Origin of the sequence: Microbacterium arborescens, assembly GCF_049707515.1 — a bacterium.
Lineage (GTDB): Bacteria > Actinomycetota > Actinomycetes > Actinomycetales > Microbacteriaceae > Microbacterium > Microbacterium arborescens_B.
This window is the reverse complement of record NZ_JBNAFI010000006.1, coordinates 1-55780: the sequence shown is the minus strand read 5'-3', so window position 1 is coordinate 55780 and position 55780 is coordinate 1. Positions and strand designations below refer to the sequence as shown.

Below are 55780 nucleotides of genomic sequence, written 5' to 3'. Positions count from 1 at the left end.
GATCGAGCGACTCGATCGTCGTCAGCGCGTTCCCGTTCGGGGTCGAGCAGTTCCAGGAGGCGATCGTCGACCCGTTCACCGAGAAGACCGGCATCGAGGTCGAGATCGAGACCGGCTCGAACGCCGACCGTCTCTCGCAGCTGCAGCTCGCGGGCGGGGATGCCGGCATCGACGTCATGCTGATCTCCGACACCTTCGCCGCCTCGGGGCAGGAGGAGGGGCTGTTCCAGGACTTCGACGAGTCCGACGTCCCCAACCTGGCCGAGGTCGCGGACTTCGCCGTCGAAGAGGGCTACGACGGACCGGCGTACAGCTACCAGCTCAACGGCACCCTCTACAACACCGACGAGCTCGACGCCGCGCAGGCAGCGGACTGGTCGCTCTACGCCGACTCCGCCTACAGCGGTCGCCTCGCCTTCCCCGACATCGCCGTGACCGCCGGCCAGCTGGCCGTCTCGGGCGTCGCGTCGACCTTCGGCGACGGGCCCTACGACATCGACACCGCCTACACGACGATCGGCGAGTGGGCCCCGAACATCCTGCAGTTCTACTCGTCGTCGACCGAGGTCACCAACCTCCTCACGCAGGGTGAAATCGTCGCGGCCGATGCCCTGAGCGGGTTCGCCACGACGCTCGTCGCCTCGGGTGAGCCCGTCGCGTGGACCGCACCGGCCGAGGGGCGCTACATGGCGACCAACCGCGCCATGATCCCCAGCGGCGCGAAGAACCTCGAGGGCGCCTACGCCTTCATCGACTACCTGCTCTCGGTCGAGGCGCAGACCGCATCGGCCGAGATCGTCGGCGACCTGCCCGTCGCCCCCGACGCCACGATCCCCGCGGAGATCACCGACGTCGTCGGCGACATCGCCGCCGACCCGATCGCCGCCGGTTACGCCACGCTCGACCCGGCCGAGGTCGTCCCGAACCGTGCCCAGTGGGTCGAGCGGTTCGCGCGTGAGGTCGCCTCGCGCTGATCCAGACCGCCCGGTCGCCGAGCGCCCCCCAGTCTCGGCGGCCGGGCCCCTTCCGCGCGGTCCGCCGCGCACCCGCTCCACGACGCACGAACGGCACCATGACCTCCGCAGCATCCCTCCCCGCCGCCTACCTCCAGCGTCTGCCGAAAGCCGACCTGCACTGCCACCTCATCGGCACCGTGCGGGCGACCACGTTCGCCGACCTGGCCCGCCGGGAGTCGCTCGAGCTGCCGGCCGACCCCGAGCGCATCTTCGCCGACATCAACTCGCTGCCGCCCGACCCGGCGCTGTACCGCAACACGCGCATCCCCGTGCCGCAGCAGCGCGGCGCAGACGAGCCCGACGTGTCGTACTCCCTCTTCCAGGTGTCGAACTGGGTCGTCGAGGTGCTTCGGGATGCCGACGACCTGACGCGCATCGTCTACGAGGCCTTCGAAGACGCGCACCGGCAGAGCGGCACGCGTCACCTCGAGCTGTTCTTCGACGCGCTGCCCCCGCATCTCGAGTCGCTCGGCTACCTCGGCGCGGTCGAGGCGTACGCCGAAGGCATCCGCATGGCCGAGCGCGACTTCGGCATGACGGGTCTGATGATCCAGGGCATCGACCGCAGCCGCAGCGGCGAGGAGGCCCTCGCGGTCGTCCGTCGCGTCGTCGACAACCCGCATCCCTACGTCGCCGGCATCGGCCTCGACAACCTCGAGACCGCCGGTCCGCCGGAGCGGTTCGCCGACGCGTACCGTCTCGCCGGCGAGGCGGGCCTCGGACGCACGGCGCATTCGTCGGAGCACGCGCCGACCGCCGTCAACACCATCACCTGCCTCGACCTGCTCGGCTGCGACCGCATCGACCACGGCTACTACGTGCTCGAAGACGACGCCGTCGTCGAGCGGATGCGCGAGGAGCAGGTCGCGTTCACCGTCGCCTCGACGACGTCGCGCCGATCGTGGCGTCCCTGGCGCCGCGCGTCGATCGCCGCGATGCTCGAGGCCGGGCTCAACGTCATCCCGTGCTCGGACGACCCGGGCATGTTCCCCACGACCCTCGCCGCCGAGTACGGCATCGTCTCGGAGCAGATCGGGGCGACCCACGAGCAGGTCCGCCGCATGGCGATCGCGTCGTTCGAGGCATCCTGGCTTCCCGCCGACGACCGTGCCCGTCGCCTCGCCGACGTCACCCGCGAGATCGACGCCCTCGACGCCGAGTTCTCGCTCTCGGTCTGACGCTCGCGCGCCGCGCCGCGCCGCCGCCGCGCGGCGCGCGTCGAGAACGCACCGCCGCCGCGAGAACGTTCGCCGGAGGGTGCGTCTTCGCGGCGGCGGTGCGTTCTCGCCGGTATGGCCCGCGCCGGGCGGTGCGCCCCGTCGCGTCGCGAGGTCCCCGCGAGGTCCCCGCGAGGTCCCCGCGAGATCGACGCGCTCGCGCTCTATGCGCGCCGAGCACGCATCGTCGCCGCGAGAACGCACGATTGAGGGTGCGTCTTCGCGGCGAGCGTGCGCTCTCGGTGGTAGGCCCCAGCGAGCAGTGCCGGGTGCCATGACGAAAGCCGCCGCGGCCTGCGTCATCCCGTGACGGGAGACGGCAGGCTGCGGCGGCTTTCGTTCGCGGATGCCGGGGTGACGGAGGCCGGCGTCAGGCGGATGCTGCGGTCAGCGACCGCTGCGGCGTCCGGCGCTGTTCTGGCGGACGACCGAGCCGACCATGAGCTTGCCGCCGCCGACGGCACCGGTCGACGACGCGCGGCGACCGGTGCGGCGCGGGTTGCCGGCGGGAGCCGCGTCGCGCGCCTCGCGGGGTGCGCGGTCGGTGGCCTGGCCGCCGCGGGAGGACTGCTGTCCGCCGCGGCTCTGCTGGCCACCCCGGTCGTCCCGACCGCCCGAGCGCGCAGCCTGGCCGCCCTGACCGCCGGTTGCGCCCGAGCCCTGGCCCTGACCGCGTGCACCGCGGCCGCGTCCGCCGCTCGAGCGTCCACCGGCATTCGATGCTCCGCCTTCGCGGGAGTCGCGCGCGGCGCGCTTGCGCTGGGCGTTCGCGCCCTGGCTCGTGCCGCGGGGAGCGGCCTCGACCGGAGCCGGTGCGACGTAGGGGGCGACCTTGCCGACGAGGGCGGCGACCTGGGGAGAGTCGGCCGTGACCTGCTGCGGGGTGACCGCGATGGCGGCCTTGCGGAGCAGGTCCTTGACGTCGCGCTCCTGGCCCGGCATCACGAGCGTGACGACCGCGCCCTCGGCGCCGGCACGGGCGGTGCGGCCCGAGCGGTGCAGGTACGCCTTGTGCTCCATGGGCGGGTCGACGTGCACGACGAGCTCGACATCGTCGACGTGAACGCCGCGAGCGGCGACGTCGGTAGCGACGAGCACCTTCGCGGTGCCCGACGAGAACGCCGCGAGGTTGCGGTCACGCTGCGGCTGCGACAGGTTGCCGTGCAGGTCGACGGAGGGGATGCCCTGCGAGGTCAGCTGCTTGGCGAGCTTCTTCGCGGCGTGCTTGGTGCGGGTGAAGAGGATGCGCCGGCCCATTCCCGAGGCGAGCGCCTTGACGACATCCCGCTTCTCGTCGGCACCGGCCAGGTGGAACAGGTGGTGCGTCATGGCTGCGACGGGGGAGTGCGCCTCGTCGACCGAGTGGAGCACCTCGTTCTGCAGGAAGCGCTTGACGAGCTTGTCCACGCCGTTGTCGAGGGTGGCGCTGAACAGCATCCGCTGTCCGTCGCGGGGCGTCTTGTCGAGGATGCGGGTGACCGCCGGCAGGAAGCCGAGGTCGGCCATGTGGTCGGCCTCGTCGATGACGGTGATCTCGACCGAGTCGAGCGTCAGGTGGCGCTGCTGCAGCAGGTCTTCGAGGCGGCCCGGGCAGGCCACGACGATGTCGACGCCGGCGTTCAGCGCCTGCACCTGACGGTTCTGGTTGACGCCGCCGAAGATGGTGGTCGTCTTCATGCCGTAGGCGGCAGCGAGGGGCTCGAGCGTCGCGTTGATCTGCGTTGCGAGCTCACGGGTCGGGGCGAGGACGAGGCCCAGGATGCGGGCGGCGCGGCGGCTGCCGCCGGCCAGCTCGCCGCCGAGGCGCGCGGCCATCGGGATCGAGAAGGCGAGGGTCTTACCCGAGCCGGTCTTGCCGCGGCCGAGCACGTCGCGCCCGGCGAGGGTGTCGGGCAGGGTGTCGACCTGGATCGGGAAGGCGGTGGTCTTGCCGTCCTTCGCGAGGGCCTCGACGAGAGGAGCGGGCACGCCGAGCGTGCGGAAAGTGGTGTCAGTCATGGGAGCGTTTCTCCGGGCGCACGTCGGCGCCCTGATCGGTGGCCCGGATGCGGGTGCGCATGCGGGGTCGCCGTACGAAAGTGTCCGCGGGATGCCGGTCGTGACCCGGTGGGGCGGAAGGCGTTCTACGACGCGTGCGGCACGAGTGCGCCGCAGGAACCCTCAGTCTATCAGGGTCGGTCATCCCGCCCGTCCGAGGGCCTCGCGCCCCGGACCGCCCGGTGCCGCGATGCAAGGGATCTGCCCCGACACCCCGGCCGAACGGCATCCGTCACGGGGTGTCGCCTCGGATCCCTTGCATCCGCGCACGGGCGCACAGGCACACCGCGCGGATCGCCCGGAGAACGTCAGATGAGCGCGAGCTCGCGGAGCTTCGAGGCCACGTCGTCGTTGCTGGGCTCGACGTGGTGGGTCGCGTCGGGGTAGACCACGACGGGGATCTGGGTGCGGCCCGAGATCTCGCGTGCGACGTCGGCGGCGGCCGGCTCGGCGTCGAGGTCGATGTAGGTGTACGCGACGCCGAGCCCGTCGAGCTGCGCCTTGGTGCGGCGGCAGTCGCGGCACCAGTCGGCGCCGAACATCGTGATGGTGTCGGTGGAAGCGGTCATGCCTCCAGCGTACGTCCGCTCAGTACTCGACGGCGCGGGCGCGTTCGGGGGCCGCCTCGAGCACCGGCGCGACGCGCTGCTTCTTGGGGGCGTAGACGACGAGGGCGTGGAAGACGAATCGCACGACGAACGCCGCGATCAGTGTCAGCCCGGCAGCGATGACGCTCGGGATGTGCGCGTTCTCGACGAGCACCCACAGCACCGGGATCCGGATGATCGCCTCGGCGTTGTTGAACGAGAACGACTTGAGGAACCGCTGCGTCATGCTGCCCGATTCCGAGCGCATGTCGGAGAAGACGAGGTACTCCAGCAGCACGAAGTTGCCGATGATCGTGATCTCGCTCGCGATGATGGATGCCGGCAGGTAGTCCATGCCGAGGCGGATGAGCCCCCACATGATCACGAGGTTGGCGATGGCGCCCACGCCGCCCACGAGCGCGAAGGCCGACATCCGACCGAAGCGCAGCATCAGCAGCTGCGTGAGGAACCGGATGCCCTGCGTGAAGGTCGCCTTCGACGCGCCGGCATACCGGGGGGCGAAGGCGAACGGCACCTCGGCGACCCGCATGTGGCGGCGGGCGAGGATCTCGAGCAGGATCTTGAATCCCCGCGGACGCAGGGCGTCGACGTCGATCATGTCGCGGTCGACGAGGAAGAACCCGGTCATCGGGTCGCTGCATTCGCCGAGCTTGCGCGGGAACATCGCCTTGGTCAGCAGGGTCGACGCGCGCGAGACGGTCGTGCGCGTGGCGTCGGCGAGGCCCTTGGAGTCGCCGCCGTCGGTGTAGCGCGAGGCCACGACGACATCGACGTCGCCGCGGTCGGCGCGCGCCAGCAGTCGGGGGATGTCCTCGGGGGGATGCTGCAGATCGCCGTCCATCACGAGGCACCACGACGAGGTCGCCGCCCGGAGGCCTTCGACGACGGCCCCGCCGAGTCCCGCCACCGGGTCGTCGCGGTGGATCAGCCGCACCGGGAAGTCGGCGGTGGCCGCAGCCCGCTCGATGATGGCGGGGGTGTCGTCGGTGGAGTCGTCGACGAAGACGACCTCGATCATCCGGTCGTCGACCGCGTCGCCGATGCGCCGCAGCAGCTCGGCGACGTTCGGACCTTCGTTGAAGGTCGGGACGACGATCGTCAGATCCATGTGTCACTCGCAGGTGGAAGTCGACGGGGGAATTCACACAGTACTGAGGATTGTTGAGGGGACAAGCGGTTGACTCTAGGAATATCGCCTGAGGTTCACCCGATGGCCTTCTTGATGTCATCCACGGTCATGCCGTAGTCGACGCGCACCACCGGAAGCGCCAATTTGTCGGTGCCGATGGAGACGTAGCCGGGCTCGATGGTGCGAGCCATCACGAAGCCCGCGTCGGCGACCGCCGTCTTCGCGGCCTCGTCGTAGTGGCCGAAGGGGTAGGCGATCACTTCCTTAGCCCCGCCGAGCACGCTCGCAGAGGTCTCGAGGTCGGTGACGATCTCGTCGTGCGTCCAGTTGACGATGCGGCCCTCGCCGTTCGCGCCGGCCGAGTGCATGTCGTGCGTGTGCGAGCGCTTCACGACGTGCGGCGTCAGCTCGGGGCCCGGGCCGTTGACCGTGATGACGAAGGATGTGGTCATCACCCGGTACTTCTCGACCAGTGGCACCGCGAGCTCGAGCCACGAGGGATCGGCGTCGTCGTCGGTGATGACGACGGAGTGATCCGGCAGGTACAGCGCCCCGTCGATGAAGGCGCTCAGCTCGGGCCAGGTCGGCAGATAGAACTGCTGCTCCGAGATGTAGCCCAGGTGCGCCTCCCAGTCGCCGACGAAGGCGTAGTTTCCGCGCAGCCAGCCCGATTCGCCCTCGGGCTTGGTCGTGAACTGGTGGTACATGAGGATCGGGATGCGGGTCTCGGCGGCGGCGTTGTCGGCGGGCGACATCCATGCCGCGTGCACCGTGCGCTGCTGGGCGTCGCAGGCGACGGCATCCGCGCCGTTCAGGCGACCTGGGATCGACCGGGCGGCGGCATCCTCGGCGGTGTCGTACCAGCCGGCGAACACCTGGCCGTCGCGAGTCGGGATCGGAAGCGCGGCGTAGGGCTCCCCCTGCCTCTCGAGCACGGGGGCGATGTCGATGCCGTCGCCGGTGAACGACACCGCGCAGGCGCGGGGATCGTTCGCGTCGGCGATCAGCTGCTCGGCCGGTGACAGCGGCGTCGACGTCGACGTCGGCGTCGGCGTCTCGTCCGGCGCCGGGGTCGTCGGGGCGGACATCTGCTCGATTCCGGCGCCGTCACCCCGGAGCGCGGCGACGGCGAACCAGCCGGCGACGGCGGCGACGAGAGTGACGCCGGCGAGCGAGGCGCCGATGCCGATGCCGACCACCCGTCGCGTTCGCTGTCGGCGCGCGTTCGAGCGTCGCGTTGCGGCCATCGTTTCTCCCCTGCTGGTGCCCGGTGCGTCGCTCGAATCCTAGGGGGCGGGCTTATGCGGGTCCGCCGCGCCAGCGGGCAACCCCCTTCCGCTCGCGGTGCCGAGCGGCGCACACTGCCGACCTATGAGCGCTGATTCTGCAGCATCAGAGCCGGGCCGCGTACGCGTCGGCATCTCGGGGTGGCGGTACGCCGGATGGCGCGGAGACTTCTATCCCACGGGACTCGCGCAGCGACGCGAGCTCGCCTACGTGGGGGAGCGGATGTCGACCGCCGAGCTGAACGGCTCGTTCTACTCATTGCAGCGTCCATCGAGCTATCAGCGGTGGCGGAGCGAGGTGCCCGAGTCGTTCGTCTTCGCGGTGAAGGGCTCGCGATACGTCACGCACATGCTGCGGCTGCGCGGTGTCGAGACCGCGCTGGCGAACTTCTTCGCGTCGGGCGTGCTCGCCCTCGGGGGGCAGCTCGGGCCGGTGCTCTGGCAGCTGCCCGAGCGCGAGGGGTTCGACGCCGCGGTGCTCGAGGAGTTCCTCGCGCTCCTGCCGCGGACGACGGGGGAGGCTCTCGCGCTCGCCGAACGGCACGACGAGCGCCTCGACGGCCGGGCTTGGCTCGAGATCGAGGAGGACCGGCCGATCCGGCACGCCCTCGAGCCGAGGTCGGCCGGGTTCGGGGCGGATGCCGCGGTCGCGATGCTCCGTGAGCACGACACGGCTCTCGTGGTGGCCGACACGGCGGGGCGGTTCCCGCGGTTCGAGGAGGTCGCGACCGCGGGTCATGTCTATGTGCGGCTGCACGGCGCGACCGATCTGTACGCCAGCGGGTACACCGACGCGGAGCTCGACGGCTGGGCCGACCGCATCCGCGGGTGGGCCGACGGCTCGGCGGCATCCGACGGTCGTCCCCGCGACGTCTGGGTGTACTTCGACAACGATGCTCGCGGCCGGGCCCCGCACGATGCGGTCGCGCTGGCCCAGCGGTGCGATGCGGCGTTTATGCTCGGCGGGTGACCGATCGGGTCAACGTGTGAATTCGCGACTGCCAGAGAATTTCGCGAAGATATCGCGGACCCGGTTCTAGGGGTCGAAACCTGTCATTGGTGGCACCAATACGGCCGAATTCGATGTCCCATACTTGCAGACGGTTCTGGGCCCAGTTACCGTTGCCATATGAAAAGACACCATGGGCGGAGTGGGTTGGTTGTCGGGCTCGTCGTCGCGACGGCGTTCGGCAGCTTCTCGCCGGCGGCTGCTTATGCTTCTTCGACGCTTGAGACGGTTTCGGTTGGCGCCAGTGCCCGTGAGGCATCGCCGAACGAGGTCGTTTCGGTTGCGGCTGTCGTGAAGGTCGCGGCTCCCGAGGGCGCTGCCGAAGACAGGGAAGTAGTGCCGCGGGCGCTACCCTTCCTCGTTGTCAAGTGCCTGACTGGATTGGGGCTGAAAGGTCCTGAGATCATCCGTATCGTTTCATCGGTAAGCCCGGGTGCCGTCAGCGCGGGGCTGGCGCGCGCGATCGTTGCCTGTCTTGCCATGAAGTGAGGTGACCGAATGTTCAGAAAGACCCGATCCGAGCGAGAACGAGAACTTGATCGTGTGCTCCGCGATATAGCGGATAGCCCGCTTTCATCTGAGGTCTTTCGACAAGCCAATTCTCTGATCGAGGAGCTTGGAGGCGAAGATCCGCCGGTGATCAACGAGGCGTTGATGACCCGCGGTCTACCTCGATTGGACGAGTTGGGGAAGATGCAGGCGAAGCATGGATTGAGGTTCGCTCGTCTACACCGGAGGCGTCACAAGTTGGCAAGAAAGCTCGGCCGAGCCTGAGCTTGGTCGCGTAGCGAGTCAGCGGAGCCGCCACGTGCCGCTCTAGGATCGGCGTGTGAGCGAACGGGCCAGTGAGTGACTGCGCAGCCGGCTCCGTGGGTCTGCCCAACGTGCGGTGATCCGCTGCGATTCGAGATCCTCGACGACGAGGCGTTCCTCGTGGCGTGGTCGTGCCTCAACTGCGGACTCGTCCGGGTCACCGAGCCGACGTGATGGGTCGAGCGCTCGGGGTCGCCCGGGATGAACTCGAACCAGCGGGTGAGGCGCTCCGCGCTCGACGGGAAGCGCTTCCTCCAGGCGTGCATCCCCTGTACTTACGATCTACCCGAAAATCGTCCGGCCCGGAGTTGGCGCTGGCAGCGACTCGGAATCTAGCCCTCACCAGGGCAAAGCAAAACCCCCGCCATGTAGAAGCTAGGCGAGGGTTTCTGGGACCGTTGTAACGACGGTCCGTGTGGCTCCGACGGGCGTCGATCCCGTGACCTCACGATTTTCAGTCGTGCGCTCTACCAACTGAGCTACAGAGCCGCATGGCGTCAAAGATGCCACGTCTTAGACGAAGGGCCCTCTGGAAACCAAAGGGCCCGTCGCTTGAGAGCGACCCTGACGGGACTTGAACCCGCGACCTCCGCCGTGACAGGGCGGCACGCTAACCAACTGCGCTACAGGGCCATGCTTATTAAGTTGTGGGAGTGACCCCAACGGGATTCGAACCCGTGCTACCGCCGTGAAAGGGCGGCGTCCTAGGCCGCTAAACGATGGGGCCGAGCGAACCCAGACCCGGGAGTCAAACGTTCACGCTTACCGAGGGACAAGCATATGCGATTCCCCTCGGATGTGCGAATCGGGGGCGTGGCGTCCGTCCGCCGGGCGTGTCTCCGGGTCACAATGGCCGGGTTCGCGCGCGCCGGGCGCCGGTTCCGGCGCTTCCGGCGATGTGACGTGTGTTGCTACTGTGAACGAAGTTGCTCACGCGATATGGAGGATCACCCGCGTGCGATACGAGAGCCTCGACTCCCCGGAAGACTGCGGTTGCGCCCCGACGCCCGCAGAGAGCAAGAAGCTCTCCCAGCTGATCTCGCGCCGCGGCGCACTCGGTCTCGGCGCCGTCAGCTTCGTGGCCGCGACGGCGTTCCTCGCACCCGGCATCCCCTCGGCCTTCGGTATCGAGGGGTACCCGTCGTGGGACGACGTGCAGCGCGCGAAGGGCAACGAAGCCGCGAAGGCCGGCGAGATCGCCCGCATCGAGAAGCTGATCGCCGACCTCACGGCCGACGTGGCGTACAAGCAGGCCGAGGCCGAGCGCCTGGGCGCCGAGTACGCGAAGGCGCAGGCCGACTTCGAGGATGCGGCCTACCGCGCCATCTCGCTCCAGGAGCAGGCCGACGCGCAGTCGGCGGCCGCGCTGGAAGCCGCTCGCCGCGCCGGCAAGCTCGCCGCCCAGCTCTACCGCAACGGTGGCGACGACACGAGCCTCAAGCTGTTCTTCTCCGACTCGGCCGCGAACGCCGACGATCTGCTGGCACGCCTGGGCACGATGGACAAGCTCCTGCAGGCGAACCGCGACGTCTACACGGATGCCGTGGCCGCACGTGAGACCGCGCAGAGCCTGAGCGACCAGGCGGGCGTGGCGCGCGATGAGCGCGACCGCCTCCAGAAGGAGGCCGAGCAGAAGCTCGCCGCCGCGCAGGAGGCCGCCGCCGTAGCGCAGGCCGCGCTCGAGGAGCAGACCGCCAACATGGCGACGCTCCAGGCTCAGCTCGCCGCCCTCAAGGACGAGACGGCGGCCACGGTCGCCGGCTACCAGGCAGGCGTCGAGGAGGAGCGCCGCCGCGAGGAGGCCCGCAAGCAGCGCGAGCGCGAGGAAGCAGCCCGCCGGGCGGCCGAAGAAGAGCGCCGCCGTCAGGAGGCCGCCGCGGCAGCGGCCGCTGCAGCTGCAGCCAACAACGGCGGCGGTGGCGGCGGTGGTGGCGGTGGCGGCGGCGGCGGAACCCCCGCGGGCAACCCCGGCGGCGGCGCCGGACAGGTTCAGCCCTCCGGCTGGGTGCGCCCCGGCCCCGGCTACGTCAGCTCCTGGTTCGGCAACCGCGGCACGATCTGTTCGAACGGCTCCTGCACCTCCGGTCACCGCGGCATCGACTTCGCGGGCGGCTGCAGCGCTCCCATCTACGCCGCGGCATCGGGAACCGTCGTCCACGCTGCCTACACCGGCGACTGGGGCAACTACATCAAGATCGACCACGGCGGCGGCATCATCTCGGGCTACGCGCACATTCAGCGCGGCGGATACAACGTCGGCTACGGCCAGCGCGTGTCGGCCGGACAGGTCATCGCCTACGCCGGCAACACCGGCATCTCGCAGGGCTGCCACCTGCACTTCGAGATCTACCAGGGCGGTGTGCGCATCGACCCGGCGCCGTTCCTGCGCAACCGGGGCATCTCGGTCTGAGACCGGCCGTGCGCGCCGCGCTCACCGCGCGGAGTCCGGAACGACGGAAGAGGGGCGGATGCCGCAGCATCCGCCCCTCTTCGCGTTCTCGTGAGACTCAGAGCGAGTTGGGCGCTTCGCCCTCACCCTGGGTCTTGGTCTGACCCTCGTGCTCCTCGAAGCGCTCGAACGCCTCGGAGACGAGACGCTCGGCCTCCGCTGCTCCGGCCCACTCGTCGACCTTGACCCACTTGTTGGGCTCGAGGTCCTTGTAGTGCTCGAAGAAGTGGCCGATCTCGTTCTTGGTCCAGTCGTCGATGTCGCCGACGTCCTGGATGTGCGCCCAGCGCGGGTCCTTCGCCAGGACCGCGACGACCTTGTCGTCGCCGCCGGCCTCGTCGCTCATCTTCAGCACCGCGACGGGGCGGACCTTCGCGAGGACGCCCGGGTAGAGGTCGCGGTCGAGCAGCACCAGCACGTCGAGCGGGTCGCCGTCTTCGCCGAGGGTGTTCTCGAAGAAGCCGTAGTTGCTGGGGTATCCCATCGGCGTGAACAGCACGCGGTCGAGGAAGACCCGGCCGGTGCCGTGGTCGACTTCATACTTCACGCGGCTGCCGCGGGGGATCTCGATGACGGCGTCGTACGCGCCCATACGTGTGCTCCTTCGATATGACGGCGGGATGCCGCCGACCAGCCTACTGGCGGCGCCCGCCGTGCCCTATACGACGAACGCACGGGCACGGATACCGTAGGGGCGTGCCGTCGCTCAACCCCGCCATCGCCGAGGTCCGTCGCGCCGTGCGTGCGTCGCTGTCGGCGCTTCCCGCCGGGAGCACCGTCGTCGTCGCCCTGTCGGGCGGCGCCGACTCGCTCGCCCTCGCCGCGGCGACGGCGTTCGAGGCGCCGAAGCTCGGCTTCCGCGCGGCAGCGGTCACGGTCGATCACGGCCTGCAACCGGGCTCCGACGAGGTCGCCCTGGCCGCCGCGCGCGCCGCCGCCGGCCTCGGCCTCGATCCGCTCGTCGTCCGGGTGGAGGTCGGCACCGAGGGCGGCCCGGAAGCCGCCGCCCGCGATGCGCGATACGGCGTGCTCCGGGATGCCGCGCGCGACGCGAACGCCGCCGCGGTCCTCCTCGGCCACACGCTCGACGACCAGGCCGAGACCGTCCTCCTGGGACTCGCGCGCGGCGCGGGTGCGACGAGCCTCGCCGGCATGGCCGCCGATCGCACCGACGAGGACTCGGGCACGCGCTGGCTGCGGCCGCTGCTGGGCGTGCGGCGCGTCACGACCGCCGCCGCCTGCGCCGCCGCAGGTCTCGCGCCCTGGCGCGATCCGCACAACCGCGACGACCGCTACCGCCGGGTCCGCGTGCGCGAGCGGGTGCTGCCGCTTCTCGAAGCCGAACTCGGGCCCGGTGTCGCCGAGGCGCTCGCGCGCACCGCCGAACAGCTCCGCGAAGACGCCGAGGCGTTCGATGACATGATCGCCGAGACGATCGAGGACATCGTCGAGCCGGCCGAAGCGGGCATCGCGATCTCGGTGGCCGCGCTCGCGGCCAATCCGCCGGCGCTGCGCCACCGCATCATCCGTCACGTGGTGCAGAGCGAGTTCCACGAAAGCCTCTCGCGCATCCAGACGCTCGAGGTCGCCCGGCTCGTCACCGACTACACCGGTCAGGGACCGATCGACCTGCCCGGATGCCGTGCCCGCCGCGTCGGCGCACTGGTGGAGTTCTCGGCGAGTGTGGGCGGCGCCTAAACTCGTCGCATGCGTGCCGCCGAGATCGCCGATCAGCTCACCGACGTCCTCGTCACCGAGGAGGAGATCCAGGCCAAGCTCGTCGAGCTCGCCGCCCGGGTCGAGGCCGATTACGAGGGCAAGGAGCTCATCCTCGTCGGCGTCCTGAAGGGCGCCGTGATGGTCATGGCCGACTTCGCCCGCGCCCTCAAGCGCGACATCACGATGGACTGGATGGCCGTGTCGTCGTACGGCGCGAGCACGAAGTCGAGCGGTGTCGTGCAGATCCGGAAGGACCTCGACGCCGACCTCCACGGCAAGCACGTGCTCATCGTCGAGGACATCATCGACTCGGGCCTGACCCTCAGCTGGCTGCTCGAGAACTTCCAGTCGCGCGGCGCGGAGTCGCTCGAAGTGCTGGCCCTGCTGCGCAAGCCCGAGGCGGCGAAGGTCGAGATCGACTGCCGCTACGTCGGCTTCGACATCCCCAACGACTTCGTCGTCGGGTACGGACTCGACTACGCCGAGAAGTACCGCAACCTGCGGGATGTCGCGATCCTCGCGCCGCACGTCTACAGCTGAGCTCTCGCAGGCGGGTTCGGCCGGCGTCTGCTCCCGGTACGCCCAAAACGAACGCACAGAGCTCGCATAGTCGCCGCGGGGTAGCCTGATCGCACCATGGACGTCAAGAAAGTCACGCGCAACCCGCTGATGTACGTGTTGCTCATCGGCGCGCTGCTGCTGATCGGCTTCATGCTGATCTCCAGCCTCACCGGCGCGAAGCAGATCACGACCCAGCAGGGATTCGAGCTGCTCCGGGGCGACACCGTCACGAAGGTGCAGACCACGGACGGCGATCAGCGCGTGGACCTGACCCTCTCCGACGCCTTCGAGGGCTCGACGCAGGTGCAGTTCTACTACACCTCCGCCCGCGCCGACGAGGTCGTCTCGGCCGTCAACGCCGCGAACCCGTCGGAGGGCTTCAACGACGTCGTGCCGCGTGCGACCTGGTTCGACGGCTTCCTCTCGCTCATGCTGCCGCTCGTGCTGCTGGGCCTGCTCTTCTGGTTCCTCATGTCGAGTGCGCAGGGCGGCGGAAGCCGCGTCATGCAGTTCGGCAAGTCCAAGGCCAAGCTCGTCACGAAGGAGACCCCGACGGTCACCTTCGGCGACGTCGCCGGCTCGGACGAGGCCATCGAAGAGATGCAGGAGATCAAGGACTTCCTGAAGGACCCGACGAAGTTCCAGGCCGTCGGCGCCCGCATCCCGAAGGGCGTGCTGCTGTACGGCCCTCCCGGAACGGGTAAGACGCTCCTCGCGCGCGCCGTCGCGGGCGAGGCGGGCGTGCCCTTCTACTCGATCTCGGGTTCCGACTTCGTCGAGATGTTCGTGGGCGTCGGCGCGAGCCGCGTGCGCGACCTCTTCAAGGAGGCGAAGGAGAACGCTCCTGCGATCATCTTCATCGACGAGATCGACGCCGTCGGCCGCCACCGCGGCGCCGGCATGGGCGGCGGTCACGACGAGCGCGAGCAGACGCTGAACCAGATGCTCGTCGAGATGGACGGCTTCGACCCGAAGGTCTCGGTGCTCGTCATCGCGGCGACCAACCGTCCCGACATCCTCGACCCGGCGCTGCTGCGGCCGGGCCGCTTCGACCGTCAGATCGGCGTGGACGCCCCCGACCTGAAGGGTCGTCAGAAGATCCTCGAGGTGCACGGACGCGGCAAGCCGCTCTCGCCCTCGGTCGACCTCGCCGTCATCGCGCGCAAGACCCCCGGCTTCACGGGCGCCGACCTCGCAAACGTCCTGAACGAGGCCGCCCTCCTGACCGCGCGCTCGAACGCGCAGCTGATCGACATGCGCGCCCTCGACGAGGCGATCGACCGCGTCATCGCGGGTCCTCAGCGTCGCACGCGCGTCATGAAGGACAAGGAGAAGCTCATCACGGCGTACCACGAGGGCGGCCACGCCCTCGCCGCGGCGGCGATGAACCACTCCGACCCGGTCACGAAGGTCACGATCCTGCCGCGCGGCAAGGCGCTCGGCTACACGATGGTGCTGCCGCTCGAAGACAAGTACTCCGTGACCCGCAACGAGCTGCAGGACCAGCTCACGTACGCGATGGGCGGCCGGGTCGCCGAAGAGGTCGTCTTCCACGACCCGACGACCGGCGCCTCGAACGACATCGAGAAGGCCACGGGCATCGCGCGCAAGATGGTCACCGAGTACGGGATGACGACCGAGGTCGGTCCCGTCAAGCTCGGTTCCTCGTCGGGCGAGGTGTTCATGGGGCGCGACATGGGTCACGGCCGCGACTTCTCCGAGCGCATCGCCGAACGCGTCGACGCCGAGGTGCGACTGCTGATCGAGCAGGCTCACAACGAGGCGTACGAGGTCATCAACGCCAACCGCGACGTGCTCGACAGGCTCGCGCTCGCGCTGCTCGAGGAGGAGACTCTCGACCACCTGCAGCTCGCCGAGATCTTCAAGGACATCAGGAAGCTCCCGCCGCGCCCGCAGTGGCTCTCGAGCCAGGGCCGCCCGGTGTCGAGCCTGCCCCCGATCGACGTTCCGAAGCGTCGCGAAGAGGCGGGGCTGGCGGCATCCACCGCCGCCGAGACCGAGGCGCAGACCGCCGCCGAGCGCGCGCCGCAGCGCCGCCCCTCGGGGCAGGCGCGACCCGCGACCGCGTAGGGTCGGGGCGTGGCCGTCGATCGGGAACGCGTCGCGTCCCTCGTGCGCGACCTGCTCGAGGCGATCGGGGAAGACCCCGACCGCCCCGGGCTCAAGCAGACCCCGCAGCGGGTCGCCGACGCGTACGCCGAGTTCTTCGCGGGAGTGGGCGCCGACCCCGCCGAACCGCTCGCGCACACGATCTCGGTCGCGCGGGGGCCGGCTCCCGATACGCTCCCGTCCGGCGCGGTGATGGTCCGCGGCATCCGGTTCCGCTCGTTCTGCGAGCACCACCTGCTGCCCTTCGCCGGTCATGCGCACATCGCGTATCTGCCGGGGGAGCAGGTGGTCGGGCTCGGCGCGCTCCCACGGGTCGTCGACACCCTCGCGGCGCGACCGCAGGTGCAGGAACGGCTGGGTGAGCAGATCGCCGACACGATCGCCGGCGCGCTCGACGCGCGGGGCGTGCTCGTCGTACTGGATGCCGCACACGAGTGCGTGACGATGCGCGGCGGACGGCAGGCGGATGCCACGACCGTCACGGTCGCCGCCCGTGGCGTCTACACCGAGCCGGTCGCGCGGGCCGAGCTGATCGCCCTGATCGCGGGCGGCGCGGCATGACGACGATCATGGGCATCCTCAACGTCACGCCCGACTCGTTCAGCGACGGCGGACGCTACCTCGACGTCGCCGTCGCCGTCGGACACGCCGAGGCACTCCGCCGCGCCGGCGCGCACATCGTCGACGTCGGCGGTGAGTCGACCCGGCCGGGCGCCGATCGGGTCGACCCCGAGATCGAGCAGGGCCGCGTCATCCCGGTGGTCGAGGCTCTGTCGGCGCGGGGCATCGTCGTGAGCATCGACACGATGAACGCGGCCACCGCCGCCGCCGCGGTCGCCGCGGGGGCGCGGATCGTCAACGACGTCTCGGGCGGTCTCGCGGACCCCGAGATGTTCGCCGCGGTCGCCGGCTCCGACGCCGACATCGTCATCGGGCACTGGCGCGGGCATTCGGCCGACATGTACGCCACCGCGCGGTACACCGACCTCGTCGGCGAGGTCGTCGCGGAGCTGCAGGAGCGGGTCTCGGCGGCGGCGACGGCCGGGATCGCACCCTCGCGCGTCATCCTCGACCCCGGCATCGGGTTCGGCAAGCGCGGCGATCAGAACTGGACCGTGCTGCATCACCTCGATCGCGTCGTGGGGCTCGGCAAGCGCGTGCTGGTGGGGACGAGCCGCAAGGGCTTCTTGCGCGAGGCCGTCGGCGAGGGCTCGGGCCCTGACCGGCCCGACGCCGAGCGGCACGACCTCGCGACCGCGGTCACGAGCGTGCTCGCCGCCGACGCGGGCGCGTGGGGCGTGCGGGTGCACGACGTCGGGACGACGCGCGACGCACTGGCCGTACGCTCGCGATGGCGGGAGGCCTCATGAGCGATCGCATCACGTTGCGCGGCATCCGCGCCGTCGGGTATCACGGCGTCTACGAGCACGAACGACGCGAGGGACAGGAGTTCATCGCCGACGTCGAGCTCGAGCTGTCGTTGGCGGATGCGGCGGCGAGCGACGACGTCGCCGACACCGTGCACTACGGCGAACTCGCCGAGAAGGTCGCGGCGATCCTGTCGGGGACACCGGCCGATCTCCTCGAGACCGTCGCCGACCGCGTCGTGCGGGCGGCCCTCGCGTTCGACCGGGTGGATGCCGTCTCCGTCACGGTACACAAGCCGCAGGCGCCCATCACGGTGCCCTTCGGCGATGTCAGCGTGACCCTCACCCGCCGACGGGAGAACCGATGAGTCGCCGCCTCGCCCAGGAGTCGCCGCAGCCCGCCGCCGCGGGTCGGCATGATGCGCAGCGCGCCGTCGTCGCGGTCGGTGCCAATCTCGGCGATCGCGCCGACACGGTGGCGCGGGCGATCGCCGAGCTCGACGGCTTGCCGCTGACCCGGCTCGTGCGCGCCGCCGACCCGATCGAGACGGTCGCGCTGACCCTCGACGGGCCGGATGCCGCCGCGCCCGCATACCTCAACACGGTCGCGGTCATCGAGACGCGCCTGGCGCCCAGCGTGCTGCTGGGCTACCTGCACGCAATCGAGGAACGCCACGGCCGGCCCCCGCGCACGGCGGCGCAACCGCGGTGGCAGGACCGCACGCTCGACCTCGACCTCATCGCTCACGGTGACGTCGTCTGCGACACTCCGACGCTCGTGCTGCCGCATCCGCGCGCGGCCGAGCGCGACTTCGTGCTGGTGCCCTGGCTGGCGGTCGACCCCGATGCGATCCTCCCCGGACGCGGTCGCGTCGATGGGCTGCTCGCCGCTCTGCGCGGGAGCCCGGCGTGAGACGCACATCCCCGGTGACCCTCGTCGTCGCCGCGGTGCTCGGCATCGCGGCGGGCTTCGTCATCGATCAGGCGCTCACCGCCGCGGGGCGCGCGACGTTCTCCCCGTCGATCATGCTGCCGGTGCTGTTCGTCCTGCTGGCCGTCTCGGTCGTCGCCCTCGCCCTGCCGATCCGGCGTGCGACGCAGGGGCAGGCGCCACGGGTCGACCCCTTCCGTGCCGTGCGCATCGCGATGCTCGCCAAGGCGTCGAGCATCGTCGGGGCGTTCGTCGGCGGTATCGGCGTCGGCCTGCTCCTCTTCCTTCTCACACGGCCCGTCCCGCCGTCAGTAGGCTCATCGGGAGCGGTCGTCGCCGCGATCGTCGGAGCCGTCGTGCTCGTGGCGGCCGGAGTGATCGCAGAGCAGCTCTGCACCATTCGGAAGGACGACGATGACGACCAGCCCGGACCACCCGAGCCCGACGCCACTCCCTCCCACCACTGACGCGCCACAGCCGGGAGCCGTGGACGACGCCCTCGACGCGGGCACCTACGACCGCATCCGCGAGCCGCGCAGCGCCGGGCGCCTCGCCCTCGACGGCGACTGGCACCAGATCTCGCGCAAGTACCTCACGGTGCAGCTCATCACCGACATCACCACGACCGTCATCGTGGCTGCGGCCGCGATCGTGCTCGCCGTGGTCTTCGATCAGACCTGGCTCTTCTTCGTCGCCGGGGCGGTGGTGGCTCTCGAGATCGCGATGATCGTCATCCTGCCGCGACAGGTCCGCGCGATCGGCTACCAGCTGCGCGCCGACGACATCGTCTTCCGCAAGGGCATCCTCTGGCAGCGGATGGTCGCGGTGCCCTACGGGCGCATGCAGCTCGTCGACATCACCCACGGTCCGCTGGACCGCGGCTTCGGCATCGCCAAGCTCAAGCTCGTCACCGCGGCCGCCACGACGGGCGTCGAGATCCCGGGGCTCACGCAGGACGCCGCCGAGGCGCTCCGCGACACCTTGATCGAGGTCGCCGAGGACCGGCGGACGGGACTGTGAGCAGCCCGACGCGCGGGGTCGCGCTGCCGGCCGAGGGCGGCTCGTCGTCGCTCGCCGACGGCGAATGGCACCGGCTGCATCCCCTCACCCCGCTTTTCCGCGGCGGGCTCGCCCTGGTCATCATCGCCGGCATCGTCATCTCGAACATGCGCGACCGGCTGACGCAGTGGGTGGTCGCGTTGTTCACGCCGGAAGGCGCGCGCGTCGACCTCTCGGGCGAGGGCGACCTGATCGACTGGATCACGACGAACGAGCTGATCCTCCTGATCCTCGCGATCGTGGCGGGCGTCGTGCTGCTGCTGATCGCGGCGTTCTGGCTCGTGTGGCGCTTCCAGCAGTTCCGCATCACGGGCGAGCACGTCGAGGTCCGCAAGGGCATCGTCTTCCGCTCCCACCGCCGTGCCCCGCTCGATCGCGTGCAGGGCGTCAACCTCATCCGCCCGTTCCCGGCACGACTCGCCGGCATGGCCAAGCTGGAGGTCGTGGGAGCAGGCACCGACGCGAACGTTCCCCTGGAGTACCTGTCGACCAAGCGTGCCGAGCAGGTGCGCGCCGACATCCTGCGTCTCGCTTCGGGAGCGCGCGCTGCGCGCCGCGGCGGGGCCGAACGGACCGGGGCGGGACTCGGGCGGGACGGTTCGCCGGTGCCGCTGGCGGCGCGCGTCGGCGGCGTCGTCGGCGAGGGGCTGACCGGACTCGTCGAGGGCGTCGATCACGAGGACGTCGTTCCCGAGAGCGTCGTGAAGATCCCCAACGGCCGCCTGATCGGCTCGCAGGTGATCGGCGGGATCGTCTGGCTGGTCGTGTTCCTCCTCCTGGTCGCCGTGTTCGCCGCCGTCATGTCGCCGATCGCCGCGCGCAACGCGTCGGACGGCGGTTGGCTGATCCTGCTCGGGGCGACCGTCGGCGTCGGCGCGCCGCTCGTCCTGTCGACGGTCGCGATCGTCTGGGCGCAGATCTCGAAGTCGCTGCGGTACTCGATCGCCCCGACCCCCGACGGGGTGCGCATCACCTTCGGCCTGTTCACCACCGTCACCGAGACCTTGCCCCCGGGCCGCATCCACGCCGTCGAGGTGTCGCAGTCGATCCTCTGGCGGCCGTTCGGTTGGTGGACGGTGAAGATCAACCGGATGTCGGGCCAGAGCGTGGCGCAGCAGGCGTCGGCACAGGGCCAGATGTTCAACACCGTGCTGCCGGTGGGCACGCGCGCCGACGTCGAGCGCGTCCTCGACCTCGTGCTCCCCGATGCGCCCGCGGCCGACCGTCCGCTCGTGTGGGAGCACGGCGTGCTCGGGCCCGTCCCCGGCGACCCCTACCGCACCATGGCCCGCCGCGCCCGGTGGCGCCGGCCGCTGTCATGGCGGCGTCACGGCTACGTCGTCACCGACCATTCGCTGCTGCTGCGCCGCGGCCGGATCTGGCGCAAGCTCACGCTGGTGCCGTTAGCGCGCCTGCAGGGCGTCGGCATCTCGCAGGGCCCGGTCGAGCGGCTGCAGACGGTGGCGCGTGCGCGAGCGCACACCGTGCCCGGACCCGTCACGGCGACGATCGTCGGCATCGAGCGCGACGACGTCGTCGCCCTGCTCGACGCCGTGAGCCTCGGGGCCGTCGCCGCCGCGGCATCCGATCACTCGCATCGCTGGGGCGAGGCGGACGTCGTTCCGCCGCCGCCGTACGTTCCCCCGGCAGCCGTTCCCGCCGCCCAGCCGCAGGACACGGATGACGCGTCCTCGGCGGAGCAGCCCGCGACGGCGGCCGTGGGCGCCGAGCAGCCCGCTACGCCGGCGGTGGGCGGCGAGCAGCCCGCGCCCGGCGGGCGACGTGAACTGCGCGAGCGGCGTGAGCTGCGCGAGCGGAACGGCGCGGAGGAGGAGCGGTGACGGCGAGTTCGCGCCTGGGTGTCGGCATCATCGGCGCGGGCCGCGTGGGGCCCGTGATCGGGGCGGCCCTCGCGGGCGCCGGTCACGCGCTCACCGGGGTCACCGCGGGGTCGGACCGCGAGCGTGTCGATGCGGTGATCCCCGGGGTGCCGGTGCTCGATGCCGACGAGGTCGTGCGTCGGAGCGAGCTCGTCGTGATCGCCGTGCCCCACGACGAGCTCGGGCCTCTCGTCTCCGGTCTCGCCGAGCTCGGCGCGTGGCAGGTCGGTCAGCTCGTGCTGCACACCGACCCGGGGCACGGCCTTGACGTCCTCGCGCCGGCGGCCGCGCGCGGAGCAATCCCGCTCGCCGTTCACCCCGCCATCGCCTTCACCGGCTCGACCCTCGACCTGCGTCAGCTCGCGGGCGCGTACGCCGCCGTGACGGCACCGGCCGCCGTTCTGCCGATCGGACAGGCGCTCGCGGTCGAGCTCGGCTGCGAGCCCGTCGTGGTCGCCGACTCCGACCGACCGGCCTACGGCGAGGCGATCGCGACGGCGACGCAGTTCGCGGCGTCGATCGTGCAGCAGTCGGCCGCGCTGCTCGAGGATGCCGGTGTGCCGGCGCCCGGCCGCTTCCTCTCGACGCTCGTGCACTCGACGGTCGAGCGTGCGCTGACGGCCGCGGGTCGCGGCGCCGCCCCCGACGACGAGCTGCTGTGAGCGACGTCGAACTCGCCCGCATCCCGGCGGGCGAGCTGCCCGTTCCGGGGGCGCGTCGCGGTCCGCGCGTGGCGGCGTTCGAGATCGGCGTGTACCCGGTCACGGAAGAACAGCTCGGCGAGGTGCTCGGGGTCACGGCTGTGCACCCGCGTCGTCCGGCCGTGGCGGTGTCGTGGCTGCGGGCGGTGCGCTTCTGCAACGCGCTGTCGGAGTGGGAGGGGCTCGATGCCGCCTACGCCGTCGATGGCGACGAGGTCCGCTGGTACGACGACTCCGACGGGTACCGGCTGCCGACCGAGCTGGAGTGGGAGTACGCGTGTCGCGCGGGCTCGGGGGCTGCGCAGTACGGACCGCTCGCCGAGATCGCCTGGACGGCGGCCGACAACCTCTCGTCGCCGCAGCCGGTCGGGGGTCGGCATCCCAACCTCTTCGGCCTCTTCGACACGCTCGGCAACGTCTCGGAGTGGTGCTGGGATCTGTTCGCGCCCGACACCGGATCACGCGACCGGGTGTTCCGCGGCGGGGGGTTCGCCGACGCGCCCGGATCGGTGCGCGCCGGAACGCGCCGCGGGGCCCGTCCCGACAGCCGGCACGACGACGTCGGCCTGCGCGTCGCCCGCGGACCTGTCGCGTAGCCGGACGGATCGGCACCGCCGGCGGCGCGTCGGGTGCACATTCGTCGGACCGGTGGTGCTGGAGTGGCCCCACGCCGCCACCGAGGCGCCATCAGCACCAGCGGTCCGACGGGTGTATCGCGAAGCACCCGCGGCGCGCTCGGTAGACTGGCACGTCGAATCCCGAGGAGTTTTTCTGCCATGAGCGACGCGCCCGTGCACCCCACCGACGACGCCGACGACGTCATCGAGCAGAAGGCCGTGCGCCTCGCCAAGCGCGAGCGGCTGCTCACCGAGCGATCGGATGCCGCCGGCGGCGCGTATCCCGTCGCCGTGGCCGTCACCGACACCATCCCGGCGCTGCGTGCGCGCTACGCCGACCTCGAGGCCGGTGCCGAGACCAGTGTCACCGCGTCCGTCGCGGGCCGCGTCGTGTTCAGCCGCAACACCGGCAAGCTCTGCTTCGCGTCGCTGCAGTCGGGCGACGGCAGCCGCATCCAGGCGATGGTCTCGCTGGCGGAGGTGGGCGACGAGTCGCTTCAGGCGTGGAAGGAGCTCGTCGACCTGGGCGACCACGTGTCGGTCACCGGCCAGGTCATCTCGAGCCGCCGCGGCGAGCTGTCGATCATGGTGAGCAGCTGGCAGATCGCGTCGAAGGCCCTCCTGCCGCTGCCGAACCTGCACTCCGAGCTGAGCGAGGAGAGCCGCGTGCGCTCGCGCTTCCTCGATCTCATCGTGCGCGACACCGCGCGGGAGACCGTCGTCGCGCGGGCCAAGGTCAACGCGTCGCTGCGTCGCACCTTCGACGAGCACGGCTTCCTCGAGGTCGAGACCCCGATGCTGCAGGTGCAGCACGGCGGCGCGGCCGCCCGTCCGTTCGTGACGCACTCGAACGCGTTCGACACGGAGCTCTACCTGCGCATCGCGCCCGAGCTCTTCCTCAAGCGCGCCGTCGTCGGCGGCATCGACCGCGTGTTCGAGATCAACCGGAACTTCCGCAACGAGGGCGCCGACTCGACGCACAGCCCCGAGTTCGCGATGCTCGAGGCCTACCAGTCCTACAGCGACTACAACGGCATCGCCGATCTGACGCAGGAGCTCATCCAGAACGCCGCCGTCGCCGTCGCGGGATCGACGACGGTCACGTGGGCCGACGGCACCGAGTTCGACCTCGGCGGCCAGTGGGACCGCATCTCGATGTACGACTCGCTGTCAGAGGCCGCCGGTCGCCGGATCACGCCCGAGACCTCACTCGCGGAGCTCCAGGAGCTCGCCGCCGAGGTGGGGGTCGTCGTCCCGGAGAAGGTCGCGACGCACGGCAAGCTCGTCGAAGAGCTCTGGGAGCACTTCGTCAAGGGCGGCCTCGAGCGGCCCACCTTCGTCATGGACTTCCCCGTCGACACGTCGCCGCTGGTGCGCGAGCACCGCTCGATCGCGGGTGTCGTGGAGAAGTGGGACCTCTACGTCCGCGGCTTCGAGCTGGCGACCGGCTACTCCGAGCTCGTCGACCCCGTCATCCAGCGTGAGCGCTTCGTCGAGCAGGCGAAGCTCGCCGCGCGCGGCGACGACGAGGCGATGCGCGTCGACGAGGAGTTCCTCCGCGCCCTCGAGCACGGGATGCCGCCGACCGGTGGCATGGGCATGGGCATCGATCGCCTCCTGATGGCGATCACCGGGCTCGGCATCCGCGAGACCATCCTTTTCCCGCTGGTCAAGTAACCGCCGGCGGTTCCTGCGCCGCAGGCCCAGGCTGGTGGGTTTCCACATACCGAACCGCTCGGGGTCTGCGCCGGTGCGCCCGGCGCCAGCCTGGTCTGCATGACCACGACCGTTCGCGCCGCGGATGCCGCGCACTTCCTCTCTCTCGTCCCTCACCTGCTCGGGTTCAACCCGACCCGCAGCCTCGTCGTGGTGCCGTTCGCGGGCACGCGCAGCCTCGGCGCGATGCGTGTCGACCTGCCCACCGGCGCGCTCGCCGACCTCGACAGCGCCGCAGCGACGGTCGTGGGGATGGTGTGCCGCATCCCGGATGCCGACGCCCTGACGGCGATCGTCTACTCGCCCGAGTCGGCCGCGGAGGGGCTGCCCGGGGCCGCGGTCCTCGCCGCGCTGGGTCGCGCTGCCGACGCCTGCGGCGTCCGAGTCGTCGACCTGCTGACCGTCGCGGCTGACGGGTGGGGCTCGCACCTCGACGCCGCCTGCCCGCGCGGCGGGCGGTCCATCGAGGAGATCGTGCGGGCCGCCACCCGGCACTGCGCCCCGGAGCCCGGGGCGCAGGTGACCGGGGATCACACCTCTGGTGCCGAGCTCCCGCGGCGCACCGCCGCCGAGCGTCGTGTCGTGGGCGGCGCCCTCCGCTCTCTCGAGACCGCGGTCGCGGTGCTGTGCGGCATCCCGCGCGTGGGCGGCGGTCGGCGTCAGTCCCGCGACCCCGCGGCCGGCGGCACGGTCGATCCCGCCGCGCTCGCCGCCGCGTGCGAGCTCGATGATCCACCGCGGTTGTTCGAGCGGGTGCTGACCGGCGACCCCGCCGAGCTCGAGCCGCTCGTGGTCGCGCTGCTCGTGTGGTGCTTCTCGCGACCATCACTGCGCGACGTCGCCCTCGTGCAGTGGGCCACCGACGCGCGCCGAGGTGGCGATGCTCTCGAGGCCCAGCGCCGATGGGAGGACGGCGAGGACTACCCCGAACAGCTGGGGAGCATCATGTGGGGCGACGGAGACAGGCCCGATCCCGATCGCCTGCTCTCCGCCCTCGGCGTGACGCGCGAGATCGCGGCTCTCGCTCCCCGCCGGCTGCGACCCGGGGCGCTGTCGCTGTGCGCGTGGCTGTCGTGGGCGCTGGGCCGTTCCACGCATGCCGCGTCGTACGCGCGGCGCGCGCTCGAGATCGACCCCGATCACGGCCTCGCCGAGATCCTCCTGTCGTTCGCGCAGATCGGTCACCTGCCCGACTGGGCTTTCCATCAGCGGGGCCACGTACGATAGGAGACATGGACGAATACGTGAGCGCGGTCATCTGGTCGCTGCTGCCGACCCTCGTGGTCTCGGTGCTTTTCGTGTTCATCCTCCGCGGCATCCTGCGCATGGACCGTACCGAGCGCCGGGCGTACGCGAAGATCGAGGCCGAGGAGCGTGCGGCCCGAGGGCTCGCCGCACCCGCGCCCGACCGCACCGCCCCCTGAGCCTCCGGGATGAGCGGTCGCGCCCGATACGCTGATTCCGACCAGATCGGAGGGGCGGCGTGACCATCGAGTTCACCGCGTACGAATTCCCCGGCTGGTGGCTCGTCCTGGTCTTCATCGCCGACCTGATCATCCGCATCACAGCGGTCATCGTGGTTCCGCGAAACCGCCGGCCCACCGCGGCGATGGCGTGGCTGCTCGCGATCTACTTCATCCCGTTCGTCGGCGTCTTCCTCTTCCTGCTCATCGGCAACCCGCGCCTGCCGCGCAAGCGCCGGCGGATGCAGCGCGAGATCAACCAGTACATCCGCGAGACCAGCGAGGGACTCGACTTCGGGACGCTGCGACCCGACGCGCCCGCGTGGTTCACGTCGGTGGTCACGCTCAACCGCAACCTCGGCGCGATGCCGCTCGCCGGTGACAACGGCGCCGAGATCATCTCGGACTACGAGGAGAGCATCCGCCGGATGGCCGAGGAGGTGCGCCGGGCCGAACGCTACGTGCACGTCGAGTTCTACATCCTGCAGTCCGACAAGACCACGGAGGTCTTCTTCGCCGCGCTCGAGGAAGTCGCCGCGCGCGGGGTGACCGTGCGGGTGCTGCTGGATTACTGGGCCAACCGCGGCAAGCCGTTCTACCGGGACACTGTCAAGCGGCTCTCGGCGATGGGGGCCGACTGGCATCACATGCTTCCCGTTCAACCCCTGCGCGGGAAGTACCAGCGGCCCGATCTCCGCAACCACCGCAAGCTGATCGTCATCGACGGGACCGTGGCGTTCACCGGCTCGCAGAACATGACCGATTCGACCTACAACCTGAAGAAGAACATCAAGCGCGGCCTGCACTGGGTCGACCTGATGGTTCGCGTGCAGGGCCCCGTGGTGGCGAGCATCGACGCGGTCTTCCTCTCGGACTGGTACAGCGAGACCGGATCGGCGCCCTCGGAAGACGTGGGCCTGTTCGAGCTCGAGAGCGGACCGGGCGACCTCGACTGCCAGATCGTCCCGTCGGGACCGGGCTTCGAGTTCCAGAACAACCTCAAGCTCTTCACCGCCCTGCTGTTCGCTGCGCAGAAGCGCGTCATCATCGTCAGCCCCTACTTCGTGCCCGACGAGGGGCTGCTGCTCGCGGTGCAGACGGCGTGCCAGCGCGGCCTGCAGGTCGAGCTGTTCGTCTCCGAAGAGGGCGATCAGGCCATGGTCTACCACGCCCAGCGCAGCTACTACGAGGCCCTGCTGCGCGCCGGCGTGAAGATCTGGATGTACCCCAAGCCCTACATCCTGCACACCAAGAGCCTGACGATCGACGACGACGTCGCCATCATCGGCTCGAGCAACATGGACATGCGCTCGTTCGGTCTCAACCTGGAGATCTCCATGCTCGTGCGCGGCGAGGAGTTCATCGCGCAGCTCCGCCGGGTCGAGGACCAGTACCGGTCGCTCTCGCGCGAGCTGACGCTCGAGGAGTGGATGAAGCAGCCGCTGCGCTCGACGGTGCTCGACAACCTCGCGCGCCTGACCTCCGCCCTGCAGTGACGGCGCGCGCCGAAGCGGTCGTGGTACATCTGAGACGAACGCGGTGCTCGTGACACTCTCACACCAGCGACGGAAGGATGACTCCCATGACGACACGAACGACGACGGCGGCGACCGCGCTGCTGGTGCTCGCCGCCCTCGGGCTGGCCGGCTGCGCCACGTCTCCCGGCGCCGGTGACACCCCGGGCGCCCCCGAGACCGACACCGCCGCCCCGCAGAGCGACGCCGAGCTGGATGCCGCGTGGCTCGACGGCGGCCGGGCGATCGGCGTCGTGACGTACGGCAGTTCGTCGTGCCAGCCGGTGGCCGGCGAGGCGACGGCGTCGGGGCAGACCGTGACCGTGGAGATCACCGAGCAGGGCGAGGCCTGCACGCGCGACTACGTGCCGCGAGCATCGTTCGTGTCGCTGCCCGAGGGCGTCGACCCGTCGCAGGACGTCGAGATCGTGATCACCGGAGCCTTCGCGGGCGACACCGACCTCGACGGCATCCCCGGGTTCGTGCCGCCCGCCGCGGGCGAGGTCGCCGACATGCTGCCGTCGGCCGGATGGTTCGACGACGGCGGCCTCGTGCTGCTGACCTACGGATCATCGAGCTGTCCGCCGGTGTTCGACACCGTCGAGCTCACGCCGGCCGGGGAGGTCCGCGTCGTCGAGGCCGCTGCACCCGCCGACCAGGTGTGCACGATGGACTACGCGCCTCGCCTCAGCGTGCTCGGGGTCGGCGAGGTCTCGGACGATGACCGGCCGGGCGAGCTGGTGCTCGTGTCGGCGACCGGCGACGAGCAGCGCATCGCCGTCACCGGCTGACCGCACCCTCCGACACGCGAACGGATGCCGGCGAGCTGAGCGCTCGCCGGCATCCGTGTTCTCCGCGGTCTAGATCGAGCCGAGCTGCGACAGGACGAACGTCCAGACGCTGATGAACGCCAGCATGCCCAGGCTGTAGAAGATCGACGCCCGGAGGATCTCGCTCTCGCGACCCGACAGCCCGACCGCGCCGGCGGCGATCGCGATCGATTGCGGCGAGATGACCTTCGCCGCCGCACCTCCCGCGGTGTTGGCTCCGACGAAGAGCGTCGGGTCGATGCCGATCCGATCGGCGGTCGTGGCCTGCAGCTGACCGAAGAGCGTGTTGTTGTTGACGACCGATCCGGTGAGGAACACGCCGATCCAGCCGATGACCGGGGCGAACAGCGGGAACAGGGGCCCGGCGCCGGCCAGTGCGCTGCCGATGCTCGCCGAGCCGCCCGAGAGGTTCGCGATGTTGGCCAGGACGAGAATCAGCGCGATCAGCAGCAGCGCCCGCCAGAGTTCCCGCAACGTCTGCGCGAACTGATCCCGGAGCATCCGGCCCGTCAGCGCCTTCGTCGTGGCGAAGGTGACCAGCACCGCGAGCAGGATCGCCGTTCCCGTGGCGTTGATCGGCGTCCAGCTCCACGTGGTCTGCGCGAGCACGCCGCCGGCGGTGGTGACCTGGCCGAAGACGCCGGGGATCGGGACGTTGACGACGGCCCAGCTCAACGCGCCGCCGGGGAGGAAGAGCGCCTTGAAGGCGGGGATGCTCCAGACGAACACGAGCACGGTCAGGATGTAGAACGGACTCCACGCCGCGATGACCTCGCGTGCGGTGTGGCGCTCCTCGGCCGGGGCGGTCGCGCCGTTCTCGCGGAAGATGTGCGCGGGCTGCCAGACCAGACGGAGCCCCGCGAGGGCGAGCATCCCGAGAAGGCCCGGGACGATGGCCGCGAGCTCCGGGCCCAGGAACATCAGCACGGCCGCCTGGCTGCCGCTGAACACGAGGGTGAGCAGCACCGTTGCCGGCCAGGTCTCGCGCAGCCCCCGCCATCCGTCGAGGATCATCACGAGCAGGAAGGGGATGAGGAGCGTCAGCGGCTGCAGGATGAGCACGAGCATCCGCGACAGGTCCGCCACCTCGAGACCGCTCACCTGCGCGCCGACGATCACCGGGATGCCGATGGCGCCGTAGGCTCCGGCTGCGAGGTTGGCCACGAGGCTGAGCATGGCCGCCTTCACCGGCTTGAACCCGAGCTGCACGAGCATCGCCGCACAGATGGCGATGGGCACCCCGAACCCCGCGGCACCCTCGAGGAACGCGCCGAAGGCGAAGGTGATCAGCAGCACCTGCAGGCGCTGGTCGGGTGAGACGAGGGCGATCGACGAGCGGATGACGGCGAACCGGCCGCTCGCGACGGCGATCTTGTAGAGCCAGACCGCCATCACGATGATGTAGGCGATCGGCCAGATCGCGCTGAGCAGACCGAACAGGCCTGCGCCGCCGACGGCCGAGGCGGGCATGCCGAACACGAAGAGGGCGACGACCACCTCCGCGACGACCGCGATGCCGGCGGCGAGGATGCCGGAGAGCTTCAGGGCGACGAGGCAGACGAGGAAGATGATGATCGGCACCGCGGCGACGAGGGCCGACAGCCACGGGGTGCCGAGCGGGTCTACGGTCTGGGTCCACATGATCGTGCCTCTCAGCTGCGCACGGCGCCGATGACCCCGCGAAGGGCATCGGCGGAGGCGCGCAGCTGCATCCGTTCGTTCTCGGACATGGGGGTGTTCGGGATGGGGACGGCGCCCGACGCGCTCACGACCGAGGGCACCGACAGGGCGACGCCGTCGACCCCCGCGAAGCCGTCGAGCACGGTGCTGACCGGCAGGACGGCGTGCTGGTCCTGCAGGATCGCCTCGACGATGCGGGCCGACGACAGCCCGATCGCGTAGTTGGTGGCGCCCTTGCCGCGGATGACCGTGTAGGCGGCATCGCGGACGTCGGCGGCGATCTGGTCGAGCTCGTCCAGCGTCATGCGCGGGTGGCCCGGCCGTTCCCACTCGAGGATCGGCACCGTTCCGATCGTGGCGCTCGACCACAGCGGGAACTCGGTGTCGCCGTGCTCGCCCACGATGTACGCGTGGACGCTGCTCGTGGAGACGCCGGCGCGCTGCGCGAGCTTCCAGCGCAGGCGCGAGGTGTCGAGCACGGTGCCGGAGGAGAAGATGCGCTGCCGCGGCAGATCCGCCACCCCGGCGGCGACGACCGTGAGCACGTCGCAGGGGTTCGTCACGATGACGTAGACGGCGTCGGGAGCGACCTCGAGGAGCTGCGGGATCATCCCGCGGATGATGCGCGCGTTGACGCCGGCCAGTTCGGTGCGGGTCTGCCCGGGCTCCTGCTTGGCCCCCGCGGTGATGACGACGACATGCGAGCCGGCGGCCACCGAGACGTCCGAGCTTCCGACGATGTCGCTCGCTCCGATGAACTGCGACCCGTGTGCGAGGTCGAGGGCTTCCGCCTCGACCCGCTCGGCCGCGATGTCGTACAGGGCGACATGACGGGCGGACCCGCGGATGAGGGCGGCATATGCGACGCTGGCGCCCACGGCACCGGCTCCGACGACGGTCAGTTTCGAGTTCTCGATTACGTTCACGACATCATTCTAGATGTGGTCAGACCATAGGATCCAGTACCCGTCGTGGGTCCTCCGGCGACGCATTCTTCCGCCCCGCCGGAAGCGCCGATCACCTCATCGTGTCGAGGATGCCGGTGAGGTCGTCGAACGTGGTCCGCGGGTTGAGGATCGCGAAACGGGCGTTCGTGCGCCCCGCGTGACTGCTCGGGGTGACGAACGCGTGCTGGCGCTCGAGCAGGTCCGACGACCACCGCGCGTAGTCCGCCCGCTCCCACCCCACCCGCTCGAAGACGACGACGCCGAGCTGCGGGCGCCGCACGAGGGTCACCTCGTCGCGACGCTCGATCTCGGCCGCGATGCGCTCGGCCAGCTCGATCGATCGGGTGATCGCATCGCGGTAGACGTCGGTGCCGTAGGTGGCCAGCGAGAACCAGAGCGGAAGTCCGCGCGGGCGGCGGGTGAGGTGCACGGCGTAGTCGGAGGGGCTCCAGTCACCGGTCTCGGTGAGCGTGTCGAGGTATTCGGCGTGCTGCGTGTGAGCGCGGCGGCCGAGTTCGGGATCGCGGTAGATCAGCGCGCACGCGTCGAACGGCGCGAACAGCCACTTGTGGGGATCGACGATGACCGAGTCGGCGTGCTCGACCCCCGCGAAGCGGTGGCGGGCGACCGGTGAGAGCATCGCGGCGAGGCCGTACGCGCCGTCGACGTGCAGCCACACGCCGTGCTCGCGCGTGACGGCCGACACCGAGGCGATGTCGTCGACGATGCCGAAGTTGGTCGAGCCGGCCGTGGCGACGACGGCGAACACGCTCTCGCCGTGCTCGGCGAGGGCGGCGCGGACCGCCTCGCCGCGCAGCACGCCGTCGTCGGCGACCGGCACCGCGACGACCTCGACGTCCATGACGCGCGCCGCCGAGGCGATCGACGAGTGAGCCTCGGCGCTGCAGACCACGCGCCATCGATCGGGACGGATGCCGCGGGCGCGCGCGGTCTCACGCGCGGCGACGAGCGCCGAGAGGTTGCCCAGGGTGCCGCCCTGCACGAAGACGCCGCCCGCACCGGTCGGCAGGCCGAACTCGTCGGCGAGCCAGCGCAGCACCTCGTTCTCGGCGTGCACGGCACCGGCGCCCTCGAGCCATGACCCGCCGTAGAGGGCGCTCGCCGAGACGACGAGATCGAACGCGGCCGCCGCCTTCGACGGGGCGCTCGGGATGAAGGAGAGGTACCGCGGATCGTCTGTCGAGATGCAGGAGGGGGCGAGGATGTGCTCGAAGACGCCGATGGCCTTGCGTGCGCCGATCCCGTCGGCGTCGATCGTCCGCCCGGCCAGCCGCTGCAGCTCCGACGGGGGCAGCGGCTTGTCGAGCGGGGTGTTCTCGGCCAGGAGCCGGCCTCGCGAGTACTCGAGCACGAGGTCGACGATCGCGCGGGTCTCATCGGTCACGTCGTGCATGCGGGCGGGGAAGCGCTCGGTCATGGGTCCTCCTTGCGTCGAGGGTAGTTCGGTGGGCGCGAGCGGCGGGGCCGTGGCTCGCGGTCGGGCTTCAGGTGAGCGGGGGAGTGCGGGGCGGCGCGACCCGGCGTGGGGCGAGAGCCTCGATCGCGGCGGCCAGGTGCAGGAGCGCGCTGTCGTCGTACGCGCGCCCGGCGATGGTCAGGCCCACCGGCATCCGGATGTCGGGGAGGAGTCCCATGGGAACCGTTACCGTCGGGATGCCGAGGTGGCGGATCGCGAGGTTGCCGTTGGCGATCCAGGTGCCGTTGCGCCATCCGATGTCGGCCGAGGCGGCGTTCACGTCCATGTCGGCCGGAGCGATGTCGGCGACGGCGGGGAAGACGACGGCGTCGAGGCCGGCGGCATCCATCCAGTCCTCGAGGTCGACGCGGCGCGTCTGCTCGAGACCACGGAGGCCCGCCTCGAGGTGGGGGATGTCGGTGAGCTCCGCGCCGGGGTGATCCCTGACCCAGGCGGGGTACTCCGCGATGTCGTCGTCGAAACCGTCGTAGCGGTCGGGCAGGGCGCCCGCGGGGTGCGGGAAGATCTGCGCACCGTCGACGCCCGCGAGGCCGGGGAGGGCGGGGTCGCCGTTGGCGTGCAGGAAGTCGTCCCACGCCCACGCCGACAGATCGACGATCTCGTGACGCAGGTACTCCGCGCTCACGCGTCCGTTCGTCGCGATCGACCCGGCGCCGGGCCGGTCGTTCTCGTAGCGCGACACGACGGGGAAGTCGGTCTCGACCACCTCGGCGCCGGCGGCCTCGAGCTCGGCGCGGAGCGTCCGCCACAGCTCGATGACACCCGCCCGGGTCTCGAGGCGGCGACCGGTCGGCCCGCCGATGCCGGGGGAGTCGGCGGTGCCGGCATCCGGATCGGCGCCGATGTACATGCGGGGGATGCCGAGGCGGCGACCCGCCAGAGCGGAGCGGGCTGCTACGGCGTCGGCGACGGCGAGGTCGGCGTAGCGCTCCGGGCGGACGGCCGAGGCTGCGGGCAGCTCGACCCAGGGCTGCGTGCGCCAGAAGTCTCCGCGCGGCTCGGTGTCGTCGGCGACGACGACCTCGAGGACGGCGAGCAGGTCGGCCATCGTGCGGGTGTGCGGCACGACGACGTCCATGGTCGGCACGAGCGGCCAGTTGCCCCGCACCGAGATGACGCCGCGGGACGGGGTGTAGGCGCACAGGGCGTTGTGGGAGGCGGGTCCGCGCCCGCTCGACCAGGTCTCCTCGCCGAGGCCGAAGGCGGCGAAGCTCGCGGCTGTCGCCGTACCTGAGCCGTTCGAAGAGCCCGACGCGAACGGCGCCGTGAGGTAGTCGGCGTTGTACGGGCTCTCGGCCCGGCCGTAGAGCCCGCGCTGCATGCCGCCGTTGGCCATCGGGGGCATGTTGGTCAGTCCGAGGCAGATGGCCCCGGCCTCCCGCAGCCGCTCGATGGTGAAGGCGTCGCGCTGCGCGACGAGCTCCGCGAAGGCGGGGCTTCCGGCGGCGGCGGTGAGTCCGCGCACGAGGTAGCTGTCCTTCGCCGTGTAGGGGATGCCGTCGAGCGCGCCGCGAGCCTCGCCGCGGGCTCGGCGGGCATCGGATTCGGCGGCTTCGTCGAGGGCGTCCGGGTTTCGGACCACGACCGCGTTCAGCGCCGTGGCGGTGCCGGGGCCGTCGAAGGCGTCGATGCGGGCGAGGTAGGCCCGGGCGAGCTCGACCGCGGTCGTCTCTCCGCTCGCGAGCGCCGCCCCGAGCTCGGCGATGCTCGCCTCGCTGACCTCGATCACTCGCCTCTCCCGCCCGTCCGGTCGCCGGAGAGTGCGGATCCGGCGGGACCGGCATCCGCAGAGAGCGGCGAGTCGACCCGGGAGTGCGGGGCGAGGGCCGGTTGCTGCTGTGTGATGCAGTGGATGCCACCGCCTCGCGCGAAGAGCGGGCGCGCATCGACCGTCACGACGCGGCGACCGGGATAGGCGTCGGCGAGGATGCCGCGGGCACGGTCGTCGGCCGCGGGGTCGCCGAACCCGCAGGCGATCACCCCTCCATTGACGACGAGATGGTTCACGTAGCTGAAGTCGACGAAGCCCTCGTCGTCGCGCAGCTGCGCGGGAGCGGGGAGCTCGGTGATCTCGAGGGCCCGCCCGGCGGCATCCGTGGCCGCCTCGAGCGCTGCGCGGATCTCGGGCATGACGGCGTGGTCGGGATGCGCCGGGTCGGGCTGCGCGTGCAGCAGTACGCGCCCGGGTGCCGCGAAGGTCGCGACGATGTCGACGTGACCGTTCGTGCCGAACTCGTCGTAGTCGCGAGTGAGGCCGCGAGGCAGCCAGATCGCCGTGCCGGCGCCGAGCGTACGGAGCATCTCCGCCTCGACACGAGCCCGGTCGGCGAAGGGGTTTCGTCGAGGATCCCTTTGGACCGTCTCGGTGAGGAGCACCGTGCCGGCGCCGTCGACGTGGATGCCGCCGCCCTCGTTCACGAGCACCGAGCTGACGAGCTCCGCGCCGACGGCGGCGGCGACGAGGCGGGCGTGCTCGGCCGAGAGGCGCCAGTCGGCCCAGTCGGGTGCGCCCCATCCGTTGAAGATCCAGTCCACGGCACCGAGGACGCCCGGACGATCGTCGTCGACGACGAAGGTGGGGCCGTGGTCGCGCATCCAGAACTCGTCGACCGGCGTCTCGTGCTGCTCGATGGCGCCGCCGAGGAGGTCGCGCGCGCGGGCGGTCTCGGTCGGGTCGACGAGCATCGACACGGGTTCGAACTCGGCCACGGCGTGGGCGACGGCCGTCCACGCGGCGTACCCCTCGGCGCGTTCGGCATCCGTCTCACCCAGGGTGAATCCGACGCGCGGGAACGCCATCCATGTGCGCTCGTGCGGCGCGCCCTCAGCCGGCATCCTCCAGGCCATCGTGATCCTCCCGAGTAGTTGATCATTTGATCAATTTCTCGGAAGCGTACAGACTGGCCGGCATGGCGTCAAAGGATCAGGCGGGCCGGTCACGGCTGAGCGGCGAGCAGCGGCGCGGGCAGATCGCCGCCGCCGCCGAGCGCATCGCGAGGACTCAGGGGCTGAACGCTCTCACGCTGCGCGCCGTCGCGAGTGAGGTCGGTGTGGGGCCGGCGCTCGTGGCGCACCACGCGCCGAGCATGGACGACGTCGTCGCCGCCGCCTTCGACTCCATCGTCGGGGCCGAGCTCGTCGACCTGGAACGACTGCGGTCGGGGCGGTCCGACCTGGTCGCGGTCGTCCGCGACCTTCTGGTCACGCTGCTCGACGGCACGCGGTCGGACGTCACTCTCGTGTGGGTGCAGTCGTGGGCGCTCGGGCGGCGCAACGAAGCGCTCGCCGAGAGGGTGCGCGCCCAGATGGACGCGTGGACCGGGTTCCTCGAGGGCATCGTCCGCGACGGTGCGCGCGCCGGTGCGTTCCGCGTCGACGATCCGGCGGCCGTCGCCGCGCAGGTGCTCGGAATGATCGACGGGCTCAACGCCCATGCGCTGGTGTCGTGGCGCGACGCCGACTCGCGCATCCGCCTCATGTCGACCGCGGTCGAGGCGATGCTGGGGCTCCGCCCGGGAGAGCTCACGGCCTCCTGACCCCGCGAGAGGCGCCGCGCCCGCGGTGACACAGGGGCCGGGCATCCGCAATCCGTCTGCGGTGGGCCGCACTTCGGCTCTACGGTGGGAGCACGCGCGCGAAGGGACACCGGCATGGCACATCGAGCACTGGTACTCACCGGGTCGGGGCGTTACGCCGACCCGTGGCATCCGTTCGCCGAGGTCGGCGCGCAGGTCGCCGACATCCTCCGCCACCGGGACTGGGATGTCGCGGTCTCCGACGACGTCGACCAGGGCATGGCCAGCCTCGACGGATTCGACCTCGTCGTCGTCTGCGCCGGCGATCCGTGGCGGGGCGGCAGCAGCGTGCCCCGCGGGGCTCCGCCCGCGTCGGTGGCGGGCTTCGCGGCAGCGCTCGAACGCGGCATCGGGGTGCTGGCCATCCACTCGGCGGTCTCGTCGCTGCGCGATTACCCGGAGTGGGCGCCGGCACTGGGCGCGATCTGGCTGCCGGGGCTCTCATACCACCCGGAGGCGGGGGAGATGACGGTGCAGGTCGAGCCCGAGGCCGTTCCCGTCGAGGTGCCGACCACGTTCCACACGCACGACGAGCGCTACTGCGCGCTGCAGCGGCTCGGCCGGCGCACCGTCGTCGCGTGGCACGAGGGAGACGACGCCAAGGAGGCCGCGGCCTGGGTCCGCGAGTTCGGCGGCGGGCGCATCGCCGTCGATGTGCTCGGTCACGACGCCCGCGCCTTCGAGGCCTCGGGCCACCGCACCCTCGTCGCCGCCCTCGCCGCCTGGGCGGTCGCCGGAAGCTGACGGCGCCGACGAGCGACGGGCCTCAGACCAGCGCCGCGCGGTAACGCTCGACCACGACGGCGGCCACCGCGTCGTCGGGCGCCAGCGGTTCGGTGACGACGTCGGCGCCGGCGGCGGCGATGACGCCCGCGAAGTGGCCGGGCGCCAGTACGTAGCTGGCGGCGAACACGCGGGACGCGCCCGACGCCCGGGCCGCGGTCACGGCCGCACCGATGCGCACACCCGCGCCCGCGGCGAAGCCCACCGACACCGGGAGGCCCAGGCGTGCGGCCAGCAGCTCGGCCATCGCGGCAACGTCGACCTCGGCGGCCGGATCGGACGATCCCGCCGCTGCGAGCACGACCGCATCTGTGCCCGTGGTCGCGGCGTCCGGACTCAGCCCCGCGGCGCGCAGCCGTTCGGCGAGCAGACCGGCGAGCAGGTCGTGCGGCCCGAGCGCCGGTGTGGCGACGCACGGGCCGGGTGCGGCAGCCACGGCGCGGGCGATGTCGACGCGCGTGTGGAATCCGGTCGAGAGCAGCAGCGGCACGACGACGGATGCCGCACCCGCCGGCACCTCGGCCACGACGGCATCGATCTCGGGCTCCTGCACGTCGACGAACGCCTCCTCGACGCGGACGCCCGGAAGCATCCCCCGCACCCGCGCGACGACACCCGCGATGGCCGCGCGTCCCTCGAGGGAACTGGTTCCGTGAGAGCAGGCGATGAGCACCGGTGTCATGAGGTCGTCCCCGTCGGCGTGAGGTCGAGCCGGTAGCCGCGTTTGACGACGGTCCGGATGAGTGTCGGCCAGCCCAGCGCCTCACGCGTGCGCGCGATCGCGACGTCGAGGGCGTGCTCGCCCGATGCCGACCGGGGCAGGATCTGTTGCAGATCGGCGCGCGCCACCACACCGCCCTCGGCGGCGAACAGCGCCTCGAGGATGAGCGTCGAGGTGGGCGAGAGGGGGATGACGCGCCCGTCGAGCACCGCAGCCGCGCTCCGCAGCTCGAAGCGTCCGGCCGGGGTCGGGAGCGAGGGTGCATGTCCGCCGCCGAAGTGGGTGACGACGGCACGAACGAGCGATCCGAGCCGGCCGCGCTCGGCGATGAGCGGCTCTGCACCGGCGCTGCGGATGGGGGCCGCGGTGATGGGTCCGACCGCCGCGAGCAGCAGGCGGCGGGAACCGGCTCGCCGCACGATCTCGTCGAGGACGCCCTCCCGCCGAGCCGTCGCGATCCATTCGGCCGCGCCCGGGGCCGAGGTGAAGAGCACGGCGTCGACCTCGCCCTGCGCCGTCGCGACGACGGAGCGCGCGACCGCCGCCGGATCCGGTGGCGGACCCCACCGGTAGACGGTCAGGCTGACGACGTCCGCCCCCGCGCCCGTGAACAGCTCGTCGAGACCGTCGGCGCCCGATCCGTGATGCTGCACGGCGACCCGGCGGCCGCGCACACCTTCGGCCAGCAGGAACTCGCCGAGCTCTCCCGACGTCTCCGACTCGGCGACCCAGTCGGCCGTCAGGCCCGCCTGCTGGATCGCGCCGCGGGCCTTGGGTCCTCGCGCGACGATCTGAGCACAGGCGAACGCGTCGTGCAGGTCGTCGAGCAGTCCCGCCTCGTCGGCCGCCTCCATCCAGCCCCGGAAGCCCACGCCGGTCGTGACGACGACGACATCCGGCGGGTCGGCGATCAGCGACCTCGTCGCGGAGATGAGCGCCTCGTCGTCGATGTGCGGCACGATGCTCAGCGCCGGAGCGTGGCGCACCGTCGCCCCGTGCCGTTCCAGCGCCGTCGCGAGCTCGGTCGATCGCCGGTCGACGGCGATGACGACCGTGCAGCCGCCGAGGGCGGCCGAGAGCGCGGGACGGACGGACTGGTTCACCGGATGACGCGCTCCTGCTCCTCGACCGGGGCGAGCAGCAGGCCCGCCCGAGCGACCTCGCCGATCACGATGACCGCGGGGTTCGACACCTCGGCGGCTGCGGCATCCGCGAGCACGGTGTCGAGCGTGGACCGGGTGGTCCGCTGCTGCGGCGTGTGTCCCCGCTCGACGATCGCGACCGGTCGCCGGCCGGGCGCCCCCGCGGCGCGGGCGGCCTCGACGATGCGCGGCAGCGCGGCGACTCCCATGAGCACGACCGTCGTGATCGCGTCGTCGCCGAGCGCCGCCCGCGTCGCGGCCGAGATCGCGCCCTGGCCGTTGGCCACGTGGAGCCCGGCCGAGACGCCGCGGTGGGTGACGGGGATGCCGGCGGCCTGCGGCACCGACACGACGCTGGTGAGGCCGGGGACGACCTCGACCGGGATGCCGGCCGCGTGGCAGGCGGCGACCTCTTCGCCGCCCCGTCCGAAGACGAAGGGATCGCCGCCCTTCAGCCGAACGACCCGCTTGCCCGCGCGGGCGTGGGCGACGAGCAGCGCGTTGATCTCGTCCTGCGTCACGGGGTGGTGGCCGGGGCGTTTCCCGACATCGATGACCTCGACGCCGGGCTCGAGCTCGCGGAGCACGTCGACCGGTCCGAGGCGGTCGGCCACCACGACATCCGCTTCGGCGAGCAGGCGCCGGCCACGCACCGTCATGAGGTCGGCCGGCCCCGGTCCGCCGCCGACGAGATCGACCCGGCCGCCGCCGCGCCGGCGCCGCCGGAGGGGGAGGGTCCCGGCCCGTAGGGCGGCGGCGATCGCGTCGCGGAGGCGCACGGCCCGGCGCGGGTCCACGCCGGCGTCGGAGGCGACGCCGACGAGGACATCGCCGCTGCGCGTCTCGGCCGTCAGGCGTGCCGAGCCGTGCGCGCCGTCGGAGGTGTTCACGCAGAAGACGCGTCGCGATTCGCACCACGCTGCGACGGCAGCATCCACCCGCGGGATGCCGGTCGCCGAGTGCACGAGCCACGCGTCGGCGATGTCGTCCTCCTGCACCGCGCGGGCGACCCAGGCCAACCCGTGGGCGGCCACCGCGAGACGCATGTCTTCGCCCAGCTCGGGGGAGACGATGCGGACATCGGCTCCTTCCGCGAGGAACCGGTCGAGCCGGCGCGCGGCCACCGCGCCACCGCCGACGAAGACGACCCGGCGACCGGTGAGCGAGAGTCCCAGCATCGTGGTCATGTGACACCCCCGTCGCGGATGAAGACCGTCCCGTCGTCGACGGCGACGGGCCACACGGGAAGGGAGAGCTGCTCCTTGCCCTGGGTGTCGAGGCACACGCCCGTCCGCAGATCGAAGACCTGCTTGTACATGGGTGAGGCGACGGTGGGCGCATTGCCGCGGGTTCCGACGATGCCGCGCGACATGACGTTCGCGCCGCTGTACGGGTCGAGGTTCGAGGCGGCGTGCACCCTCCCGTCGTGCAGGAGGAAGAGGGCGATCTGGCGGTCGCCGAGCAGCGCCGCACGGCCGCGTTCGACCTCGAGGTCGGCGAGCCGGCACACCGGCGTCCAGGCCGAGCTGCGGCTGCCGGGCGCGCTGTCGGACACGCTCGTGCTGTCGCTGACGCTCGTGCTGTCGGTCACGCTCGTGCTGTCGCTGACCAGGGTCATCGCCGCACCTCCAGGGTCGTGCCGGCGATGAGCACCCGGTCGTCGGCGCGCTCGCCGGCCGTCGCCGGCCGCGGCTGGCCGCGCTCGACCGTGTAGGCCAGCGAGGGGTCCGGCGTCGTGGGTGCGTTGACGAACGAGGCGAACCGCCGCAGCTTGTCGGGGTCGGCGAGGGTCGCCGCCCACTCGTCCTCGTACGCGTCGATGTGACGGGCCATCGCGGTGTCCAGGTCGGCGCAGATCCCGAGGGAGTCGTCGAAGATGACGGCGCGCAGACCGTCGATCCCGCCCTCGAGGTCTTCGAACCACGGAGCCGTGCGCTGCAGCCGGTCGGCGGTCGAGATGTAGTACATGAGGAAGCGGTCGATCGCGGTGAGCAGGGCGTCGTCGTCGAGGTTCTCGGCGAGCAGCACCGCGTGCCGCGGGGTGAAGCCGCCGTTGCCGCCGACGTAGACGTTCCAGCCGGTCTCGGTCGCGATGACCCCGACGTCCTTGCCGCGCGCCTCGGCGCACTCGCGCGCGCATCCCGACACCCCGAGCTTGAACTTGTGCGGGGCCCGGAGCCCCCGGTACCGCAGCTCGAGGCGCACCGCCATGCCGACGGAGTCCTGCACGCCGTACCGGCACCAGGTCGACCCGACGCACGACTTCACCGTGCGCAGCGACTTGCCGTAGGCGTGCCCCGACTCGAAGCCGGCCTCGACGAGCCGGCCCCAGATCGCGGGCAGCTGTTCCAGCCGGGCGCCGAAGAGGTCGATCCGCTGCCCGCCGGTGATCTTCGTGTAGAGGTTGAAGTCCTGCGCGACCTGCGCGATCACGAGCAGCTTCGCGGGAGTGATCTCCCCGCCCGGGATGCGCGGGACGACCGAGTAGCTGCCGTCCTTCTGCATGTTCGCCATCACGTGGTCGTTGGTGTCCTGCAGGGCGGCGTTCTCGCCGTCGAGCACGTGGCGTCCGGTGAGGGTCGAGAGGATGCTGGCGAGCGCCGGCTTGCAGATGTCGCAGCCGCGTCCGGAGCCGAAGCGCTCGATGACCGAGCTGAAGGTCGTCAGGCCCGACACACGCACGGCGTCGAAGAGCTGTCGACGCGACATGTCGAAGTGCTCGCAGAGGGCGTTGCTGACGGTCGCGCCCGACTTCGCGAGCTCGGCTCCGAGGAGCTTCTTGATCATCGGGACGCATGACCCGCACGCGGCGCCGGCCTTCGTGCACGCCTTCACCGCGGCGACATCCGTGCAGCCCTCGTCGTGGACGGCCGAACGGATGCCTCCTGCCGTGATGCTGTTGCACGAGCAGACGAGGGCGGCGTCGGGCAGCTCGCCGGTCGGCGCGGCCACGCCGCCGTCGGGCATGAGGTAGGCGGCCGGGTCGCCGCCGAGGGGGCCGCCGACGAGCGGGCGCAGCGACCCGTACGCGGAGGCATCGCCGACGAGGATGCCGCCGAGCAGGGTCTTCGCGTCGTCCGAGAGCACGAGCTTCTTGTAGACGCCTGCCACCGGGTCCGCGTAGACGACGTCGAGGGCGCCGGGGGTCTGCGCGAACGCGTCGCCGAAGCTCGCGACATCCACTCCCGACAGCTTCAGCTTGGTTGACACGTCGAACCCGGCGAAGGTCGCCTCGAGCCCGAGCAGGCGCGTCGCGGCCACCTCGGCCATCGCGTAGCCCGGGGCGACGAGGCCCACGCACTGCCCGTCGAAGCTCGCGACCTCGCCGATCGCGAGGATGCGGTCGTCCGAGGTGTCGCACCGGTCGTCGATGACGACGCCACCGCGAGGGTCGACGGTCAGGCCCGCGTCCCGGGCGAGCTCGTCGCGCGGGCGGACGCCGACGGTGAAGACCACGACGTCGGTGCGCTCCCACGTGCCGTCGCGGAACTCGAGGCCCACGACCTGACCGCTGCGGTCCGCGTCGAGGCGCGTGGTCAGCGCCGAGGTGCGCACCCCGATTCCGCGTGCTGCGATCAGGCGGCGCAGCGCATCGCCGGCGGGAAGATCGAGCTGAGCCGACATGAGCCTGTCGGAGGACTGCACGACGGTGCAGTCGACGTCGAGTCCCTGGAGCGCCCCGGCGGCTTCGAGCCCGAGGAGTCCGCCGCCGATGACGGTGCCGGTGAGTCGGCGCCCGAGCTCGGCCGACCGCCGCTGCACGAAGGCCTCGAGGGCTTCGACATCGTCGAGCGTGCGGTAGACGAAGCAGCCCTCGTGGTCGTAGCCGTCGACCGCGAGCCGCGCCGCGTACGAGCCGGTCGCGAGCACGAGACGGTCGTAGCCGATGCGCTCGCCGGAGTCGACCAGCACCTCGGCGGCGTCGCGATCGATGCGAGTGACGGTGCGCCCGCGGAGGAAACGCACGCGCTCGTCGTCGAGAGGCGTCCGGTCGAGCTCGAGGTCCTCGGCGGCGGCACCTGCGAAGAACGAGGTCAGCCCGACGCGGTCGTACGGGTGGCGCGGCTCGTCGCCGACGACCGTCACGCGCCACGTGTCGTCAGCTCGGCTCAGCAGGCTCTCGACGAAACGGTGCGCGACCATCCCGGCGCCCACCACGACGACGTGGCGGGTGGGGCCGGTGGAGCTCATGCCGTGACCGTACGCGGGGGAGGTTGCCGTGCCGTCAGCGGCATGTTTCGGGCTGTTTACGGTGCGGGCCATGGGTCACACCCGGGCGGTCTCGGGCGAGGTCGCGGCGGCAGCGGCCACCACAGCGGCATCCGTCTCGGGCGCGGTCGGTGCCGGCGTCGCGGTGGGCGCGGTGGGCGCGGTGGGCGCGGTGGCGAGCGTGCGGTTCCGCTTGGCGGGCCGGAGGCTCCGCGGCGAGGTGGGACGGCCGTAGCTGAAGTAGAGCGGGACGGCGACGAAGACGAGGCCGCCGACGAGGTTGCCGAGCACGGTGGGGATCTCGTTCCAGATCAGGTAGTCCATGATCGTGAAGTCGCCGCCGAGGAGCAGACCCGAGGGGAACAGGAACATGTTCACGATGGAGTGCTCGAACCCCATGAAGAAGAACAGCATGATCGGCATCCACATCGCGAAGATCTTGCCGATGACATCCTTCGAGATCATGGCGAGCACGACGCCCGTGGCGACCATCCAGTTGCACAGCACGCCCCGGATGAAGAGCGTCAGCATGCCCGCAGCGCCGTGCTCGGCGTATCCGACCGTCCGGCCCTCGCCGATGTGGCCGATGGCCTCGCCGACCTCGTTGGGCGGGGTCGAGAAGCCGTAGGTGACGACGATCGCCATCAGCACCGCGACGGTGAAGGCACCGATGAAGTTGCCGAGGAACACCAGGCCCCAGTTGCGGAGGATGCCGCCGAGCGTGACCCCCGGGCGCCGGTCGAACCACGCGAGAGGAGCGAGCACGAAGACCCCGGTCAGCAGGTCGTATCCGAGCAGGTACAGCATGATGAAGCCGATCGGGAACAGCACCGCCCCCAGCAGCGGGCTTCCCGTCGTGACGCTGATGGTGATGGCGAATGCCGCGGCGATCGTGAGCACCGCGCCGCCCATGATGGAGCGGATCAGCGTGTCGCGGGTCGAGAGCATGACCTTCGACGCTCCGGCGTCGATGACGGTCTGGACGAGTTCAGTGGGCTTGACGTAGGACATGGCGTCCTCCTTCGGTCGAGAGCCGGTGGGTATGGTGCTCGACGCTAGAGGCGGGGTGTTTCCCCGGCGGTCTCTCTGATCGCCCGTTCGGTTACCTCTTTCTCACTTCGCGCCGCCGCCGGTTGTGAGATCGGCCGCCCGCCGCGGTGGGGCAGAGTAGCGGTGTGCCCGTCGTCTCCGCCCTGTACCGCTACCCCGTCAAAGGCTTCACACCCGAGGAACGCGACGACCTCGTCGTCCAGGCCGACGGCCGCATCGCCGGCGACCGCGTGCTCGCGTTTCGCTTCGCCGACGCCGTGCAGCCGGAGGATGCCGATGGCCTCGAGTCGTGGCCGAAGAGCCGGGGCCTCGCGCTCATGGATTTCCCGGCGCTGGCTCGCGTCGCGCTGACCTTCGACCATGACGAACGCCGACTGCGGCTGAGCGTCGATGGCAGCGTGCTGGCCGAGGCGGGCCTCGACGACGCCGGTCGGCGCGAACTCGAGGACGCGATTACCGCTTTCGTGCGGGAGTCGGGCGACGCGCGACGCCTCGACCGCGAGGGCGTGCTGCCGCTGCGACTCGTCGGCGACGGCGCGACCTCGCGCTTCCAGGACCGCGCCCGCGGCTACGTCTCACTCCACGGGGAGGCGTCGGTCGCGGAGGTGGATGCCGCGGTGCCCGCCCCCGTCGACAGTCGCCGGTTCCGCTCGAACATCGTCATCGCGGGTGTCCCACCCTGGGACGAGCTGGCCTGGCGCGGCCGCATCCGGATCGGCGAGGTTGCCTTCGACGTGCAGAAACCCATCGGGCGATGCGCCGCGATCCTCGCGAACCCCGACACGGGCGAGCGCGACGCGCGGCTGTTGCGCGTGCTGACGACCGAGTTCGACCAGGCCGAGCCCACCCTCGGCATTCTGCTGCTGCCCACCGCCGGCGGGGGAGCGGTGCGGGTGGGCGACGAGGTCGTTCTCGAGGGCTGAACCGGGCCGCCGGTGGCGCCGAGGCGCCGAGGTCCTCAGCGCCCTGCTCGGTAACAGCGACTTCGTGATCCTCCCGACGGAGCCGGCGACGATGAGCGTGAAGCCGGTGTTCGCGTCATCCGCCAGCTCGTCGAGCCGCGCGGCGTGCCGTATCGGGTGCTGGTGAGCCGTGTGAAGCGTGACCCGTCCGCGGTCAGGCGCAAGGACGATGCCCTCGAAATGCTCGACGAAATGAACCTCCCGCACTTCCGCGGCGTCATCCGCGAGTACTTGATGCACACCGACGCACCACTGACCGGCGAAGTTGTCACGACCTACCCGCGCAGCCGGGCAACGGCCAACGCGATCGACGACTACAAAGACCTGGCACTGGAGCTCACGAGCCTCTGGGCCAACGGAAAGAGATAGGACAATCACGATGGCACGAGCAAAGCTCTCATCCCTCGTCGGGCGCGTAGACGATGCCCAGACCGCCGAGGAGGGGCAGCCCGCCCCGTCGGCGCCGGCCCCGCAGCAACAGGCCGCAGAAGCGGCGACCGAGCCGCAGGCGGCAGCTCCCGCGAAGCGCTCCAAGTACCCGCCGAAGGTGTCGTTCTACCAGGACCGAGACAAGACCGACCGCATCCGCGGGGCGATCCTCCACACGATGGCAAGCGAGGGCGTGCGCAGCCTCTCGCAGTTCCTCGACGCGGCTGCAATGAAGGAAGTCGAGCGGCTGGAAGCGAAGTACAACGGCGGCAAGCCGTTCCCGCCCGTGGGGGCTCGAGAACTGCCCCAGGGCCGACCGATGGGGGAGTGACCACGATGGCTGACAGCACTTACCCCACCGAGCCGTTGCGGCTCGCGTTCGATGCTGAGTCGGCGTTCGACGACCTCGGGTTAGGCGACCTCTACGAGTACGACCACGAGATGCTCGGCCTGCGTGAGGATGCCATCGACGAAGAGCTGTTCGACGCCTTTGCAACGCCTGATGAACGTGTACGACTTGAGGAGTTTCGGGCCGTGCTCAGGAGCCCTGGCATGACCGTACGTGGCACTGATGCGTGGACGCGAGAAATGGCGCTGATGCAGGACGTCGGTGCGATCGCAAAGGCTGTCCGGGGCCGTGCTGAGGCTGCCGGGCATCCGCAGTCGGATGCTCTCTCCTCCGCAAGTGCTGTGTCGATCGAGGCCGGCCGGCTGTGGGAACAAGATCTCACGAAGTACGCCGAGGCATACCTGACCACCGCGCGTCGATACCTGACTGAGCGCGGGATCAGCCGTGGTGTCGAGCTGGTAGCGCCCCAGGAGTGGCAGGAATCGGACTGGTGCGAACTCAGCGACCAGATCCACGAGTATGCCCGCGCCAACGCCCCCATGCCAATGACAGGCGAAGCTCCCGACCACAGCGACGGTACGCCGGCCAACGCGCTCCGGCGCGCCGGCCTTTCATACCTCGACCGCGTGCGACTGGCGACTATTCGCCCTCTGCCCCTCGACTGATGCCGAATGCTCCCCGAGAGTGCATCATCGTCGCCCCCGTCCTCGCGATCGTTCTTGCCGGATGCACCCCGGCGCCCATCGGCACACCCATTCCCAATGGTGCGCCCGTCGTGCTGGGGATCAGGGCTGAGGTCACCGCCGTCGTCGACGGCGACACGATCGATGTTCGGACAGGCCTCGGAACCGAGCGGGTGAGGATCATCGGGATAGACACCCCCGAGATTGGCCGCGACGGCGCCGCTGACGAGTGCTACGCCCAGGAAGCCCGCGAGTACGTCAACGATGCCCTGTACGGGCGCACCGTCGAGCTCTACCCCGATCCCACCCAAGATGACGCTGACCGGTACGGGCGGCTGCTGCGCCACGTCATCGTCGACGACCGCAGTATCGCGGAGGACGCGATCGCCGCCGGCATGGGCTACGAGTACACCTATGACGCGCCGTACGGCGGCCAGGACGTCCACAAAGCCGCTCAGGACGCGGCGGCCGCGGCGGGGGCGGGCCTGTGGTCCGCGTGCGAGCGCTGACCTGTCACCGCGGCGTGGTGACGATGGGTGTCACGGCCGAGGCCCAGACCCAGGTGCGATGTTCCGCCTCACCGACGAGGAACCGGATCGCCACGGCATCAGCCGTCCAACGGCACGCCTGCCCGTCGACCCATACCGGGGTTGCACCGAACCGCACCCACGCCCGGACGGGCTTGGGTTTCGGGTCGATCGTCACCGGCTCGGTGTCGAGGCCGATCTCTTCCCGTGAGAGCGTCTGCAGCGGGCCGGCGTCCCGTGCGATGCGTTCCAGGATCTTCTGATCCATCCGCCGGTCGACCGCGGCTGCATATCGCTTGTTCGTCCCCACGGCCACACCTGCCCCTCTCGGAACCAGGGTAACGGCGTTAGAACATTCGTTCTATTCAGCGCGGCGGGGCAGGGGCGTCCGCTGCGCCGCCCCCAAGCCGCGCAGCGGACTGCCGGCGGCGGGGCCATGGCGCCGCCCGGAGGGAAACGAGCACCATGCGCCGGCACCCACAGCATAGAGCGACCGGATAACCGATTAGCCGAGGGTGCGAGCGAGCCAGCTGACGATCGCGCTAACGGCGTAGATGCGGTGCCGCGCGTCTTCCTCGTCGCTGAGGCCGGGATGCGAACCGCCCACGTGACTCAGCTTCCACAGTCCGCGGACATACTCGTTCGGGCCAAATGGCAGATCCCCGTTATTGGCGAGGGCGTCGATCGCCGCGCCACCGCCCTTGGGGGTAGTCCCGGTGCGGCGGGTAGCGAGATCGAGCAGCACAGACTCGAAGGTGGTCCGTAGTTGGCTGTTCGATGCGGCCCAGTCCTGAGAGTGGAACGCGTTGAGCGCTTGTTGGTAGTGACCGGCGGCGGTCGTAAACCCCTTGGCAGTGAGTTGGTCAGCGAGGTCCGACGCGAGTGAGGCGACAGGCAGTCCGGTGAAGCCCAGCGGAGTGATTGACCACCGGACCTCCGTCGTGGAACTGGGCGCCCACGTCGTCCCGGTGGGGGTCGTGGTCGTGGTCGGGGTGCAAGCGAATCCGTCAGCGCGGAGGGACGCCAGCAGATCGCGTACCCACTCTGGCGCCGAGGGGTCATCTTCTTGATTCCGCAGAGCGGTTGTCGCGAGGTCGATTAGCTCGTCCTCCTTGCGCGCCTTGAACGCTGCGCTGAGAGCTAGGTCTGCCCTCTTCGCTTTGCTCATGTCGGAGAACTTGCGGGCGGGTGGCCCGGGATCGGCGCCGCCGAGTCCGTGGCGCTTCAGCAGAGCGCCCAGATTTGCCTGCGACGTGTTGGCCGCGACGTACTCGATCAGCAGCCCGACCGTCTTCTCTGAGATGCGCATAGAGGGCAGGTTACCGGTGCAGGTGTGCGCCCTTTTCGGAGGTCCGGTGCGCTCACCGAAAACGATCGTTTCTGGCATGTGGGTAGTGATTGGTCGCGAGCGCCCTTCACAAACGGGGTTCGTAACCTGGTTTCGGCAAACACTTTCGGTGCATGCCGGGTTCTGGTCCGGGTGTCGGATCAGGTGAGCACGACGAGTTTGCCGGTGGCGTCGCCGCTGTCCATGCGTTGGTGTGCGGTGTGGATCTCGTCGAGTTGGTAGACGGTGTCGATGGGGATACGTGCGTGGCCGGCTGCGACGTCGTCGAGGAATTCTTGCAAGACGCCGCGGGGGAGGTTGTGGGCTTCGCCGCTGTAGGCGGTGAGTCGGACGCCTTGCGGGATGACGTCGATGGGGTAGAAGTCGGGGATGCTCCACTGTTCGGAGAGCATGCCGGTGAAACAGACGACCCCCTGGGGGCGCACTGCGCGGAGGGTGTCGGGGAGGGTTGTGGCTCCGACGAGTTCGATGGCGCCGTCCACACCGGCCGGCGCGATGCCGCGAACCTTTGACGCGATCTGCCCGTCGTCGATGACCACGTGTGCCACTCCCAGTTCTTTGAGTGTGGCGACTTTGTGGGGGCTGCGGGTGGTGGAGATTACGGTTGCGCCGACGCGGTGGGCGAGGACGGCTGCGGTCATTCCGACTGATGAGGTTCCTCCGCGGATGAGGAGGGTGTGGCCGGCCTGAGTGTCGGTGCCGACGCTGATCGAGCCGTAGGCGGTTTGCAGCATCTCTGGCACCGCGCCGAGCACGTCCCAGGGGAGCTCGGAACGGAACGGGATCACTTGGCCGATGGGCACGGAGGTGTATTCGGCGTAGCCCCCGTCGTACTGGCGCCCCATCTCGCCCATCAGTGTCATGACCTGCTGTCCTGGGGAGAAGCTGCCCGATGGGTCGTCGTCGACTTCGCCGACCGCCTCGATCCCGAGGATGCGGGGGAAGGTCACTGCGTCGCCCGAGAGCCCGCGGCGAGTCATCAGTTCGGAGCGGTTGAGTCCGAACGCGCGCACACGAATACGCACCCACCCTTCACGTGATGCGGGCAAGGGAACGTCTCGAACGGTGAACGCATCGGGTCCGCCGGGTGCGTCGAGGACGGCGGCTCGCATGGTGGTCATCGGTTGTCCTTGATGTCATCGAGCAACGATCGGATCCACGCGCGCTGCGCGTGGTTGTACGTACGGGCAAGCGTCAGCATCCCCGCTCGATAAGGGTCAGGGTCCGCCGCGTCGTCGAAGAACGGCCGGGGCGAGGACAGGAAGTCGAGCCGCCGGCGCAGTACCGCGTCTCTGTCGCCGCGGTTTGGCAGATGCGACAGGAACGCCAGCACGACGAAGAATCGGTCTCCGTCGGTGATGTCGTGACCATTCGCTTCGCGGAGACGGCTCTCGAGTTGGTCACGGCCAGATGGCGTCAGCGTCAGGGTCTGACGCGATGCCCCGGCACTGCCATCCTCAGCGTGACGGTCGATGTGACCCGCCGCCACGAGCCGCGCGATCGCGGGGTAGAGGGTGCCGTCGCTGATCTTCCGGGCGTAGCCGTGCAGCCGCTCCATCCGGTGTCGCAGCTCATACCCGTGGAGGGGCCCGTCGACGAGAAACCCCAGCACCATCAGTTCGATCACATGGTCACTGTACCTCGTTTCGAGGTATATCGTTTCGAGGGTGACGTGAGAGTCAACTGTGGAGGTTCGGATGAGTGAGCACGTGCGGGGCCCGCGCCCCGACCTGGCCGCCGGAGTGCCCGTCGGAGTCGTTGCCGTCCCCGGCAGTGCGGACGGACGTACAGGCGTGCGCGTGCGCCTGGAACCGTCGCGCGAGGCAGGTGTGGCCGGCGTTGATTACGTCGACCAGCCGACGTTCCTTCTCCTGCCCGATCGGCTCGACACAGGCACGGTCGCCGTCGATATCCGTGGATCGATCCGGCACGGTGTGTCGGAGATGTCCCGAGGTTTTGCAGGCCTCGCATTCCACATCACCGACGACTTCACCCGTTTCGAGTGCGTGTACCTCCGTCCCGCCAACGGGGCCCGCGAGAACCCACCCTCACCGCGCGACCAGCGCGCGATCCAGTACTTCTCCTACCCCAACTGGCCCTTCGACCGTCTCCGCGATGAGAAAGCCGGGGAGTACGAACGGCCCGCCGACGTCGGGCTCGATACCTGGACACGCCTCACCGTCCGGATCAGCTCGGAGAAGGTCACCCCACTTGTCGACGGGGCAGAGGTCCTGCAGGTCCCACGCCTGGACCCGGCCACGGGGTCGGGAGTGGGGTTGTTCGTAGACATAGGCACTGACGCCCTCTTCGCGAATGTCACGGTGGACGCGCGCCGAGAGCGATCGTCGTCGGCGAGCCCGGGTCAGCGAGCCCCGGGCCAAGCGGGAACCCCCACCACCGACGGCGGCTCCCGATGATCTTCGCCGCTTTGGACATCGCTCACGCTCAGTACCTCGTATCCCAGCCCGCAGACGACGCCCGCCCAGGACACGCCGAAGGCGCCGGGACGGTAGCTGTCACCCATTCACTCGCTCGACTGAACCCGAACAGGAATCACCACTCATGACCAGCACCACCGCCGTACTCGTCGTCGACATGCAGAACGACACCGTCGGAGCAGAAGGCGCCTACGCCTCCTTCGGAGCAGCCCAACACGCCGAATCCCAGAACGTCGTCGCGAACATCGCCACAATCGTCGAGGCCGCGCGAGCGCACAGCGTCCCCGTGTTCCACAGCCGGATCATCGTGCATCCGCTCGTCGGTGTCGGTGGCGCAAATGCACCCGTCTTCCGCATGCTCGCCCCCGACACGTTCAAGATCGGAAGCTGGGGAGCCGAGATCGTCACCGAACTCACGCCGGGCGAGAACGAAATCGTCCTCGACCGAACCCGGATGAGTGTCTTCAACGGCACCGAGATCGACACCCTCCTGCGCAACCTCCGCGTGCAGTCCCTCATCGTCGTTGGAGCGTGGACAAACATGGCCGTCGAACACACTGTGCGCGACGCCGCCGACCACGGCTACAACGTGTCCATCGTCTCCGACGCCACATCGAGCCTCAGCGCCGACTGGCAGAACGCTGCACTGAACTACGCCCTCACCAACATCGCGACCATCATCACCACGACCGCCGCCGCCGCGCTCCTCCAATTTGAAGACGCCTCGCCGAGCTAAACGATCGGCCGTAGGGACCCCGCCGAAAACGATCGTTTACGGCGGCTCGTGTCGGCTGGCCTGTGGAGCTGCGCCTAAAACGGTGGTCGCAACTGGGTTTTGGCGGGGAGTTTCGGCGTGGGTCCAGACGCAGGTCGACCCCTAGGGGCGGGCGTCGGTCTTGATTTGCGCGAGAGCGTTCATGAATCCCTCAGAGCATCCGCTTGAGCCGGCGAGTCGATCAACGCTGAGCTCGTCTATGGGGCGACCCACGATCGCGCGGGGGAGTGCTGCCGCGAAGCGTTGCTGGTAGCCGAGGGAGGTGCGGTCTTCCGCTGGGGTGGTGATGTCGACGTCAGTCACGGTGTTGTTCTCGATCGTGAGGGTGACGTCGTGGTGCGAGGGCAGACTGCCGTACCAGCCGCGTGCTTCGTAGGTGCCGTCGCGGTATTGGGTTGTCGTGGGTCTGCCTTCCAGTGCGGTGCTGCTCGGCGACGCTGTGTTCGCCCGGTCATCGGAGGTTGAGGCCGGGGAGCAGCCCGCGAGGGCAAGGCTCATCGTGAGGGCTCCTATGGCCGCGGCCTCCCTCCGGTGCCCGTCACGTGGTGGCATCGGATGCCTGTGATGTGGCACTCCAGCTTGCGAGGAGACGGAGTCGATCGGCTGTTTCTGATCCGGGTTCGGCGCCGTAGATGATCAGGTTCTGGCCGGGGTCGGCGGGAAGCGGCATGGATTCGAACGTCAGGTGAAGATCACCGACGACGGGGTGGTGGATGGATTTGATGCCGGCGTCGTGTGTGCGCACGTCATGGGATCGCCACATCGCCCGGAACTCGGTGCTGTCGCGGTTGAGGTCGTCGATGAGTTGTTGCAGGTCGCGGTTTAGAGGGTCGGTGCCGAGTTCGCGTCGCAGGTTCGCGACCAGGTTCGCTGCGGCGGTGTCCCATTCAATGAAGAACTTCTTGGCGCCTGGGTTGAGGAACGTGTATCGGGCGGTGTTCGGGATGCCGTCGGGCGCGGCCTCGTACAGGGGTGAGTAGGTCGCGCGTCCGAGGGTGTTGGCGGCGACGAGGCCGCGGGTGACGGTGCCGACGAATGCGGGTGATTCGCTGAGGCCGTCGAGGATGCGCTGCACGGCGGGTCTGACCAGAGCCCGCACCGGGCGGGAGGCAGTGCGCAAAGAGGCGGTGGTGCCGGTCAGGTGGAACAGGTGATCGCGTTCGGTGCGCGTGAGTTGCAGAGCCCGGGCGACGGCGTCGAGAACCGACTCGGAGACAACGCCCACCGCTCCGCGTTCGAGCTTGGTGTAGTAGTCAACACTCACCCCGGCGAGCATCGCGACTTCCTCGCGCCGAAGACCCGCGACTCGGCGGTTCCCGCCGTACGCGGGGAGCTTGGCCTGCGCGGGGGTGATCCGTGCGCGCCGCGACACGAGGAACTCGCGTAACTCGTTTCCGGTTTCCATGATTCGAGGCTACGACCGGCCCTGAATATGAGGGGGGTTCTGCGAGAGCCTGTATCGCCCGGTGGGGCGAGCGTTGACTGGGCTTCGGCCCCCGATCGGAAGGACACCCATAATGCAGTACACACGTCTGGGAAGCTCCGGCTTGAACATCAGCCGGATCGCACTTGGGTGCATGAGCTTCGGTGACCCCGCCAGCGGGTTCGCCGAGTGGGTGCTTGACGAGGAGAGAGCGGCGCCGTTCTTCCGGCAGGCCGTGGAACTGGGGATCACGTTCTGGGATACCGCGAACGTCTACGCCAAGGGCACCTCAGAAGAGATCGTCGGGCGGGCGATCACCGAGTTCGCAACCCGCGAGCAGATCGTTCTCGCCAGCAAAGTGTTCTTCCCCATGCATGACGGTCCGGGCGGTCGCGGCCTGTCACGTAAGGCCATTCTCGAGCAAGTCGACGCATCGTTGACGCGACTCGGAACGGACTACCTCGACCTTCTGCAGATCCACCGCTTCGATCCGACGGTGCCCGTCGAGGAGACGATGGAGGCGCTGCACGACGTGGTGAAGGCGGGAAAGGCGCGCTACCTCGGCGCTTCCGCGATGCACGCCTGGCAGTTCGCCAAGCTCCAGCACACCGCCCACGTGCACGGGTGGACGCGGTTTGTGTCGATGCAGGACCAGTACAGCCTCCTTTACCGCGAGGAAGAGCGAGAGATGTTTGGTCTGCTCGCAGACCAGGGCGTCGGGAGCATCCCTTACAGCCCGCTCGCGAAGGGTCGGGTCGCTCGTCCCTTCGGTGAGAAGACCAGCACGCGCTCCCAGAACGACCCTGTCGGCAGCGCCCACTTCGCGGACCCGAACGCGGAAAAGCCCGTCATCGACGTGGTTGAGCGGATCGCTGCGGAACGCGGCGTGCCCATGGCTCAGATCGCCCTCGCCTGGGTGCTAGCCAACCCCGTTGTTAGTGCCCCCATCGTCGGCGCGACCAAACCGAACCACCTCGACGATGCCGCCGCAGCCGTCGACCTCGCCCTCACCGGCGCAGAGATCGACCAACTCAACAAGCACTACGTCGTCAGACCGCCTGCCGGCTACTGAACACAACCCTTCACCTCCTCGCGCCTCACGGCGCAGCTGAAAGGAAAGATCATGACCACCACCCCCACCGTCACCTTGAACAACGGGGTCGAGATGCCGCTGCTCGGCTTCGGCGTCTTCCAGATCCCTGACGAGAACACTGAGCAGGCCGTGATCGACGCCATCCGCGCCGGCTACCGTCTGATCGACACCGCCGCCAGCTACGGCAATGAGGAAGCTGTCGGCCGAGGCATCGCTGCCAGCGGCGTTCCCCGGGAAGAACTCTTCATCACGACCAAGCTGTGGATCCAGAAGCGTGGTGAGCAGGGCGCTCTCGAAGCGTTCGAGACGTCGATGCGCAAGCTCGGCCTGGACTACCTCGACCTGTACCTGATCCACCAACCTTTCGGTGACTACTACGGCGAGTGGCGGGCCATGGAGAAGCTGCACAAGGACGGCCGTATCCGCGCGATCGGCCTCTCCAATTTCGCCCCCGACCGGCTTATCGACCTCATCCAGTTCAGCGAGATCGTGCCCGCGGTGAATCAGATGGAAACCAACCCCTTCCACCAGCAAACCGATTACCAGGAACTCCTCACCAAGGAAGGCGTCGTCCTCGAAGCGTGGGCACCCTTCGCTGAGGGCAAGAACGACCTGTTCACCAACCCGGTGCTGACCGAAATCGGTGAGAAGTACGACAAGGCACCTGCCCAGGTCGTCTTGCGTTGGTTGCTCCAGCGCGGCGTCGTGTCACTTGCAAAGTCGGTCAAGCTCGAGCGGATGCAGCAGAACATCGATGTCCTCGGCTTCGAACTCACTGCCGAGGACATGGGCCACATTGCGTCACTCGACGTTGGCCAGTCGCAGTTCTTCTCCCACGCCGACCCCGAGATGGTTCGCTGGCTCGCCGGACGCGCGGAGGGCTAGGAATAGTCACGGCTACGCGGCCGTGTCGACAATAACCGGCTGAGTGGGGCAGGCGATGCGTGAACTCGTCTGCGCGACTACCTAACCCGCCAACCCGGCGGCACGGCAAGGTCGTCTCGCTGCCAACGTAGGGAGGGATTGCCCCCGCACTCGGCAACAGCGTCGAGGAGGTTGCCCACCAGCATCAGGGCCGCATCAAGGGACAGGAGCACCATCTCCTCCTTCGCTGTCATGCGCGCGTGGGAGATCCCTGGCTCGGACGTTGCCGAAAGTTCGAGGTCCGAGGCCTGAATTGCGCGTAGTTGAGAGGGATGTGCGAGGCCGGAGAGGTATTGCCAGATCGCGCGTGTTCCTGCCTCGGGCATCGGGTGCAGCGCATCGACGTCGTCGAGCAGGCCGCGCATGGATGGGACCCCCTTTCTGACCTCCGCAGGATCGAGGCGCGCGCCAGTTGCGACTTCGAGAATCCGATCAACACGCGTCGGTTTGGTGCTCTGCGCCTGTCTCTGGCGAGCTTTGCGCTTGCGCCCCCGCGGGTCATCACCCGGCCGCTCCTTCAAGAACTCCGCAATGAGGCTCGCCTCTTCCCGCGCTTCGTGCGCGTGGAGACGGAGAGTGCGGATGCGACGCACCGTCGGATTCTCAGGCGCGGCGATCCAAAGCCCGATGGCCGCGGCCTCAAGAGCCTGCCGTGCAACCGGATAGATCCCGAACAGAGGGATGCGTAGATTCCCGGAAGGGTCGCGCAAGATGATCTCGAGCGTCCCCAGCGCGTCGAGCGCCATTGCGATCGCATGCCCGACTTCGTGCGAAAGCTGAAACGGCTGCAGAACATGATCGTCCAAGCGCATCGGCGAGCCTGGCTTCGCAAGTTCAGAAACGCCTTCACCGACATGCCTGCGGAGCGAGGCGATCATGTCGAGGCGGTAGGTGAGCCGCTGACGGAGCAACACCGTTGGCTCTAGCTGGTCACCGACCCACTCGAACCTCGAGGGAGATTCCGGGCTAACGCCACCGCGGCGAAACGAGTCAATACCCACCCGGAACCTCGCGTTGAGTCATGTGACAACCCTGGCATGCACCCCGACCGATAACGATCGATTGTGGAACGAGTTGTGTCGGGTGGCTGTCGACTGTGGAGTTGCTCGCTTGATGGCGGTGTTCTGTGATCGTTCGGTGGCGCCGGTCAGCTCCCGATGACGAGTACGCTG

General features: G+C 70.1%; 57 protein-coding genes and 3 tRNA genes (1 of these 60 cut by a window edge). 34 read left to right on the top strand and 26 right to left on the bottom strand.

Annotated features, from left to right (window positions below):
• Positions 1-974: the 3' portion of an extracellular solute-binding protein gene (locus ACPYN5_RS12345; RefSeq protein WP_424449286.1), read on the top strand. 109 nt of this gene lie to the left of the window's left edge; only the last 974 of its 1083 coding nucleotides appear in the window; its start codon lies beyond the left edge, outside the window; its stop codon occupies positions 972-974.
• A 98-nt stretch (positions 975-1072) separates the two neighbouring features.
• Positions 1073-2194, top strand: a complete 1122-nt coding sequence (locus tag ACPYN5_RS12340) for an adenosine deaminase family protein (protein WP_424449285.1) — start codon at positions 1073-1075, stop codon at positions 2192-2194.
• Between the two features lie 426 nt (positions 2195-2620).
• Here ACPYN5_RS12340 and ACPYN5_RS12335 read toward each other — a convergent pair whose 3' ends face one another.
• The 4 genes from ACPYN5_RS12335 to ACPYN5_RS12320 form a co-directional block, all read right to left on the bottom strand.
• Entirely contained in the window at positions 2621-4231 is a 1611-nt protein-coding gene (locus tag ACPYN5_RS12335) for a DEAD/DEAH box helicase (RefSeq protein ID WP_424449284.1), read from the bottom strand.
• A gap of 347 nt (positions 4232-4578) precedes the next feature.
• Positions 4579-4839 carry a glutaredoxin family protein gene (locus ACPYN5_RS12330; RefSeq protein WP_424449283.1) on the bottom strand — a complete coding sequence of 87 codons (261 nt, stop codon included), beginning with the start codon at positions 4837-4839 and terminating at the stop codon, positions 4579-4581.
• A gap of 19 nt (positions 4840-4858) precedes the next feature.
• A complete protein-coding gene (locus tag ACPYN5_RS12325) occupies positions 4859-5986 on the bottom strand; it encodes a glycosyltransferase (protein ID WP_424449282.1) in 1128 nt (375 codons plus the stop codon).
• 95 nt (positions 5987-6081) lie between these two features.
• Positions 6082-7254, bottom strand: a complete 1173-nt coding sequence (locus tag ACPYN5_RS12320) for a polysaccharide deacetylase family protein (RefSeq protein WP_424449281.1) — start codon at positions 7252-7254, stop codon at positions 6082-6084.
• A gap of 124 nt (positions 7255-7378) precedes the next feature.
• Between ACPYN5_RS12320 and ACPYN5_RS12315 the strand changes: the two genes are divergently transcribed.
• The 3 genes from ACPYN5_RS12315 (at position 7379) to ACPYN5_RS12305 (ending at position 9289) form a co-directional block, all read left to right on the top strand.
• Positions 7379-8263, top strand: a complete 885-nt coding sequence (locus ACPYN5_RS12315) for a DUF72 domain-containing protein (RefSeq protein WP_424449280.1) — start codon at positions 7379-7381, stop codon at positions 8261-8263.
• A 159-nt stretch (positions 8264-8422) separates the two neighbouring features.
• Positions 8423-8791, top strand: coding sequence for a hypothetical protein (locus ACPYN5_RS12310; RefSeq protein WP_424449279.1), 369 nt, complete (start codon positions 8423-8425; stop codon positions 8789-8791).
• Positions 8792-9151: 360 nt separating this feature from the next.
• The gene (locus tag ACPYN5_RS12305) at positions 9152-9289 is read left to right on the top strand and encodes a hypothetical protein (protein ID WP_424449278.1); all 138 of its coding nucleotides are present in this window, start codon (positions 9152-9154) and stop codon (positions 9287-9289) included.
• Between the two features lie 242 nt (positions 9290-9531).
• Here the strand turns inward: ACPYN5_RS12305 and ACPYN5_RS12300 are convergent.
• The 3 genes from ACPYN5_RS12300 to ACPYN5_RS12290 form a co-directional block, all read right to left on the bottom strand.
• Positions 9532-9604: transfer RNA gene (locus tag ACPYN5_RS12300), tRNA-Phe, on the bottom strand.
• Between the two features lie 70 nt (positions 9605-9674).
• A tRNA-Asp gene (locus ACPYN5_RS12295) sits at positions 9675-9748 on the bottom strand.
• Positions 9749-9769: 21 nt separating this feature from the next.
• Positions 9770-9842 (bottom strand) — tRNA-Glu (locus tag ACPYN5_RS12290).
• 228 nt (positions 9843-10070) lie between these two features.
• On the opposite strand from ACPYN5_RS12290, the gene ACPYN5_RS12285 reads away from it, so the two are divergent.
• Positions 10071-11525, top strand: a complete 1455-nt coding sequence (locus ACPYN5_RS12285; protein ID WP_424449277.1) for a peptidoglycan DD-metalloendopeptidase family protein — start codon at positions 10071-10073, stop codon at positions 11523-11525.
• A gap of 97 nt (positions 11526-11622) precedes the next feature.
• Here ACPYN5_RS12285 and ACPYN5_RS12280 read toward each other — a convergent pair whose 3' ends face one another.
• Positions 11623-12156, bottom strand: a complete 534-nt coding sequence (locus ACPYN5_RS12280) for an inorganic diphosphatase (protein WP_424449276.1) — start codon at positions 12154-12156, stop codon at positions 11623-11625.
• Between the two features lie 104 nt (positions 12157-12260).
• Here ACPYN5_RS12280 and tilS point away from each other — a divergent pair, with 104 nt between their 5' ends.
• The 17 genes from tilS (at position 12261) to ACPYN5_RS12195 (ending at position 28013) form a co-directional block, all read left to right on the top strand.
• The gene (gene tilS / locus ACPYN5_RS12275; protein WP_424449275.1) at positions 12261-13262 is read left to right on the top strand and encodes a tRNA lysidine(34) synthetase TilS; all 1002 of its coding nucleotides are present in this window, start codon (positions 12261-12263) and stop codon (positions 13260-13262) included.
• 9 nt (positions 13263-13271) lie between these two features.
• The gene (gene hpt / locus ACPYN5_RS12270) at positions 13272-13823 is read left to right on the top strand and encodes a hypoxanthine phosphoribosyltransferase (protein WP_091501810.1); all 552 of its coding nucleotides are present in this window, start codon (positions 13272-13274) and stop codon (positions 13821-13823) included.
• Between the two features lie 96 nt (positions 13824-13919).
• Positions 13920-15935 (top strand): ATP-dependent zinc metalloprotease FtsH, encoded by a 2016-nt coding sequence (gene ftsH / locus ACPYN5_RS12265; RefSeq protein WP_424449274.1) that lies wholly within the window; start codon positions 13920-13922, stop codon positions 15933-15935.
• A gap of 9 nt (positions 15936-15944) precedes the next feature.
• A complete protein-coding gene (gene folE / locus ACPYN5_RS12260) occupies positions 15945-16535 on the top strand; it encodes a GTP cyclohydrolase I (RefSeq protein WP_424449273.1) in 591 nt (196 codons plus the stop codon).
• Positions 16532-17344 carry a dihydropteroate synthase gene (gene folP / locus ACPYN5_RS12255; protein WP_424449272.1) on the top strand — a complete coding sequence of 271 codons (813 nt, stop codon included), beginning with the start codon at positions 16532-16534 and terminating at the stop codon, positions 17342-17344. The genes folE and folP overlap by 4 nt, the downstream gene beginning before the upstream one ends.
• A complete protein-coding gene (gene folB, locus ACPYN5_RS12250; RefSeq protein WP_424449271.1) occupies positions 17341-17709 on the top strand; it encodes a dihydroneopterin aldolase in 369 nt (122 codons plus the stop codon). Before folP ends, folB begins: the two co-directional genes overlap by 4 nt.
• Complete coding sequence (gene folK, locus ACPYN5_RS12245) at positions 17706-18254, top strand: 2-amino-4-hydroxy-6-hydroxymethyldihydropteridine diphosphokinase (RefSeq protein ID WP_424449270.1); 549 nt, start codon at positions 17706-17708, stop codon at positions 18252-18254. The genes folB and folK overlap by 4 nt, the downstream gene beginning before the upstream one ends.
• Positions 18251-18739, top strand: coding sequence for a DUF3180 domain-containing protein (locus ACPYN5_RS12240; RefSeq protein WP_424449269.1), 489 nt, complete (start codon positions 18251-18253; stop codon positions 18737-18739). Before folK ends, ACPYN5_RS12240 begins: the two co-directional genes overlap by 4 nt.
• Positions 18687-19292, top strand: a complete 606-nt coding sequence (locus tag ACPYN5_RS12235; RefSeq protein ID WP_424449268.1) for a PH domain-containing protein — start codon at positions 18687-18689, stop codon at positions 19290-19292. Before ACPYN5_RS12240 ends, ACPYN5_RS12235 begins: the two co-directional genes overlap by 53 nt.
• The gene (locus tag ACPYN5_RS12230; RefSeq protein WP_424449267.1) at positions 19289-21172 is read left to right on the top strand and encodes a PH domain-containing protein; all 1884 of its coding nucleotides are present in this window, start codon (positions 19289-19291) and stop codon (positions 21170-21172) included. The genes ACPYN5_RS12235 and ACPYN5_RS12230 overlap by 4 nt, the downstream gene beginning before the upstream one ends.
• Complete coding sequence (locus ACPYN5_RS12225) at positions 21169-21873, top strand: DUF2520 domain-containing protein (protein WP_424449266.1); 705 nt, start codon at positions 21169-21171, stop codon at positions 21871-21873. The genes ACPYN5_RS12230 and ACPYN5_RS12225 overlap by 4 nt, the downstream gene beginning before the upstream one ends.
• Positions 21870-22508, top strand: coding sequence for a formylglycine-generating enzyme family protein (locus ACPYN5_RS12220; protein WP_424449265.1), 639 nt, complete (start codon positions 21870-21872; stop codon positions 22506-22508). Before ACPYN5_RS12225 ends, ACPYN5_RS12220 begins: the two co-directional genes overlap by 4 nt.
• 180 nt (positions 22509-22688) lie before the next feature.
• Entirely contained in the window at positions 22689-24206 is a 1518-nt protein-coding gene (gene lysS / locus ACPYN5_RS12215) for a lysine--tRNA ligase (RefSeq protein WP_424449264.1), read from the top strand.
• Positions 24207-24305: 99 nt separating this feature from the next.
• Entirely contained in the window at positions 24306-25472 is a 1167-nt protein-coding gene (locus ACPYN5_RS12210; RefSeq protein ID WP_424449263.1) for a DUF4192 family protein, read from the top strand.
• A gap of 5 nt (positions 25473-25477) precedes the next feature.
• Positions 25478-25669, top strand: coding sequence for a hypothetical protein (locus ACPYN5_RS12205; protein ID WP_424449262.1), 192 nt, complete (start codon positions 25478-25480; stop codon positions 25667-25669).
• Positions 25670-25734: 65 nt separating this feature from the next.
• On the top strand, positions 25735-27204 hold the full coding sequence (gene cls / locus ACPYN5_RS12200; RefSeq protein ID WP_424449450.1) for a cardiolipin synthase: 1470 nt from the start codon (positions 25735-25737) through the stop codon (positions 27202-27204).
• Between the two features lie 86 nt (positions 27205-27290).
• Entirely contained in the window at positions 27291-28013 is a 723-nt protein-coding gene (locus ACPYN5_RS12195; protein WP_424449261.1) for a hypothetical protein, read from the top strand.
• A 69-nt stretch (positions 28014-28082) separates the two neighbouring features.
• Here the strand turns inward: ACPYN5_RS12195 and ACPYN5_RS12190 are convergent, their stop codons facing one another.
• The 5 genes from ACPYN5_RS12190 to ACPYN5_RS12170 all read right to left on the bottom strand — a co-directional run bounded on the left by ACPYN5_RS12190 (position 28083) and on the right by ACPYN5_RS12170 (position 35024).
• Positions 28083-29693, bottom strand: a complete 1611-nt coding sequence (locus ACPYN5_RS12190; protein WP_424449260.1) for an L-lactate permease — start codon at positions 29691-29693, stop codon at positions 28083-28085.
• A gap of 11 nt (positions 29694-29704) precedes the next feature.
• Complete coding sequence (locus tag ACPYN5_RS12185) at positions 29705-30658, bottom strand: L-lactate dehydrogenase (protein WP_424449259.1); 954 nt, start codon at positions 30656-30658, stop codon at positions 29705-29707.
• A gap of 91 nt (positions 30659-30749) precedes the next feature.
• Entirely contained in the window at positions 30750-32117 is a 1368-nt protein-coding gene (locus ACPYN5_RS12180; RefSeq protein WP_424449258.1) for a pyridoxal phosphate-dependent decarboxylase family protein, read from the bottom strand.
• Between the two features lie 67 nt (positions 32118-32184).
• Positions 32185-33906, bottom strand: a complete 1722-nt coding sequence (locus tag ACPYN5_RS12175; RefSeq protein ID WP_424449257.1) for an amidase — start codon at positions 33904-33906, stop codon at positions 32185-32187.
• Positions 33903-35024 (bottom strand): agmatine deiminase family protein, encoded by a 1122-nt coding sequence (locus tag ACPYN5_RS12170; protein WP_424449256.1) that lies wholly within the window; start codon positions 35022-35024, stop codon positions 33903-33905. Before ACPYN5_RS12170 ends, ACPYN5_RS12175 begins: the two co-directional genes overlap by 4 nt.
• Before the next feature lie 62 nt (positions 35025-35086).
• On the opposite strand from ACPYN5_RS12170, the gene ACPYN5_RS12165 reads away from it, so the two are divergent.
• Complete coding sequence (locus ACPYN5_RS12165; RefSeq protein ID WP_424449255.1) at positions 35087-35713, top strand: TetR/AcrR family transcriptional regulator; 627 nt, start codon at positions 35087-35089, stop codon at positions 35711-35713.
• A gap of 114 nt (positions 35714-35827) precedes the next feature.
• A complete protein-coding gene (locus tag ACPYN5_RS12160; protein ID WP_424449254.1) occupies positions 35828-36496 on the top strand; it encodes a ThuA domain-containing protein in 669 nt (222 codons plus the stop codon).
• 22 nt (positions 36497-36518) lie between these two features.
• On the opposite strand, the gene ACPYN5_RS12155 is transcribed toward ACPYN5_RS12160, so the two are convergent.
• From ACPYN5_RS12155 to ACPYN5_RS12130, 6 genes are all read right to left on the bottom strand, one after another.
• The gene (locus ACPYN5_RS12155; protein WP_424449253.1) at positions 36519-37217 is read right to left on the bottom strand and encodes a sirohydrochlorin chelatase; all 699 of its coding nucleotides are present in this window, start codon (positions 37215-37217) and stop codon (positions 36519-36521) included.
• Complete coding sequence (locus tag ACPYN5_RS12150; protein ID WP_424449252.1) at positions 37214-38359, bottom strand: uroporphyrinogen-III synthase; 1146 nt, start codon at positions 38357-38359, stop codon at positions 37214-37216. Before ACPYN5_RS12150 ends, ACPYN5_RS12155 begins: the two co-directional genes overlap by 4 nt.
• Complete coding sequence (gene cobA, locus ACPYN5_RS12145) at positions 38356-39585, bottom strand: uroporphyrinogen-III C-methyltransferase (RefSeq protein ID WP_424449251.1); 1230 nt, start codon at positions 39583-39585, stop codon at positions 38356-38358. The genes ACPYN5_RS12150 and cobA overlap by 4 nt, the downstream gene beginning before the upstream one ends.
• Positions 39582-40016 carry a nitrite reductase small subunit NirD gene (gene nirD, locus ACPYN5_RS12140; protein WP_424449250.1) on the bottom strand — a complete coding sequence of 145 codons (435 nt, stop codon included), beginning with the start codon at positions 40014-40016 and terminating at the stop codon, positions 39582-39584. Before nirD ends, cobA begins: the two co-directional genes overlap by 4 nt.
• Positions 40013-42589 carry a nitrite reductase large subunit NirB gene (gene nirB / locus ACPYN5_RS12135; RefSeq protein WP_424449249.1) on the bottom strand — a complete coding sequence of 859 codons (2577 nt, stop codon included), beginning with the start codon at positions 42587-42589 and terminating at the stop codon, positions 40013-40015. Before nirB ends, nirD begins: the two co-directional genes overlap by 4 nt.
• Positions 42590-42664: 75 nt before the next feature.
• Complete coding sequence (locus tag ACPYN5_RS12130) at positions 42665-43618, bottom strand: formate/nitrite transporter family protein (RefSeq protein ID WP_424449248.1); 954 nt, start codon at positions 43616-43618, stop codon at positions 42665-42667.
• Between the two features lie 164 nt (positions 43619-43782).
• Between ACPYN5_RS12130 and ACPYN5_RS12125 the strand changes: the two genes are divergently transcribed.
• From ACPYN5_RS12125 to ACPYN5_RS12105, 5 genes are all read left to right on the top strand, one after another.
• A complete protein-coding gene (locus tag ACPYN5_RS12125) occupies positions 43783-44580 on the top strand; it encodes an MOSC domain-containing protein (RefSeq protein WP_424449247.1) in 798 nt (265 codons plus the stop codon).
• Between the two features lie 162 nt (positions 44581-44742).
• Positions 44743-44988 (top strand): hypothetical protein, encoded by a 246-nt coding sequence (locus ACPYN5_RS12120; protein WP_424449246.1) that lies wholly within the window; start codon positions 44743-44745, stop codon positions 44986-44988.
• 10 nt (positions 44989-44998) lie between these two features.
• Positions 44999-45379, top strand: a complete 381-nt coding sequence (locus ACPYN5_RS12115; RefSeq protein ID WP_424449244.1) for a ParB family protein — start codon at positions 44999-45001, stop codon at positions 45377-45379.
• A gap of 5 nt (positions 45380-45384) precedes the next feature.
• Positions 45385-46062 carry a hypothetical protein gene (locus ACPYN5_RS12110; RefSeq protein ID WP_424449243.1) on the top strand — a complete coding sequence of 226 codons (678 nt, stop codon included), beginning with the start codon at positions 45385-45387 and terminating at the stop codon, positions 46060-46062.
• Complete coding sequence (locus ACPYN5_RS12105) at positions 46062-46589, top strand: thermonuclease family protein (protein ID WP_424449242.1); 528 nt, start codon at positions 46062-46064, stop codon at positions 46587-46589. Before ACPYN5_RS12110 ends, ACPYN5_RS12105 begins: the two co-directional genes overlap by 1 nt.
• Before the next feature lie 4 nt (positions 46590-46593).
• On the opposite strand, the gene ACPYN5_RS12100 is transcribed toward ACPYN5_RS12105, so the two are convergent.
• The 4 genes from ACPYN5_RS12100 to ACPYN5_RS12085 all read right to left on the bottom strand — a co-directional run bounded on the left by ACPYN5_RS12100 (position 46594) and on the right by ACPYN5_RS12085 (position 49582).
• Positions 46594-46917, bottom strand: a complete 324-nt coding sequence (locus tag ACPYN5_RS12100; protein ID WP_424449241.1) for a hypothetical protein — start codon at positions 46915-46917, stop codon at positions 46594-46596.
• 195 nt (positions 46918-47112) lie between these two features.
• Positions 47113-47916, bottom strand: a complete 804-nt coding sequence (locus ACPYN5_RS12095; protein WP_424449240.1) for a hypothetical protein — start codon at positions 47914-47916, stop codon at positions 47113-47115.
• Between the two features lie 179 nt (positions 47917-48095).
• A complete protein-coding gene (locus tag ACPYN5_RS12090; protein WP_424449238.1) occupies positions 48096-49076 on the bottom strand; it encodes a zinc-binding alcohol dehydrogenase family protein in 981 nt (326 codons plus the stop codon).
• A complete protein-coding gene (locus ACPYN5_RS12085; protein ID WP_424449237.1) occupies positions 49073-49582 on the bottom strand; it encodes a PadR family transcriptional regulator in 510 nt (169 codons plus the stop codon). Before ACPYN5_RS12085 ends, ACPYN5_RS12090 begins: the two co-directional genes overlap by 4 nt.
• 172 nt (positions 49583-49754) lie before the next feature.
• Here ACPYN5_RS12085 and ACPYN5_RS12080 point away from each other — a divergent pair, with 172 nt between their 5' ends.
• Together ACPYN5_RS12080 and ACPYN5_RS12075 are read left to right on the top strand one after the other, a co-directional pair.
• Positions 49755-50372, top strand: coding sequence for a hypothetical protein (locus ACPYN5_RS12080; protein ID WP_424449236.1), 618 nt, complete (start codon positions 49755-49757; stop codon positions 50370-50372).
• A 145-nt stretch (positions 50373-50517) separates the two neighbouring features.
• On the top strand, positions 50518-51129 hold the full coding sequence (locus tag ACPYN5_RS12075) for a cysteine hydrolase family protein (RefSeq protein WP_424449235.1): 612 nt from the start codon (positions 50518-50520) through the stop codon (positions 51127-51129).
• Positions 51130-51270: 141 nt separating this feature from the next.
• Here the strand turns inward: ACPYN5_RS12075 and ACPYN5_RS12070 are convergent, their stop codons facing one another.
• Both ACPYN5_RS12070 and ACPYN5_RS12065 read right to left on the bottom strand, forming a co-directional pair.
• A complete protein-coding gene (locus ACPYN5_RS12070; protein WP_424449234.1) occupies positions 51271-51666 on the bottom strand; it encodes a hypothetical protein in 396 nt (131 codons plus the stop codon).
• 40 nt (positions 51667-51706) lie between these two features.
• Entirely contained in the window at positions 51707-52573 is an 867-nt protein-coding gene (locus ACPYN5_RS12065) for a helix-turn-helix transcriptional regulator (RefSeq protein ID WP_424449233.1), read from the bottom strand.
• Between the two features lie 112 nt (positions 52574-52685).
• Here ACPYN5_RS12065 and ACPYN5_RS12060 point away from each other — a divergent pair, with 112 nt between their 5' ends.
• Together ACPYN5_RS12060 and ACPYN5_RS12055 are read left to right on the top strand one after the other, a co-directional pair.
• Positions 52686-53663 carry an aldo/keto reductase gene (locus ACPYN5_RS12060; RefSeq protein WP_424449232.1) on the top strand — a complete coding sequence of 326 codons (978 nt, stop codon included), beginning with the start codon at positions 52686-52688 and terminating at the stop codon, positions 53661-53663.
• 51 nt (positions 53664-53714) lie between these two features.
• Entirely contained in the window at positions 53715-54569 is an 855-nt protein-coding gene (locus ACPYN5_RS12055) for an aldo/keto reductase (RefSeq protein WP_424449231.1), read from the top strand.
• Positions 54570-54646: 77 nt separating this feature from the next.
• On the opposite strand, the gene ACPYN5_RS12050 is transcribed toward ACPYN5_RS12055, so the two are convergent.
• The gene (locus tag ACPYN5_RS12050) at positions 54647-55486 is read right to left on the bottom strand and encodes a hypothetical protein (RefSeq protein WP_424449230.1); all 840 of its coding nucleotides are present in this window, start codon (positions 55484-55486) and stop codon (positions 54647-54649) included.
• Between the last annotated feature and the right edge of the window lie 294 nt (positions 55487-55780).

Coding starts and splice junctions, on each gene's coding strand:
- ACPYN5_RS12340 (WP_424449285.1), top strand. CDS start 1,073: ATGACCTCCGCAGCATCCCTCCCCGCCGCCTACCTCCAGCGTCTGCCG.
- ACPYN5_RS12335 (WP_424449284.1), bottom strand. CDS start 4,231: ATGACTGACACCACTTTCCGCACGCTCGGCGTGCCCGCTCCTCTCGTC.
- ACPYN5_RS12330 (WP_424449283.1), bottom strand. CDS start 4,839: ATGACCGCTTCCACCGACACCATCACGATGTTCGGCGCCGACTGGTGC.
- ACPYN5_RS12325 (WP_424449282.1), bottom strand. CDS start 5,986: ATGGATCTGACGATCGTCGTCCCGACCTTCAACGAAGGTCCGAACGTC.
- ACPYN5_RS12320 (WP_424449281.1), bottom strand. CDS start 7,254: ATGGCCGCAACGCGACGCTCGAACGCGCGCCGACAGCGAACGCGACGG.
- ACPYN5_RS12315 (WP_424449280.1), top strand. CDS start 7,379: ATGAGCGCTGATTCTGCAGCATCAGAGCCGGGCCGCGTACGCGTCGGC.
- ACPYN5_RS12310 (WP_424449279.1), top strand. CDS start 8,423: ATGAAAAGACACCATGGGCGGAGTGGGTTGGTTGTCGGGCTCGTCGTC.
- ACPYN5_RS12280 (WP_424449276.1), bottom strand. CDS start 12,156: ATGGGCGCGTACGACGCCGTCATCGAGATCCCCCGCGGCAGCCGCGTG.
- hpt (WP_091501810.1), top strand. CDS start 13,272: ATGCGTGCCGCCGAGATCGCCGATCAGCTCACCGACGTCCTCGTCACC.
- ftsH (WP_424449274.1), top strand. CDS start 13,920: ATGGACGTCAAGAAAGTCACGCGCAACCCGCTGATGTACGTGTTGCTC.
- folP (WP_424449272.1), top strand. CDS start 16,532: ATGACGACGATCATGGGCATCCTCAACGTCACGCCCGACTCGTTCAGC.
- folB (WP_424449271.1), top strand. CDS start 17,341: ATGAGCGATCGCATCACGTTGCGCGGCATCCGCGCCGTCGGGTATCAC.
- folK (WP_424449270.1), top strand. CDS start 17,706: ATGAGTCGCCGCCTCGCCCAGGAGTCGCCGCAGCCCGCCGCCGCGGGT.
- ACPYN5_RS12235 (WP_424449268.1), top strand. CDS start 18,687: ATGACGACCAGCCCGGACCACCCGAGCCCGACGCCACTCCCTCCCACC.
- lysS (WP_424449264.1), top strand. CDS start 22,689: ATGAGCGACGCGCCCGTGCACCCCACCGACGACGCCGACGACGTCATC.
- ACPYN5_RS12210 (WP_424449263.1), top strand. CDS start 24,306: ATGACCACGACCGTTCGCGCCGCGGATGCCGCGCACTTCCTCTCTCTC.
- ACPYN5_RS12205 (WP_424449262.1), top strand. CDS start 25,478: ATGGACGAATACGTGAGCGCGGTCATCTGGTCGCTGCTGCCGACCCTC.
- ACPYN5_RS12195 (WP_424449261.1), top strand. CDS start 27,291: ATGACGACACGAACGACGACGGCGGCGACCGCGCTGCTGGTGCTCGCC.
- ACPYN5_RS12190 (WP_424449260.1), bottom strand. CDS start 29,693: ATGTGGACCCAGACCGTAGACCCGCTCGGCACCCCGTGGCTGTCGGCC.
- ACPYN5_RS12180 (WP_424449258.1), bottom strand. CDS start 32,117: ATGACCGAGCGCTTCCCCGCCCGCATGCACGACGTGACCGATGAGACC.
- ACPYN5_RS12170 (WP_424449256.1), bottom strand. CDS start 35,024: ATGGCCTGGAGGATGCCGGCTGAGGGCGCGCCGCACGAGCGCACATGG.
- ACPYN5_RS12165 (WP_424449255.1), top strand. CDS start 35,087: ATGGCGTCAAAGGATCAGGCGGGCCGGTCACGGCTGAGCGGCGAGCAG.
- ACPYN5_RS12160 (WP_424449254.1), top strand. CDS start 35,828: ATGGCACATCGAGCACTGGTACTCACCGGGTCGGGGCGTTACGCCGAC.
- ACPYN5_RS12155 (WP_424449253.1), bottom strand. CDS start 37,217: ATGACACCGGTGCTCATCGCCTGCTCTCACGGAACCAGTTCCCTCGAG.
- cobA (WP_424449251.1), bottom strand. CDS start 39,585: ATGACCACGATGCTGGGACTCTCGCTCACCGGTCGCCGGGTCGTCTTC.
- nirD (WP_424449250.1), bottom strand. CDS start 40,016: ATGACCCTGGTCAGCGACAGCACGAGCGTGACCGACAGCACGAGCGTC.
- nirB (WP_424449249.1), bottom strand. CDS start 42,589: ATGAGCTCCACCGGCCCCACCCGCCACGTCGTCGTGGTGGGCGCCGGG.
- ACPYN5_RS12130 (WP_424449248.1), bottom strand. CDS start 43,618: ATGTCCTACGTCAAGCCCACTGAACTCGTCCAGACCGTCATCGACGCC.
- ACPYN5_RS12115 (WP_424449244.1), top strand. CDS start 44,999: ATGGCACGAGCAAAGCTCTCATCCCTCGTCGGGCGCGTAGACGATGCC.
- ACPYN5_RS12110 (WP_424449243.1), top strand. CDS start 45,385: ATGGCTGACAGCACTTACCCCACCGAGCCGTTGCGGCTCGCGTTCGAT.
- ACPYN5_RS12105 (WP_424449242.1), top strand. CDS start 46,062: ATGCCGAATGCTCCCCGAGAGTGCATCATCGTCGCCCCCGTCCTCGCG.
- ACPYN5_RS12095 (WP_424449240.1), bottom strand. CDS start 47,916: ATGCGCATCTCAGAGAAGACGGTCGGGCTGCTGATCGAGTACGTCGCG.
- ACPYN5_RS12090 (WP_424449238.1), bottom strand. CDS start 49,076: ATGACCACCATGCGAGCCGCCGTCCTCGACGCACCCGGCGGACCCGAT.
- ACPYN5_RS12075 (WP_424449235.1), top strand. CDS start 50,518: ATGACCAGCACCACCGCCGTACTCGTCGTCGACATGCAGAACGACACC.
- ACPYN5_RS12070 (WP_424449234.1), bottom strand. CDS start 51,666: ATGAGCCTTGCCCTCGCGGGCTGCTCCCCGGCCTCAACCTCCGATGAC.
- ACPYN5_RS12065 (WP_424449233.1), bottom strand. CDS start 52,573: ATGGAAACCGGAAACGAGTTACGCGAGTTCCTCGTGTCGCGGCGCGCA.
- ACPYN5_RS12060 (WP_424449232.1), top strand. CDS start 52,686: ATGCAGTACACACGTCTGGGAAGCTCCGGCTTGAACATCAGCCGGATC.
- ACPYN5_RS12055 (WP_424449231.1), top strand. CDS start 53,715: ATGACCACCACCCCCACCGTCACCTTGAACAACGGGGTCGAGATGCCG.
- ACPYN5_RS12050 (WP_424449230.1), bottom strand. CDS start 55,486: ATGATCGCCTCGCTCCGCAGGCATGTCGGTGAAGGCGTTTCTGAACTT.